Source organism: Bradyrhizobium sp. WSM2793, assembly GCF_000379585.1.
Lineage (GTDB): Bacteria > Pseudomonadota > Alphaproteobacteria > Rhizobiales > Xanthobacteraceae > Bradyrhizobium.
On the sequence record NZ_KB902784.1, the window covers coordinates 54,614 to 111,087 of the forward strand.

Genomic DNA, 56,474 nt, shown 5'->3' on the forward strand with positions numbered 1-56,474 from the left:
CGCGGGCTTTCTTTTCGCTGAGACGTTCCGTGCTGTAGGCCGTGTATTCATAAAAGAATGTCTGTTTATGAGGGCCGAGCGGAAATCTTCTAGTCGGCCAGAGTATTACTGCTTCTGACCCGTTGCGGACCTCCTCTACTAAACACCTTAGGATTGGGCTAGATTTCCGCACTCAACCTTTTGGCGCAGATCAAGATGAAATCGGTCAAGCGAAATCTGGCTTTCGTTGTGATGATGAGCACGATCACTACAAGTCAACCGCTTTCTGCGGCGACTGACCCGAACACGCCGATCGCGTATTTTTCTGAGGGACCGCCAAACACGCTCCAAGAAGCCCTAACCGATTTGCCTCGTGACGCGAGGGAGGTTGTGGTCGCGAAGGCCCGCTTGCAGCTACCTGTGATTTGGATGGGTGGTCGTCACTGCGAGGGATGCACCGACGACATTTGGTTCACCCGTCTGAAGATTACGGAGGCTCTCAGGGGCAAAGTCGAGGTGGGCCAAGTGCTCGACGTCCTCCTAGGGAAGCGCAGCGAAGGCAGGCACTACATCGCTATCCCTAGCTCACCAAGTCGATGGTGCCGAGAGTACACGGTCGTAATCTACACTATGGAAGATGGTATTCGGCGGCTCGCTTCGTTCCCGATCAGCAAAACTCAATACGACGAGGTATACGCTGAAGGGCTTGCATACCAAGCCGAGCGATCCGGCAGTGGACGGTGCGATTAGCTTGTGAGTCCACTTCTGGCCCGTAGCGGACGTCACGGTGACGCCGCCTGAGGCCGCTTTTGACCCATAGCGGTCCTGTAGCACAATGTTTATGCGGATCACGAGCCTCTTCCCGAAGCTTCGCAAAGGCTGGCTGTGTCAGTTGGACCGCTCGCGGCGCACGGCAACAAACCAGTAGGTGCAGCCAGCAATCAAGCCGGCGAACACGTATGTCGACATCGTGGTGTCAGGCCACGGAGTGATCAGGCGTTGGCCGAGCCAGCCGACTGCAGCACCGTTTACCGCGAATATAGCGATAGATCGGAGATGTAGGATGCTGGTTATCCAAACGACAACAGCCGCCGGAGCAGCCGTTATCCTCATTATGAAGGTCAGGTGTACGAATGCGACAAAGATGCCCACTGCCAAGCTGGCGGGAGTAAGTCCATTGGGGTGCTTAACTGATTAATCAGGCCAACGAGAAAAAGGGTCACCGTCGCGGCAAAACAACCCGCAAACCACCCTTTCAAAGCCGATGTAAGACGTTGCTCGTTCATTGATTTAAGTCGGTCGAACCCGAGCAAGGGCGGGAACATGCTGCAGCCTATCGCGAGACGCCGCAGCAATCTACGCTTGTCTACATAGATGTGCTCGCGTCTACATCTCCTATGGTAGCCACCGGGTTGACACCTACATGAGGTCCGGTTGTGGCCCGTAGCTGACCTTCACGACGACGCCTGCTTAGGCCGCTTCTGACCCACAGCGGACCTCGCTGTTCATAGAAAATTGAGCAATTGCCCGGCTCGCGGTTGACGGACTGACGAACTACAACCAAAAAGGCGTGCTTAAGTGGAGGCGAGTCGAGGGGGACATGCCCGAATTTGGACGTAGGCAATACCGCCAGACCCGCGCCGAAATATCCGACGTGATGAAGTGGGTCATTTCCTCCGCGGTTGCGGTGCTGATAGCGGGCATATTCCTCGGTTACAGGATGTTCATTCATCCCGGCAATCCAGATCCACTTTTGGATAAACGCGAGTCGTTTGCAGAGATGGTGCAAAGGAATTCGTTTAGCGCAGATCAACTACTTGAGCATCCTTCCCTTAGCACCGCGGTGGTTTCGATCCCTTTTGGCAACAAGGTTTACAAGGTTCCGCGCAATTACCTCGTGGATCTAGATCGATCAGCTGTCGCCCCCAATCCCCGAACGACGACGTTCGAAATTCACGTCCTGCTCCCCGGCTTGACGCCTCGGGATGCGAACAATGCTGATAGACTTATCGAGCATCCATACCGCGACGGCTTCCGTGATCAAGTGATAGCAACGATCCGAGGAGGACAGGAAGAGTTGGATTTTTCCGAGCGAAAGCGACAATGGGAACATCGGTGTGAACAGAAAGGCAGAGGCGAGCTTCGAGAGGTCGAATCCGATTACAAGCTATGCGAGGCGGATTCCGATCTATTTATGAAAGATACGACCGAGGGGCCTCTGATTTTTGCCTGCAACAAGATCTCCGACAAGAATCCTTATTGCACTCTCGCCGAGCACACCGGCGCGCAATACGGCGTTCTGAATTTGGAATTTAGTCGCAAATACGTTTACCAAGCGGACGAGATCAGGAAACGGTTTCGTTCGCTCCTCGACTCTTTCGCCGAGAACTAAGACAGGCGCGATGGTGTCAGCTGACTCGCATCGGACCTGATCAATGTTGAAGCGAGTTCTTAAATACCTGCGACGGACGGGGCGTTACAGTAGAGCATGGAATCCTTGTCTGCATGGATCGCAGCATATCTGATCGGCGAGTCCGACGATTGGATGCCGCGAACGCTATTGGGCTGGATTCGAGTTGGACTGCTTGCCAGTCTGATCGGCCAGTTTATTTATCTGATCCACGCGTGCATCGCATTGTCGGTCCCGACGTTCCTTTGGATTAGCCTGCCGGCAAATGTTTTGGCTCTGATTGTTGTCCGTCGCATTCTGAGGTGGCGCTACCCCGTCTAGATAATCCTTATGGCCCTTACGAAATCGCCCCTCTCATGCCGAAGAATAGATACATCGTCAGATCCGGACCGCAGGTCTATCAGGCCGCTACACCGCAAGACGCCCTTGCACTGGGCGAACAGATGGCGGCCGAGGGGATGGAAGACGTCTGGATCATTGATCAGGGGCCCGACGTCGGGTTATTTCGACCCTCGAAACCTTCCGATGCGCGCTCAAAGACGTCGTCCGGCCGAGCCAGCCCGAACGCTGTGATGCCACCTCTAAAAAGCCGGACTGACGGACGGCTGATGTCTGCAATTGGCCCTTAGCTGACCAATCTCGGCATGTTGCGTGATGGCAGCTTCTGACCCGAAGCAGACCTCGACGGCTACCCAACATACGTAATGAAAATAGCCCCGCTCTTCTCAGCGTGCTATGATCTGTCACGGCAATTCTCCTCTCCTGAGCCCGGAGTGGACACATGAGACGACGCGAGTTCGTGACATTATTTAGCGCCGCAGCAATTGCGTGGCCGTCTGTCGCACGAGCCCAGACTCCGAGGAAGCGGCCCGTCATCGGCACGTTCGGATCGGGTACGCCAGCTCAGCGCAAAGGTTACGGAGCTTGGCCAGCCTTCTTGAAGGGGCTGCAAGAACTCGGATACATCGAGGGTCGCGATTTCGACATAAAGTTCCGACTTGCCGCCTCTACCGAGAAGTTGCCGGAGGTAGCGAGGGAGGTGGTTCAGCTCAACCCCGATGTCATTTTTGCCGCCGCCAGCGCCAATGCGCTTGCCGCCAAGCAAGCAACATCAACCATCCCGATCGTTGTTGCAGCGTTGGGAAACTTGACCGCGCTTGGATTGTCGGAAAACGATCTTCGCCGTCCAACTGGCAACCTGACCGGCATCATGCCCTACGTTCGTGGGTTGCCTGCAAAGCAGTTTGAGATCGCGCGGGAAATCGTTCCAGGCACGCAAAAAGTTGGGATCGTAAATGACACGAGCGACATCAAAACAGCACCGCAGTGGGACGAAATCAACGCCACCGCCGCGAAATTTAAAACCAAGATCGTAGGTGCGGATGTTCAGAGAACCGAGGATGTTGAACCCACGTTCAGAAGGTTTGAGGAGGAGCGCGTTGATGTCGTCATCGTTCTCCAGGCGAACTTCTTACTCTTGGATCGGGCTCAGATCGCCGCTGCCGCAGCGGCAACTCGGCTCCCGACCGTTTATGGATACCGCGAACTCGTGGATGCGGGCGGGCTCATTAGCTATGGAATTGATCTTCGGGCATGCAATTATCGCGCTGCGACCTACGTGTATAAGATACTCAAAGGCACCCCCGTAGCCGATTTACCCTTTGAGTTTCCCACCCGGCTCGACCTCGTCATCAATTTAAGGACGGCAAAGGCGCTCGGTCTTGCGGTGCCCGACATGCTGCTCGCCCGCGCCGACGAGGTGATCGAATAACGTCCCAAGAGTTGCCGCGGCTGCTTACGTCCGGTTGTGGCCCCTAGCTGACGTCCGCCGATGCTTGGCGAAAGTCCGCAAGTGACCCGCAGCGGACATTTTGGATCTTCCAGCACTTGCGAAAAAGATGTAATTTAGCCGATAGGTGCATTGACGCCGGTAGCGCAGCGCGTCGTCAACGCTCGTTTCCACGAGCGCAGACCAACTCGAAAGCTGTGCATAGAAAGCCGAAGTAGGAGAGCAGCCAGCGTGAACCGTCGTTCCTGCCGACGGTTTACACATCCTGTCTTGGGAGGGATTTCGATGAAAGCGTCGGCCCCTCGTTTCGCGTTAGCAGCGATGTCACTAATTGCGGGCATTGGACCTGGTATCGCGGCTGAACCGTTGGAAGCACGAGACATGCTTGAGCTTGCGGTCTTGGCCTTGAAAGGGGATGAGGGGACAGCGCTCGAGATGTTCAATAGGGGCCATTCCGCGTTCAGGCGCGGCGACCTCTACGTCTACTGTGCGGACGCGAACGGCAAAATCCTCGCCCACGGCCTGCCGGACTTGATCGGCCGCGATCTTGCGGCGCTGAAGGACAAGACCGGCAAGGAGTTTGGCCTCCAGCTGCTGAACGAAGCGCGCTGGGAGCGGATTAAGGTTATCGGCTACTATCTGCCCAAGCCCAGTGCCAGCAAAGAAGTGTACAAAGAAGACTACTTCACCAAGGTAGGGAAGCTCACTTGTGGTGTCGGTTACTACAGCACCAAGGACGAATAGTCAGGGTCCTTGCGGGCCGCTGGGCCTGAGAAGGTCGACTAGGCGCATAGACGAGCACACTCATCCTGAAATTTCAGCTGGCGCTGCTACGAGATAGAATTCCGATTGTGGCCCTTAGCTGACCAATCTCGGCATGTTGCGTGATGGCAGCTTCTGACCCAAGCCGGACCTGGCGAGCCCTAGTTCGGATCAACAGTCGCTTGTTGCAGCACGGAACCGAATTATCTCGACGCCGACCCCTAAAGAGAATTTACTAGTTCCACTCCGGTCGTACTCCAAGATAAGGGGTAGCCGTAGCATGATCAGAGAACCCCAGTTCGACACGTATTCGATCCCAGCTCGCGTCTGTTTTGCCATTGCGATGGCTGGTGGTGCATTACTGATCGCCGTGGCGATCACGAGCGTTTATTTCATGGAGTAACATGCTTGGAACCGTTGTGCAGCGTTCAGCGGCGGAGCGGGCGCGGCGTGAAGGTATCGACGCCGACACGGCTGCTCATCGCATGCGCGCCGAAGAGACCATGGTTGAGGTCCGTCCCAGCAGCGTTCCGACTGCAGCCTTTGCGGATGATATGCGTAACGTAATGGGGCCCGCGCCGCATCGCCAAGACGACAGCTTTGAAGGATTGGCGCATTACCGGGGCGTTTCCAGCTGATCCTACTATGTCGGTGAATTCAGCGACGAGTTTTTTTCAGCGCGCTGCGAGGGCAGGCTCAATCCGGTCTATTTATGCGGTTATTGGATGTCGATCACCGAAGGCGTCGTGGCGCAGGTCCGTTTTGTGGATTTCCGGCTCTTTGGCGGTCGCGCCTATGCCAACCGTCGCCTGCGCTTCGTTCGCGAAGTGGTCTGCCGTTATCTAACCCGCTGCTGTCCCATTCTTCGACCTTTGCGATCACGCCAACGCTGGTCGGCCGCGTAGACCATGTGATTGAATAGGGCAAGTTCCGGTTTTGGCTCCTAGCTGATCCGCCGATGCTTGGCGAAAGTCCGCAAGTGACCCAAAGCGGATCCTCGTTTCATACTTTGGTGTTTGCAGCCTGCACAAGCTTACGCTGCCGTTCGAATACCTCAGCTATCTCATGTATCGGCGTGTCAACGTCGCCGATCATAAACCTGCTTTGGCGAAGGTACATCAAACGCATGAGACGAGGCATTTCGAGATGTTCAATGATGCCAGGCTTCAGGACGATCACTAAAGTCTTCGCGGACGACGTTGGTCCCATAGCTGTCACAGAGCAAGATATCACGTCTGCCCACCGCACCAGCGTTGGTGAGACCGGATGATAGATAAAGCCCTCGGAGGTCAACGTTAGTTCTGGAAGCCCTTTTGCGTAGAAGCGAATTGCGAGGGAGCTTGACAGGAGCAAGAACACCCCTGCAGAAGCGCCGAGGATGCAAATAGCGCGCAGACCACCACTATGTGAGTTTGCAACAGCGGCGAGGCCAAGGACGCAGGTGAGACCGAGAAGGACAACAAATCTAAAGGCAAATGCAAAGAAGCCCTGCGATCTAATCGAAACAGGGCCTTTCGCCAGATCAATCATGAGACCTAAAGTCACGTCTTTCACGAAGCAACTTTCACGGGCTTGGGAGTACGCCATATCAGAAGTCGACCCGAAGATAACACCTCTAACAAATCCGGCTGACATACAGCTGACGTCGGCATCTGGCCCATCGGCGACCTTCAATGATGTCCGCTGTTTGTGCTCTCTGAGAGACGATCGGACATCTGGGGCCGCCTAGGCGCCCAATTCAGGAGCGGGCGCTACGCCGCCGCAGCCGGTCCGAACCACCGCATCAATGCCTTGTCGAGCCCGGATTGGTTCTCGTCTCCCACCCAGGCGACGTGCCCGTCGGGCCGCACCAGCACTGCGAGCGGCGCGGTGAAGGGCGAGACCGGCGATAGATGGTGGGTGTAGGCAATGTACATCACAAGCGCTAACAGAACGAATGTCAGCGCGTTGGACAAAGGGGCGAGCGTACAACCCGGTTGGCGCGAGTTCTTTCGCCCGTTCGGTCCCGCGCCTGGTAAGCAACGAAGGCGAGGTTCGGGCGGCGTCCTCCGTTGTCGGCTCGTTGGGTTAGACCGGAAGCAACCGGCCGACCTTCCAAGCGGCGCTAATGACCCATATCGGACTTACCGCCATTCTCAATTTGTATATCCGATGGACTAGGCTCACCCGGTATGGGAACCGGTCTTACCTTTTCCAGTTTTGGAGTTGTCGGTAACTTTTCGAGGGGCTGCGCCATGGGAGATCGCCGCAAAAGAGTGAAGCAAACCCGCTCCCTTGAAGAACGAATGGCCGAACAGGCCATTAAGCTCAAAGAGCGGGCCAGCCACTTGCCCGCTGGCAAGGAACGTGAGGGCTTGCTTAAGCGAGCCAGGATTGCTGAGACCGGCGCGCATCTAAGCGACTGGTTGACCTCGCCGGGCTTGCACCCACCCAAGTAAGGGTTTCGGGAAAACCGTCCAGTTTGATGCTCACCGACATCGACAGAGCACGCGGTGATTCGATGCTCCCGAAATCTTCTAGTCGGCCATAGCATTACTGCTTCTGACTCGTAGCGGACTTAAAAATGCTATGTTTGCCAAGGGAGGAGGATCATCCCTCCGGTCCGGGAATGAAGCAGCGCCACAAAGGAGTCATTCTTCCATCGGCGTAGGTTGGCCACCACCAAACCATCGCCCTGCCGCTGAGGTTCTGCCGGTTGAGCACGACAGAGTTTGGCACGTCAAACCATTGCCCGCGTTCGCTTGGCCGCTGCGGATTTTTCAGAAGGACTCTATAGCCATTCTTTGCTGTATCCCACTCGGCCTCCGCATATTGGCCGTCCCCTCCATCACAGCACGGCTCACCTGCCTTGTTCTTGAGACTTTTGAACCAAGCGTTCAGTTCTGGTCGCATCAGGTCGTGTGAATGGGCTGTGTTGATGCTGAAAGCTGTGACCGCACACAATCCCACCGTGCGTGCTACCATCAACCGATTAAGATGCACTTGGCGTCCATTGGAACTGGTCATGGAAACCTCCGTTTCCCTGCCCACGTGCGTGGGTCATCGGAACCGCGCGAAGGTTCAAGGCGCCGCACCGGGACAAGTAGCCCTTGGTGTCCGGTGAGGCTGCCGCCTCACCGGACCGATGAAGCTTCGACCGCTTTAGTTGAATGTTTGCAGCCTCAATTTGAGCGAGCCGTCGGCCTGGCGTTCGAATACGTGCATCGCCAAACCACCCAACGGAGATGGCTTGCCCTCCTTGTCCTTACCCGTGGCACTCCACTTTGCTGTGCCGAATACAACCTTGTCATCTCCGCCGACGTCGATCATCTCCAACTTGTGACCCGTCACACCGTTCGCGAAGAGTCCGGCAAAGAAACTCTCGATCTCAGCCGGACCTGACGCCACCTGATGTGTGGGCGGCATCAATTTTGCCGTCGCGACATAGGAAGCGCCGATGGCTTTCGCATCGTGCTTGTTGAATGCGGCATCCCAAGCGGCGTAAGCCTGCTGCACGTCCCCCTTGGCGTCCGCGGCCAAAGAAATTCCCGGCACGCCGAGCAGACAAATGACTAGCGCTGATATTTGAGCCAACTTCATAGGATACTCCTCTGTTGGATAATTCCTTTTCCGATTGATCAGATCATCAGTCCAATCGTCTGCCGCGGCTGCGCGCCCGCCAGCATGACGACACCGTCGCCGGTCGCGCTGCGGCCGGCCATTGGTTCATAGGGAAGAGGTGCAGGCGATGGTAACTTAAACGGCGCCGTTCACCTCGAAGTCCATATCGCGCGCCATGACACCGCTAATGCAGCCGGTCACACATGCGCCGAACTTCACCACCACGACCAGTTTTACGAAGACACGTTCATCATGGCTGGTGCCGGAAGACTCCACCCAATAGTTCGCGCAACAGCAATTCCGGGCGATTACCGTCAGCCACGTTGACAAATGGGAGAGAGCGACGGCGCATATACTGCCTGGGCCGGAAATCCCCGCGCTTATCACCGGAGTAATTCGCCTTCTGGACCGAAGGCGAGGTTCGGGCGGCGTGGGCGGCGTCCCCAGTTGTCGACTCATTGGGTTAGACCGGAAGCAACCGGCCGACCTTCCAAGCCGCGCTAACGATCCGTAGCAGACTTTTGGCATATTGAGCGGATGCAACCACATTGCTATGCTTCATTCACATCGTGCCTTAGTTCTGATGGACAGGCTTGATCAGGCTTACGGGCTGCAGCCTGCAATTTGGAAATTGGAATTCTTGAAGCCATAGGCCCCGCCTCCGGACGCATTTCAAAAGCGGCCGGGGAATGTTCATGAACGTCATTTCCCTCCGTTCTTCCCCTTGACTCGGAGGCGGGCTTTTTCTGTCAGCTTGATCGAAAAAGTGATTCCGCCATGTCTATTCCAAAAAGCATAACCCAATGCACTTCAGTCAATCGTCACAACAGAAGCACGGCGTGCCACTCCTTAGTTGTTTTAATCCTTTCAGTTTGCATCCTTCAGCTCGCAAGCAGTACGGCGCAGGCCCAGTGCGCAGCTCGCGATGTTTTGGAGAGACAGCTGAAATTCAAGACACGCGCGTCCGAAGCGCCTCAACGGCTTATTAAATCCGAGCGCGACATTGCGATATGGAAGACAATTGCAATAGGCACGTTCGCCGACTCACTTAAGCTGCGCGACGCAATGGACAGCATGCGATGCAGTGTGGGCAGTCAAGCGGGCGAAATCCTTGCCCGACCGTCCTTTATTACTGCTTCTCAGAAGACAGACATGGAGCTTGCACTCGTCTCCCCGACGCAACTTGGGTTCACGAGCGATAGTGTGACGTTAGCTGACCTCTACTCACGGGCTCGAAAACTCGGCTTTGAACTCGCACCGGCAGAGGTCGGACCACAATTGCGCATCCAATATTTCGACCAGGCCGTGGGCGAGTTCCTCATCATCGGAATGGAGCCGATCATGACCTGGAGCGGGGACCCGATTATTCTGAATGTAGCAAATGGCGGCGCCGGATTGATCCTCATCGGCCAAGACGGTAGAGCCGAAGCCGAGATACCTGCCACGTCTCGGATCGTTTTTGCGTGCTCGCATAAACTTGCGGCCAATACCAATCTCGTCGATCAAGCTGCTGCAGTTCCGCGCGAGTAAGGAGGGTGATCGCAACTGGCCCATCGGCGACCTTCGATGATGTCCGCTGTTTGTGCTCGTCTGGAGAGACGAGCGGACATCAGGGGCCGCCGAACTAGCGCCCAATTCAGGAGTACGGGCGCTACGCCGCCGCAGCCGGTCCGAACCACCGCAGCAATGTCTCCTCAAGCCCGCGCTGGCTCTCGTCTCCCACCCACGCGACGTGCCCGTCGGGCCGCACCAGCACTGCGTCCGGTGCGGTGACCTGGCCGATGACCGGAAGCTCCCATACGCAATCGGTGCGGGCATCGACGACATCGATCCGGTTCTTCCAGGGGCCGATGTCGATGCCGCCTCGCTTGCCGAAATTGAGCAGCACGCCGCGCGCCCCGTGCAGCAGCGTGAACAGCTTTAGCTTCTGCCCTTCGACCGTCAGATCGAGATCCGGCATGCGCCGCCCCAGCAGCGCGTGGCCTTCGCCGAGATCATAGCGGATGTCGAGCCCGCTCATCATGGCGCCAAAACGTTTGCGCGGCTCGTCCATGGCGAGCAATTCGGAGACAGTGTCGCGCGCGGCCTTGAGGCCGTCGTCGCCGCGGCGGAGCAGGGCGATCTGCGCCATGGTGTTGCGCAGCACGCGCGCGCCGACGGGATGGCGCTCGGCATGGTAGCTGTCGAGCAGGCTGTCCGGCGAGACGCCCTTCACCACCTGCGCCAGCTTCCAGCCGAGATTGACGGCGTCCTGCACACCCAGGTTGAGGCCTTGCCCGCCGACGGAGTGATGGATATGCGCGGCATCGCCGGCGAGCAGCACGCGTCCCTTGCGATAAGTCACGGCCTGCCGTGCCGCATCGGTGAAACGGGAGATCCAGGCGGGATTTTGCAGTCCGAAGTCGGTGCCGTAGACCGCGACGAGCGCATCGCTGAGATCGCGCAAGGAGGGCTCGCCGCTGCGCGCGAGCGTTGCTTCCGTCACGACGACCAGCACGCGGCCGCTCTCGGTCTTGCTGAGGCCGTGAAAGCCGAGCGCATCATGACGCAGGCCGAATTCCGGCGCCTCGCGCATCTCGACCTCGGCCATGAGGTTGCTGAGCGTCGGTGAGGTGCCGGCAAAATCGATGCCGGCGGCCTTGCGCACCAGGCTGCGACCGCCGTCGCAGCCGACGAGATAGTCTGCCCGCAACGTCTCGCCGCCGGCGAGCGTCACGTCGATGCCGATCTCGTCCTGTGCGAAGCCCGAGAGCTCGACATTGCGATAGATCGGCACTCCGAGCTCTTCGACCCAGTCCGCCAGGATGCGCTCGATGTGGTTCTGCCGCAGCGCTAGCCCGTAAGCGTGCCTTGTGGGGAGATCGCTGATGTCGAGCCGCGTCCAGGCAAAGCCCGCGAGCTGGACGATCTGTCCCTCGCGCAGGAAGCGATCCGCAACGCCGCGCTGATCGAGAATCTCGATGCTGCGGGCATGCAGCCCGCCGGCGCGCGTGCCGACGAGATCCTGGCTCGCGCGCCGCTCGAGGATGGCGACATCGACCTTTGCGAGCGCGAGCTCCGCGGCCAGCATCAGCCCGGTCGGGCCGCCGCCTGCGATCACCACGGCGTGGTCGGGCGGCATCTGGTTCCGCGCGTCGGCTCCCTGTGGCCGGCGGCGTGAACGGGACGTCGGAAGCAGTACAGGCATGTCGTGACCCCTCGGCTGGTTGCTCTGGATGTTTCCCGGGTCGGGGGTTCTACGGCAGAGGCGGGGACTTGAAGCAAGCCCGTTGCGCACCACATATCGAGTTGGGAGGAGGGGCTTCCTCCTCCGCGTTCGCCGCGTTGACACGTCGGGCAAAACACCGGCATAAAGGCATCATCGAAAGAGTTTGGTTCAGCCCGCGCGGAGCAATCTGCGGCGGGTTTTCTTTTGCGGCATTGGACGGTCAGCTGATGCCGGTGGTCCGCTGCATGATGTCGGCGAGCTCCTCGAACGAAAACGGCTTCCTGATCATCGGAAGGCCGCCGCGCCGGGGCTCGCGACCCGACAATTGCAGCATCTTCAGCTCCGGGCGGACGCGCTTGGCCAGCTCGGCCAGTTCATGACCATCCATGCCCGGCATGTTGATGTCAGTGATGAGGATGGAGATGTCCTGGTTCTGCTCGAGCCGTTCGAGTGCATCCAGGCCGCTTTGGGCGCTGATCACCTCGCAGCCGAGATCTTCCAGCATGCCAACGATCACGTCGAGGACGGCGGGATCGTCGTCAACAACCAGCACAGTGCGGCTCACAGGAACGTTCCTTCTGACGAAGCATTCAACGCGCCTCTCGTCGGATAAGTTCCCGCCCGGGCGCCGGTCCGCCTAATCGTCCTTCGACAAATCACCGGGCTTGGCGGGAATGTCGATGGTGCCGCCTTCGCCGTGAACGAGATCGCGGTCGCTCTCCTTTGTCTCGCCGGCGTCTTCGATGATCGCCTCCTGCGTCTCGCGCTCCTTGTCGATGCGCGGCTTGGCTCCGGGCAATTGTCGCGATGTCTCTGGTGACGTCTTCTCAGATGTCATCTCACCGATCCTCCTGATCGGCTAACTTTCGCCGGGCCGGTAAGTTCGTTTGACGCGTCGGGCAAAACACTGGCATATTGGCATCATCGAAAGAAGTTTGGTTCAGCCCGCGCGGAGAATGTCTGCAGCGGGCTGTTTCATTTCAACGGGGCTTTGACACGTCGGGCAAAACACCGGCATAGTGACATCATCGAGACGAGTTTGGTTCACCCGCGCGGAGCACATCCGCTGCGGGTTTTTTCGTCTCGGTTTCCGAGATCGGACGGCGGCGGCGCATTACGGCCACGCACTCGTCAAACCTGGAGCGCCGATCGGCGCGCCGCCGTCCGAACCATTGCCGGCCGTGCACGCGCGAACGTGCCGGCCCGCGGCGCTGGGGCCAGTTGCCCGCGCCGCTGCGGTCTCCGGAAGACACCGAGATAGGGTTCGCGCCCGAAACGATCGCGCCTCGCCTGGCGCGATCTGCCGCGCATTTTCTTTCTTATGGAGGGATGATGACTGCCTATCTGATATCGCTCGCGCTCGCGGGCCTGGTCGCAATCGTGCTGTGGGAGACGCTGTCGTGAGCGACGATGTCGAATGCGAGCTTGCAAGCGAGCCGTCCCCCAAGCCCGCGGCCAGGAAGACGTCGAGGGCGCGGAGCCTGACCGAGATCCGCTCGCTGGCGCGCAGCCACACCAGGACGGCCCTGAGGGTTCTCGTCGGCATCATGCGCAGCGATGACGCGACACCGGCCGTGCGCCTTTCGGCGGCCAACGCCATCCTGGATCGCGGCTGGGGCAAGGCGGCACAGCCGATCGAGAACGGCGAAGACGGCGTGCCGGAATTGGTCCACCGGGTCGAGCGCGTCATCGTGCGCCCGGAAGACGCCATCGAGGGCGATGCTGGTCCGAAGGCCTGAGCTGCCGGATATCTTGATCTTGTGTTCGTCTCGATCGCGGTTGGTGCTGGGGTGGAGAATGCGGGCGAGAGAACGCCATCCGGAACGATCGCGATCAGAGACAAGAACGGCCTCCTTCATCAGATTCTCCAAACCAACGCCAGACATGTGTGCTTACATCCCGGAGTATCGGCAATATCTGCGGAATGCCCCCGCGCGGTGCCTGCAACGTCTCCTGAAGACGTGCGGATCCTGATGAGATTGCCTGCAGGAAGCCCGAACCGATCCGCGTTCGACTCAAGGCCGCCGGAGGTTCCGAACGTCGGCCCTTCTTCCACGCTCCCACTGGCCGCGCAGAAACAGTTCGGAGGGCTCTTCGGGCTTTGGCCGCCATTCTCTGAAAATGCGGCCTCTCCTGACCTGACCCAAACCCGGCAAGGACAACCAGCGAAGACGGGTCCGCGATGTGGCGCAGGCGCACTGGCCTGCCCTAGGGCGAGCGAGCGTAGCCATTGTCCATTCTGAAAATTCCGACGGCAAAAATCTTCGAGCCGCTGCTGAAGCCTGCGCGCTACAAGGGCGTTTACGGCGGACGCGGCTCGGGCAAATCGCATTTTTTCGGCGAGCTCCTGGTCGAGACCTGCCAGGCCGAGCGCGGCACGCTCGCGGTCTGCATTCGCGAGGCGCAGCGTTCGCTGGCGCAATCTTCCAAGCGTCTGATCGAGGGCAAGATCTCGAGCCTGCGCCTTGGCCACGGCTTCAGGCTGTTCAGTGACAAGATCGAGACGCCCGGCGACGGGCTCATCATCTTCCGCGGACTTCAGGACCACACGGCGGACTCGATCAAATCCCTGGAGGGATTTCGCATCGCCTGGATCGACGAGGCGCAGAGCTTGAGCGCGCGCAGCCTCGCGCTGCTGCGGCCGACGATCCGCGCCAAGGACTCCGAGCTCTGGGCGAGCTGGAATCCGCGCCGCAAGAGCGATGCGATCGACGACTTTCTGCGCGGGCGCAAGCCCGACGGGGCGGTGGTGGTGAAAGCCAACTGGCGCGACAATCCCTGGTTTCCGGATGTGCTCGGGGAGGAACGGTTGCTGGATCAAAAACTCTATCCGGAGCGCTACGATCACATCTGGGAGGGCGAGTATGCCCGCGCCTTCGAGGGCGCCTATTTCGCCTCGCTGCTGTCGGAGGCGCGAGCCGGGGGGCGGATCGGAAAAGTCTCCGCCGATCCTCTCCTGCCGCTCCGCGCCTTCATCGACATCGGCGGCGCCGGCGCTGCGGCGGATGCCTTCACGATGTGGATCGTGCAGTGGGTGGGTGGCGAGCTCAGAGCTGACTTCCAGCACCTGCGGCGCTGGCGGAAGAGCGTGGAACAAGCGCAGAGCTACACCTTCAAGGCGGTGATCACGGTCATTGCGACCGGTCTGATGGGTGCGGTCTGGCTCGGTGTCAAGGTCGTGCTGGGCAAGTGAGCCTCGACCGCTACGGAGTCGCAGGTCGCGCACTCCCGATTACCCCGCCAATAGGTATCCCATGTACAGAATTCGTATCGTCGATGCGGACGATGATGAGACTGCCGAGATTCTCGGCGATCTGCACCGGCTGACATTCTTCGGTGGGGCGGCCCTGCCGCAGTTCGAATCGGGTACGTGGTGGCTCACCTACCATGATGATGACGCGGTGGCCTTCGCCGGCGTTGTGCCGTCGACACATGCGCGAAACAGCGGATATTTTTGTCGGGTCGGGGTCTTGCAGCAGCATTGGGGACGGGGACTTCAACTCAGGCTGATGCGAGCGATCGAGGCGCGAGGGCGGCGTCTGGGATGGGACAGCATCGTCTCCGATACGACGGACAATCCGGTATCTGCCAACAATTTCATCCATGCGGGTTATCGGCTGTACGAGCCCGAATCGCCCTGGGCCTGGTCGCATACGCTTTATTGGCGAAAGTGGCTGCGCTGAGCAATTGGAGTGGTTTCCCGTGATGCGGAACGTGACCTTCTCAGACTAGAATTGCTGCGCAAGATTCGCGCAGCCTCCATACGCTCAAATATCTAACGGCCCGGCAGCTTGACGCTGCCGGGCCGTTTTTGCGTTTCAGGTGAAGCGAGCGAGGCCCTTGCGAAGTTGGCGGCGCCGGGCTTTAAGCTTGCTCCTGCAGGAAATTCGGCGACCACAAGCCGATGTAAGGGAGCGCTATCGATGCCGACCAAGCCTCAATTGCCGGAACGTTCGTCGCGAGCGACGGAAGGGCCGAGTGCGCTCGACGGTCTGCTGGTCATCGATTTCACGCGTGTCGTCGCCGGCCCAGCCTGCACGCAGACGCTTGCCGATTTTGGTGCGCAGGTCATCAAGATCGAAAATCCCGACGGCGGCGACGACACGCGCGCCTACGAGCACGCCGAAATTGGCGGCGAAAGCGCCGCCTATCTCAGCCTGAACCGCAACAAGCGCGGCATTGCGCTCGACCTTGCCGTGCCGGACGCCCGTGAGATCGCGCTGGATCTGATCCGCAAGGCGGATGTGGTCGTTGAGAATTTCTCGAGCGGGGTCATGAAGAAGTTCGGGCTTGACTATGAGGCGGTCGCCCCGCTCAATCCACGGCTGGTCTATTGCTCGATCTCCGCCTACGGACGTTCCGGACCGTTCGCCTCGCGCCCCGGCTTCGATCCCATCACGCAGGCGGAAAGCGGCTTCATGTCGCTCAACGGATTTGCCGACGGCCCAGCGGTTCGTACCGGGCCGCCCATCGTGGACATGGCAACGGGGATGTCTGCCTGTAACGCCATCCTGATGGCGCTGTTGGCGCGGGACCGGCTCGGTCGCGGGCAGCATGTCGAAGTCGCCTTGTTCGACGTTGCGATAGGGATGACCGGCTTTTACGGCATGGCGTATCTCATCAATGGCGAAAACCCCGGCCGGTTCGGCAATTCGCCGAGCGGGTCTCCCACCGTCGGCGTCTATGAGGCCTCCGATGGGCCGCTCTACATGGCCTGCGCCAACGATCGGCTGTATCGCCGGCTCGTGGTCGAGGTGCTGAACCGGCCCGATCTCATCACCGATCCGCAGTTTGCCACGCGCAAGGCCCGCTCCGAGAACAAGGAAGTTTTGCGAGCAGCCATTGCAGAGGTCTTTGCCAGCGATACGCTCGAGAACTGGATGGCGAAAATGAAGCTGGCCAATATTCCGGTCGGCTATCTCCGGACGGTCGAGGAGGGGTTCAATGCGCCAGAGGCTCGTGAGCGCCATCGCTTGAGCCGCATTCCGCACCGTACAGCGGAATGGGTGCCCAATATCGAGCCGCCGATTACCATGAGCCTGACCGGCGCGATCGATCCCGTTGCGGCCCCTCTGTTAGGTGAGCATACCGAGGACGTCTTGCGCAGCATGCTCGGTTATGACGAGCGTCGGATCGCGGAGTTTACCCGGAGGGGCGTCTTTGGCTCGGGCAAGCCTTCGACTCCGGTTTAAACCGGAGCCGTTAGTCCGCTGGCAACAGGCAGCGCGCGGCATCGGAATCGATGCTTCATGATGCCTGCCGGCCGCATTGACTTGATTTGGTAAGGGGCCGGCCGCATAAATACGCCAGAGTGAGGGACACGAATGGCGCCTGGTCGAAAGCCGAGCATGGGTCAGCCCACCGGGCCGGAAGCCGGCGAAAGCGCCTATGCGGCGATGATCGCGAAGGCCCGGGCCCTCGTGCCGAGACTACGAGAGCGGGCGGCGCGGACGGAGGAGCTGCGGCATCTCCCGTCGGAAACCGAGATGGACCTCCATGAAGCCGGCCTGTTCCGGATGCTTCAACCGGCACGGATCGGCGGTGCCGAGCTCGACTATGTCGCTCTTGTCGACTGCGCTGAGCTGCTCGGACAGGCGGATGCGTCGGTAGCGTGGAATCTCGCCAATCTGGCGAGCCACCACTGGATGCTCGGCATGTTCGAGCAAAAGGCGCAGGATCTGGTCTGGGGCCGTGATCCGGATGCGCTGATCGCATCCTCGTTCATTTTTCCCGCCGGACGCGCCACGCGAGTCGAAGGCGGTTATCAGCTGCGCGGCAGCTGGCCATTCTCCTCCGGCGTTGCCTCCTGCGAATGGAACATGCTTGCAAGCGTGGTCTATTCCGACGACGAGGCGGACGGCATCGAGTATCGCATCTTTCTGCTGCCGAAAGGCGATTACAGCGTGCTGGACACCTGGAACGTCGCGGGACTGCGCGGGACGGGGTCCTGCGACGTGGAGGTCAGGGATGTCTTCGTGGCTGACCATATGACAGTCGCTGTCGGCGACCTCTCAGGCGGCCCGACGCCGGGAAGCACGGTCAATCCAAATCCGCTTTATACGCTGCCCGTGTTCTCGCTGTTTCCATACGTCCTCTCCGGTGTCGCGCTGGGGAATGCGCAAGCGTGCCTCGACGATTATACGGAGGTCGCACGTCATCGTATTTCAACCTACAACCGGGCCAAATTGAGCGATTTTCAAAGCACCCAGATCAAGATCGCGGAGGCCTCGGCGAAGATCGACGCCGCGCGCCTGATCATGCGGTCGGCGTGCCTCGATGCCATGGAGGATGCGCGGCTTGGTCACATCCCTGGCATGGCGACCAAGACCCGTTATCGGCGCGACGGATCTTTTTCGGTGAACCTGTGCACGGACGCGGTCTCGATGCTGTTTGCCGCGAGCGGCGCGCGCGGTCTGTTCACGACCGGCGTGTTGCAGCGGCAGTTCCGCGATGCGCACGCGATCAACTCGCATCTCGCATTCAACTTCGATGCGGCCGGGACCAACTATGGACGGGTGGCGCTGGGCCTGCCGTCCGAAAATCTCACGCTCTGAGGCCGGCCGATGAATGATCTGCCGCAGCAGCCCGGCGCTCCCGATCCCGCCAACGAGTTCGCGAGCGACAGCTCGTCGATCGATCCTCGCGACTTTCGCAACGCGCTCGGAACCTATGCAACGGGCGTGGCGATCATCACGGCCGCAGCGCCTGACGGCAAGCCCTACGGACTGACTTGTAATTCGTTCGCCTCCGTCTCGCTGAACCCTCCACTGGTCCTGTGGAGCCTGGTCGTCTATTCCTCTAGTCTGACCATCTTCCAGAACGCCAGCCATTTCACCGTCAACGTGCTTGGCGCTTCGCAGCAGGCGCTTGCGTCAAAATTCGCCAAATCGTCGGACGACAAGTTCACAGGTGTGGATTGGACGCCGGGCCTCGGCGGAGCGCCGGTGCTTGCGGAGAGCGTCGCCAACTTTCAATGCCGCTCCGTGAATCGCTATTATGGCGGCGACCACGTGATCTTTCTCGGCGCGGTCGAGGCCTATACCTACGGTGCGAAGGAACCGCTGCTCTTCGCGCGGGGGACGTTCGGCCGATTCCTCGCAGATGACGAGCGCAAGACGTCGCCTTGACGTGCTTCAGATCGCGCTCGACAGCTTAGCGCTCTGCCGCTGAAAGCTTGTAAATCTCCAGCGCGTCCGCTTCCGCGCCGCGTGCGGCCTTCGCGAGCCGGAAAAGTTGGCCCGCAAGCGTGGCCATCGGCACCGGCGTCGACGTTGCCTGCGCGACGTCGGCGACCGTATCGAGATCCTTGAGCATCGTGGCAATATGACCGAGCGGGGGCGAGTGAATGCCCTGGACCATTCTGGGCACGAAAAGCTGAAGCGGGATCGAGTCCGCGAAGCCGCCGGCGAGCGCTTCGGGCAGGCGATTGGCGTCAATACCGGCGTTGACGGCCAGGCGCGTGGCTTCTGCCAGCACGGCCATCGCGCATCCCACGATCACCTGATTGCAGAGTTTCGTGGTCTGGCCGGCGCCGGTCGGGCCCATGTGGGTGAACCTGCGCGCCATGGCCAGCACGTAGGGGCGAGCCCTCTCGATCTCGTCTGCTTCTCCGCCGGCCATGATCGCAAGGGTACCTTCCTCGGCGCCCTTCGTTCCGCCGGAAACCGGTGCATCGATCCAGCCGGCGCCATTGGCGGCTTTCAATCGCTTTGCCAGATCGCGGGCGGCGTCGGGATGTATCGACGAGAAGTCGACGACAAGCTTGCCTGCGCCGGGCGCTGCCGCGAGCCCCTCAGGCCCGAAGATCACCTCCTCGACAGCCGCGGCATCCGTCACGCACATGAAGGCGATATCGGAGTTCGTCAGGAGATCACGAGGCGTGACTGCGCGCCTGGCTCCAGCCTCGGCGAGCGGAGCCACCTTGCCCTCCGAACGGTTCCAGACAGTGACCTGATAGCCGGCCTTGAGCAGGCGTCGGGTCATCGGCGTTCCCATCAGGCCAAGGCCGAGATAGCCGAGCCTCTCGACGCGTTGCGGGTTTTCCTTGCTCGCATCAGCCATAGGTTGCCTCCTTCTGCCGCAGCGCGACGTGGCTTTACCATACATTGCGTATCGGACGGCAAAACCGCCGGGCTCGCATGGCTTGCCTGATTGTTTGAACCATGAAAGATTTGAGCCCGGTCGGGGTTGGGTGGCGCCGGTCGGCGCCGGAGCAGCGGAGTGGGCACGATGCGAACCGTTTCGAGATGGATCCTGGCTTTGGGGGCGACAGCGGCCGTGAGCGCGGGGGCAAGCCCGTCATGGGCGCAGCAGACGATCCGCGTCGGCTGGACGATCCCGGCCGAGGAATCGAAGTACTGGATGATGCGCCGCCCGGCTGAGTTTCCCAGTATCGGCAAGACCTACAATATCGAATGGACCCAATTCCAGGGCACCGCGCCGATGACGCAGGCCCTAGCAGCCGGCGCGCTGGACTGCGCGACGCAGGCGCCGCTCTCCCTCGCCAATGGCGTGGTCGGCGGTAATCTCAAAGCCTACATCGTGGCGCAGCACGTGTTCGAGAAGCCCGGCGGCTTCTCGGTCTACTGGGCCGTGATGGATGACTCGCCGATCAAGACGATTGCCGACCTCAAGGGCAAGACGGTTGGCATTTCCGTGATTGGCGGCGGCACGCAAGGCCCGTTCAACCTGCTCCTGAAGCAGAATGGCGTCGATCCGGCCAAGGATATCAAGCTGGTCGAGGTCGGCTTTGCCGTCTCCGAGGATGCGCTGCGCCAAGGCCGCGTCGATGCGGTGAATATGAACCAGCCGTTCGCCGCGCGGGCGGAGGCAAAGGGCGGTACAAGGAAGCTCTTCTCGCTGTCCCAGGCCATGCCGAACATCGTGCATATCCTGGAAGCCTGCCGTGCCGATTTCGTCGACAAGAACCCGGAACTGGTCAAGACCTATGTCCGTGACATCACCTCGGGCATGAAAAAGGCGCTGGCCAACCGCGAGGAGACTCTCAAGGTCGTCAATGAAGTGCTGAAGGCGCCGCTCCCGGTGCTCGAGACCTACCTGCTCAAAGATAACGATTTCGGCCGTGATCCAGGCGCGGCGCCGAACTTCCCGGCAATCCAGAAGATGCTGGACATCTACGCCGAGACCGGAATGCTGCCGAAGCTGGATGTCGCGCAGTTCAAGCATCCGACGATCGTCGCGCCGCTGCAGTAAGGCCACCAGGCGGATGATCCGAGCCAGGTGCTCGCGGGCGTCCCGGGTCATCCGGGACGAGGCACGAAGAAGATGCACGTATGAAGAAGTTGCGATCACGAGTCACGACTGACGGTCTCGACCGGGCCCCGCACCGCGCATTCATGCGCGCGATGGGGCTCGACGACGCTGCGATTGCCAAGCCGATGGTGGGCGTTGTCAGCATGAAGGGCGAGCAGACGCCCTGCAACATGACCCACGATTTTCAGGTGGCCGCGGCCAAAACGGGCATCGAGGAGGCCGGCGGCACGCCGCGTGAATTCTCGACCGTGTCGGTTTCTGACGGCATCAGCATGAACCACGAGGGAATGAAGTTCTCGTTGTTTTCGCGTGAACTGATCGCCGACTCGATCGAGGCCGTTGTCCATGGTCTGGCCTACGATGCGCTGATCGGATACGGCGGATGCGACAAGACGCTTCCCGGTGTGATGATGGGCATGGTTCGCTGCAACGTGCCCTCCATCTTCATCTATGGCGGCAGCGCGCTGCCGGGCCGCGTGGACGGGCGCACGTTGACGGTGCTCGACTCCTATGAGGCCGTTGGCAGCTTCATGACGGGTGAGATCGACGGCGCCACGCTGGAGCGGATCGAGCGTGCCTGCTTGCCGACGATCGGCGCGTGCGCCGGCCAGTTCACCGCCAACACCATGGGAATGGTCTCGGAGGCGATGGGCCTGACTATCCCCAACGTCTCGATGGTGCCCGGCGTCTATGCCGAGCGTGCGCAGATATCTCGGCGCGCCGGATGCCTGATCATGGAGATGCTGGAACGCGGCGGGCCGTTGCCTCGCGACATCGTGACGCGGAAGTCCCTCGAGAACGGCGCGGCGATCGTTGCGGCGACGGGTGGTTCGACCAATGCCGCGCTGCATCTGCCCGCCATCGCCAATGAGGCCGGCGTTGCGTTCACGATCGACGATGTGGGCGAGGTCTTCGCCAGGACGCCGCTGATCGGAAATCTGCGGCCTGGGGGCAAATATACGGCAAAGGATGTCTACGACATCGGCGGCGCGGCGGTCGTGATCCGTGAGCTGATTCAGAGCGGGCACATCGACGGCAGCTGCCTGTCCATCACTGGCCGTACACTTGCCGAAGAATATGGCGGGGCCAACGCACCCGACGGAGACGTTGTGCATGCGGCTCGCGCGCCGATCATGCCTGACGGCGGCGTGGCGGTGCTGAAGGGAAATCTCTGTCCCGACGGTGCGGTGATCAAGGTTGCAGGTTTGAAGAGTCAATTCTTCGAAGGCGTGGCGCGCGTTTTCGAGGACGAGGAAGCCTGCGTCGCGTCGGTTCGTGACCGCAGTTACAAGGCGGGCGAGGTCCTCGTGATCCGCAATGAGGGGCCGGTCGGCGGCCCCGGCATGCGCGAGATGCTCGGCGTCACCGCGTTGATCTACGGGCAGGGCATGGGCGAAAAGGTGGCGCTGATCACCGATGGCCGGTTCTCCGGCGCGACCCGCGGCATGTGCATCGGCTACGTGGCCCCCGAAGCATTTGTTGGTGGTCCGCTTGCACTCGTTCGCGACGGCGACAGGATCCGGATCGATGCCGCAAACCGGCGGATGGATGTGCTGCTCGATGAGCAGGAACTCACCGCGCGGCGACGGGATTGGAAGCAACGTCCGCCGCGTCACCGTGCCGGCGCACTCGCAAAGTATGCGCGACTGGTGGGGCAGGCGCCGGGCGGAGCCGTGACGCATGAAGGCCCGGCAGAATGGCCGTGGTTCGAATGACGCACCGCACGGGTGCGAAATCGACCGCCTGTCTGGCAGGTTTCTTGCTAAGCTCGTGCCGCTGGCGGAGAACGTTCAGTAGGTTCGTCGAGGAATGTTCGCGCGAGTGAGACGGGATGACGGTAGTGCCTGCGAGATCGAGCGAATGGGTGAGACCGGTGAGGTCACAAGAGCCGGCTTCTGCAATCATCGAGATCGACCGCGTCTCGCAGGTCTTTCAGACTTCGGCGCGCAAGGATCATGTGGCGCTTTCCGAGATCTCGCTGACGATCGAGGAGGGCGCCTTCGTCTCCATCCTTGGGCCGTCCGGCTGCGGCAAGTCGACACTGCTTTATATTGTCGGCGGTTTTGTCAGTCCGACCAGCGGCTCGGCGAAGATCAAGGGACATGCGATCACGGGGCCCGGTCCGGATCGCGGACCGGTATTCCAGGAATTTGCGCTGTTTCCCTGGAAGACCGTGCTGGGCAACGTGATGTACGGCCCGCGTCAGCAAGGGGTGCGCGCCGCCGAAGCGGAAGCGCAGAGCCGGGCCTTGATCGAGATGGTTGGTCTCAAGGGCTATGAGAGCTTCTACCCCAAGGAATTGTCGGGCGGCATGAAGCAGCGCGTGGCGTTGGCGCGGACGCTCGCTTACCATCCGGAAGTGCTGTTGATGGACGAGCCGTTCGGTGCGCTCGACGCGCACACTAGGACGCGGCTGCAGAACGACCTTCTCAACATCTGGGAGCGCGACCGCAAGACGGTGCTGTTCGTCACCCATTCGGTCGACGAAGCCGTCTTTCTCTCGGACAAAGTCGTGATGATGTCGAAATCGCCCGGCCGCATCCGCGAGGTGATCGACATCGATCTGCCGCGACCGCGCCGCCGCAACGAGCTGTTGCTCGACCCCCGCTATCAGAAGTACGTCGTCGATATCGAGCGCATGTTCGATGAAAGCGACGAAGCCGGGCCGGCATCATGATGTCGTCGGCCACCTTGATCAGACGGGCCGCTCCGGTGCTGGCCTGCATCGGGTTGCTGGCCGTGTGGCAGGTTGCATCGCTTGCGCTGAAGAACGACAGTTTCCCGACGGCGATCGATGCGATCCGGGCAATTCCGGATATTCTTGGCGACAAGGAATCCCTGATCAACATTCTGGCCTCGCTTCGCCGCATGGCGATAGGGTTCGGTGTGGCGGTGCTGGTTTCGATTCCGCTGGGCCTGTTGATGGGACGCAGCCGCGGTGTCGCGGCCTTTTTCAATCCGCTCCTGATGGTGATTTATCCGGTGCCGAAGGCGGCATTGATGCCGATCATCATGCTTTGGCTGGGCGTCGGCGACGTCACCAAGACATTGGTGATCTTCCTGGGCGTCAGCCTTCCCGTGATCTATCACAGCTTCGAGGGGGCCAAGGCCGTCGAAGAGAAGATGCTGTGGTCAGGTGCCGCGATGGGGCTTTCGCCGGCACAACGCCTGGTGCGGATCGTGTTGCCCGCGGCGCTGCCGGAGATCCTGACCGGCTGCCGCACGGGACTGGTGCTGGCGCTGATCACGATGATCACCAGTGAGATGATCGCCCGCCAGTCCGGCGCCGGCAATATCCTGTTCAATGCGCTCGACATGGGCCAATACGACACCGTCTTTGCGATGATCATCATCGTGGGCGCGATGGGTATCTGTCTCGACGCGATTTTTGAAAGGGTTCGGGCCAGACTCGTGCGCTGGTCCGAGCCTCAGTTCGACATGCCGCTGAGTTTTTCGTGATGTCGCGCTTTCTCTCCGCAAACGTCCTTCTCGGCATTGCCCCGATCGTGCTGGTCATCGCCTTGTGGCAAGGCCTGGTGTCATTCGGCTTCGCGCCCGCGGTCTTGCTGCCGCCGCCTGGCTTCGTCTTCGGCCGGCTGCTCCAGCAACTCGTGACGTGGACGTTTCAGCAGGAGATCGCCGCAACCCTGATCCGGCTGTTTGCCGGCTTCGCGATTGCGGTCGTGCTGGGTGTCACTATCGGCATTGCCGCCGCCGCCAATCCGGCGATCAATGCCGTGGTTCGGCCGATCGTCCGCGTATTGGCGCCGCTGCCCAAGGTCGCGCTCTATCCGGCACTCCTGCTCTTGCTCGGATTCGGCCACGGGTCGAAGATCACATTGGTAGCCGCGGACGCGCTCTTTCCCATTCTGCTCTCGACCTATTACGGCGCGTCGACCGTCGAACAGAAGCTGATCTGGTCGGCGATGGCGGCGGGAACGCCGCGCTACGAAATCCTATTCAAGGTGGTGCTGCCGGCGGCGATGCCGTCGATCCTGACCGGATGCCGGATCGGGCTTGTCATTTCCTGCATCGTGGTGTTTCTGGCAGAGATGATCACGTCGACGGACGGATTGGGGCACGCGCTCGTGACCGCGGCGCGAACTTTTCAGGCCGTCGACATGTTCGTGCCGCTGATCACGATCTCGCTGCTGGGCCTGATCTTGAATGGCCTCCTCGGCGCGTTGCGCTCGTACCTGCTGCGGGGCTTTCCCGAGGCGTGAACCGACCAAGAAGAAACCAGAAGACCGGGAGTGAACCATGCTGGCTGATCGCATCGAGGCAAAATGGATCGACGCATTTTGCGAGATCTTTGAACGTTGCGCCGTCAAGGCCGGCGATACCGCGGCGATCCTCTCGGAAACCCAGTCGCGTGCGTTGAATGTGCATCTGGCGGAGCTCGCGCTGCTGCGCATGGGCGCACGGCCGTTTCACGTGGTGATGCCCACACCGCGCAACCGCAATATCGTTCCGGTTCGCTCAACGGGGGCGAGCGAGGCGATCCAGAAGCTTGGGCCAGTCATCAGCGCACTTCAGCAGGCCGGCTTCGTGGTGGATTGCACCATCGAAGGCCTGATGCACGCGGTGGAGACGCCGGAGATCCTCAAAGCCGGTGCGCGGATCCTGGTGATCTCGAACGAGCATCCCGAAGCGCTGGAGCGGATGGTGCCGGATCCTGCGCTCGAGAAGCGCGTTCGTGCGGCGGCCAAGATGTTGCGGGGGACCAAGCGGATGCGGGTGACCTCGAAGGCCGGCACCGCGCTCGATGTCGATATGGTCGGAGCGTCCACAGTCGGCGTGTGGGGCTGGACCGACAAGCCCGGCACGCTGGCGCATTGGCCAGGCGGAATCGTCGTCAGCTTCCCCAAGAGCGGGACCATCAACGGCACGCTGGTGATGGCGCCGGGCGACATCAATCTCACCTTCAAGCGCTACCTGACGTCACCTGTGAAGATGACGTTGAAGGACGACTATGTCGTCGAGCTGGAAGGCGAAGGCACGGATGCCGCCATGATGCGCGCCTATCTCGCCGCCTGGGGCGATCGCGAGGCATATGCCGTGTCGCATGTCGGCTTCGGCATGAACCCCGGTGCGCGCTATGAAGCGCTTTCGATGTACGACCAGCGCGACACCAACGGCACCGAGATTCGGGCCGTCTCCGGCAATTTCCTGTTCTCGACCGGCGCGAACGAGTTCGCCGGCCGCTACACGGCGGGGCATTTCGACCTGCCGATGATGGGAACGACCATCGAGCTCGATGGCGTCGCGGTCGTTCGCGAAGGCGTGTTGCAGGACGTCTTCGGCTAATTGCGGTCGAGCACGGGTGGACGCGCAAGGTCGAAATGGTGCAGCAGATCCACCATGGCCTGAAGCCGCTTTACGCGATAGGCGTCAACGTCCATGCCCGAATAGTCGAGAAAGCCGGCACCCGTGCGTAACCCGATCCGACCTTCATGCATGTTGCGTGAGATGACGTCCGGCGCGCGGTAACGGTCGCTGCCAAGCGCGCCTTCGAGATAGCGACTGGCGTAGTACAAGATATCGCCGCCACCCCAGTCGATGAATTCGAGCAGTCCGAGTACCGCGTAGCGGAAGCCAAAACCGTAGCGGATCGCCTTGTCGATCTCCTCGGCACTGGCGACGCCTTCCTCGACCATGCGTGCGGCCTCGTTCATCGCCAGCGCCTGGATGCGCGGAACTATGAAGCCGGGCGTCGCCGCGCAGACGACCGGGACCTTGCCGATGCCTTCGAGCAGTCCCTTGACCTCGGCGACGATGGCGGGATCGGTGGCTCTGCCGGGCGAAACCTCGACCAGCGGGATCAGATAGGCCGGGTTGAGCCAATGCACGTTGAGGAAGCGGCGAGGATTCACGATCGCGCCGGAGAGATCATCGACGAGGATGGTCGACGTCGTCGATGCAATGATCGTGTCGGGTCGGACCTGCCGTGAGGCTGACCCAAGCACCTCGCGCTTGAGCTCGACGACCTCCGGAACCCCTTCGAAAACCATACCGGCCTCGGAGAGCGCTGCCCCGCTCTGGCTGGCGGGCACTACCGAGACGCGCGCGACGAGCGGATCGACATCCACCTCCGTCAGCAGCCCCAGCTTCGACAGGCTGGCAAAGGTCTTCGCGACCTCACCGAGCGCGTCCGCCTCCAGCTTGGCAAACTCCTCCGCGGAGCGCGCCTTGACGTCGATCATCGTGACCTGATGCCCAGCGTAGGCGAAAGCGACGGCAATGCCGCGCCCCATGCGGCCAGCCCCCAGACAGACGATGTTGGCGCGATTGGTCATCGGTCAAAATCCATTGCGAAGCAACGTCTGCAATTCAGCCTTGCTGAGCTTACCAAGCCCCAGCATCTCGAGCGTGCGGCCACCTCGCGCAAAATCCTCGCAGCAGACCGCGCCGCCGATCGACAGGAAAGCTCTGGCCAGCGGCGTGGCCACGCCAGCCAGGCCGCCGACGGAAACCAGCAGCGACAGCCCAAGCCGCAGGTCCTCACGCATGTAGCGGTGCTCCGTCAGCACGATCCGCTCGCGCCAGTCGTCTGAATCCGTCAGCCGGTCGTGCGAGCCGCGGCCATACATCCAGATCTCGCCCTCTTTCGCATAGTGATGAGCGAGCGGGAAATGCGGTGCGCCGTAACCAAGCGCTTCGCGTACGGCAATTCGCTCGGCATCAAGCGCGTCGGTCACCCGGCGGATCGCGGCCTGCGTGCCTTCCTTGTGAATGTCCCAGCGCTCGAAATGTTCGATTGGACCTGCATTCATCACGATCAGCGGCGGATGGATGATCGGCCCTGCATTCATCAGCGCACCGGACAGCGCGTCTCCGCACGGCTCGATCGTATCGGGGAAAGCGCGTCCGATGACCTCGAGCGCATGCGGTGCCCGGTCGAGCGGGAACACGCCGACTGGAAGCCGTTTGGCGCGGATGGTGATCGCGACCTCGAACGGTCCGTGCTTGCGGGTGAGCCACGGCAATGTGCCGGTTTCGGCAAAGCTTGCCTTGGCCTGGTTCCCAGCTTCCCGCGCGGCCTCTGCGAAGATCATCGAGCCGAATGTCGCTGGCGGCAGAAATACGACCTGACCGTCCCGCAGATGCGGGGCGAGCAGGCGAGCGATATCGGTCTGCGCGAAGGCAGGCGCGGGGCACAGGATCAGCTCGGTGCCGTTGACAGCTTCGGCGATGTCGGTCGTGACCAGCGCGAGCTTGACGTCGTGGCGGCCGTTGTGATCCTTGACCAGGATGCGCGAGCCGGCGGCGCGATGTGCCGCGACTTGACCGGCATCGCGGCGCCAGAGCCGCACTTCATGCCCCGACAGCACAAAATCGCCCGCGGCCGCGAAGGAGCCGTTTCCCCCACCCAGAACTGCAATCTTCAAGATGCTTCTCCTTGCGCGCGCGACTGCGCATCGAGCTGCTTCAGCAGGAAATGCTGGACCTTGCCCAGCGCGGTGCGCGGCAGGTCGGTGACGAAGACGATATCGCGTGGCACCTTGTAGCGGGCCAGTTGCGTCTGGATGTGTGTCTTGAGTTCATCCGCTTCGAGCCGGGAGCCGGATCTCCGTATCACATAAGCGATCGGCACCTCGTCCCAGCGCGGATCCGGCCGGCCGATCACGGCGCATTCGCTGACGTCAGGATGTTCGAGCAGGACGCGCTCGACCTCGGCCGGATAGACGTTTTCTCCACCTGAAATGATCAAGTTCTTCTTGCGGTCGCGGACCCAGAAATAGCCGTGTGCGTCGCACAGGCCGATGTCGCCGGTGCGATACCAGCCGTCGTGCAACACATCGCGCGTGGCGTCCGCATTGCCCCAATATTCGAAGAACACATTGGGACCGCGCACCGCGATTTCGCCCGGCGTGCCCGCCGGCAGTTCGTTGCCAGCCTGATCGATGATCTTTGCCTCGCAGCACAGGCCGGCGAGTCCGGTCGATCCCACCCGCGAGAGGTCGCCGCCGAGGCGCGTATAGATCGCGATGGGGCAGGTTTCCGTCGAGCCGTAGACCTGAAGCACCGGGACATCGCGCGCGACGAAACGTTCGATCAGATGCGGCGGCACGATGGTCGAGCCGGTGGCGACGGCCTTGAGTGACGAAAGATCAGTGGCGGCCCAGGCAGGATGTTCGCTCACCGCTTGGATGATTGCAGGCACCATGACCGTGAGTGTCGGCCGCTCCTGTTCGATGGTCGCGAGCGCGGTATCCGGCGTGAAGCGCGCGTGGACCGTGACGGTCGCGCCAAGCTGCAGTGCCGGCGTGGTCTGGATGTTGAGGCCGCCGACGTGGAAGAACGGCAGCACGGTCAGCACATGATCGTCGGACGTCATGTTGTGCATGTGCTGGCTCATGACACCATTCCAGAACAGCGCCTCCTGGCGCAGCACTGCGCCCTTGGGCCGCCCGGTTGTCCCCGACGTGTAGACGATCAGCAGCGGGCAGGAGAGATCGGTGTGCGGATTTCGGCTGCTGCCGTCGCTGCGCGCCAGCAGGCTTTCAAATGTCGTGCCGCGGGGCGGCGCGAAGTCGAGGCCGACGACGGCAGTCCCCGGCGCGGTCCGGGCGAGCCCGGAAAGAACGCCCTCAAATGCCTGCTCGAGCACCAGCACCTTGGCGCCCGCATCGGTGAGAATGAAGAGCTGCTCGGCGACGGCGAGCCGCCAGTTCAGCGGCACAAGTATCGCGCCAAGTCGCGCGCAGGCGTAGAGCAGAACCAGATAGTCCGGCCGGTTTAGACTCAGAATGGCGACGCGGTCGCCGCGGCCGACGCCGAGCTCCTGCTTCAATGCCGTCGCGGTGTGTTCGATGCGTGCGGCGAACGCCGCATAGCTCAGCCGTTCCCCTTCGAAGGCAATGGCTGTCTTGTCTGGCGCGAACGCCGCGTTGCGATCGATCAGACTGCAGAGGTCCACCGTCAGTCGTCCGTCTCGCCGGTCTCATACAGCGCCTCGCGTCCGATCCGGTCGAGGCAGAGTTCGGCAGTCCAGGGCAGCATCAGCGAGCCGCAGCGGCTGTCGCGATAGATCCGCTCCAGCGGCAGCGAGCGAAGCATGGCCTGGCCGCCGCAGGTGCGGATCGCGAGCGCGGCGAGCTCGTTGGCACCCTCCATCACCGAATATTGCGCGGCGTAGGCCCGCAGCACCTGCTCCTTGCTCGGATTGGCGCAGGCTTCGGTGACGGCCTGGAACCAGATCGCCTTGATCTGCTCGAGCTTGATCTGCATCTGCGCGACCGCGATCTGCTTGGTCGGATACATCCGCCGCTTGACCGGTGGCATGCCCGGCACTTCGCCGCGCAGATAGCGCACGGTGAAGTCATAGGCGGCTTGAGCCAGGCCCATATAGGTCGGCGACAACGTCAGGAACATGTGCGGCCAGCGCATCGCGGCCTGGAAATAGACGCCGCGCGGCATAAGTGCAGAGTCGGTCGGCACGAACACGTCCTTGAACAGAAGCGTCCGTGAAACCGTTCCGCGCATGCCGAGCGGGTCCCAGTCACCGACGACCGAGACGCCTTCGGACTTGGCTGATATCGCGAGGTAAAGCGTGTTGCGGCGAGACGCCTTCTCGCCTTCCTCGATCTCGGTGCAGAGCACGCCGTAATAGTCGGCGTGGCCGGAGAGCGATGCAAAAATCTTCTTGCCGTTGACGATCCAGCCGCCCTCGACGGGCCTTGCTTCCGTGCCGAAGGCGACACCGCCTGCGGCGGCCGCTCCGCCCTCGGAGAAGGGTTGCGAATAGATCGCACCGTCCTCGACGATGCGCTTGTAGTGAACCGCGCGCCGCCGCTCGTGCTCGGCGCGGGTGTCCGCGTCCATGTCGAGATCGTCGGCGAGCGGCCCCGACCACAGGGTCGAGCACACGTGCATGTTCCAGGTCAGCGCGGTCGCGCCGCAATAGCGGCCGATCTCGGCAGCCGCCAAAGCATAGGTCTGGTAGTTCGCGCCGAGCCCGCCATGTTTCTTGGGCACGGCAATGCCGAGCAGACCGACGCGGTGCAGGTCGCGATAATTCTCGATCGGGAAGGTCGCCTCGCGATCGTAGGTCGCAGCGCGAGCGGCGAACACGCTTTGGCCGATCTCCCTTGCGCGGGTGATGATGCCGGCCTGCTCGTCGCCGAGGCGGAATGCAACGGGATCGAAGATCGGCGCATCCAGTGCAACCTTGTCGGTCGTGCCGATCGTCTTGCTGACTTGCATGGTCATTGCGCAGTCACCTTACGCTTTGGTCGCGAGAGAGTTCAGGAACCGGCCGAGGGCCTCGTCGAAGGCCTCGGGGCGCTCGAGGTTGGCGAGATGGCCGACGCCGGCGAGCTCGACATATTCGGCGCCAGGGATGTAGCTCGCCGTCTTTGCCATCATCGGCGCGGGGGCATTGTTGTCCTTGGAACCCGACAGCAACAGCGTGGGGACGGAAATATTCGCAAGCGTGCTGCGCTGATCGAAGCCGATCAGAGCCAGCATCATGGCACGATAGCTTGCTTCGGGCACGCTCCCCATGCATTCGCGTGCAAGCTCCATCCCGTTCGGATCGGGATCGTCGCCGACAAGCTCCTTCACCAGCGAGGGCGCCAGTGACTTCATCGTCTCCCCGCGATCGAGCGGCCCGAGCCGTGCCGCGATGAACGATTTCTGCCACTCGCCGTCGGCCTTGCCGAAGGCAGGGCTGGTCTGCGCCAGCACGACCGCGCGTGCCAGCTTTGGAGATTGCACCAGCCATTTCTGCACGATCATGCCGCCGATCGAGTGACCGACCAGGATGGGTCTGGCCGCGCCGAGTTGTTCGATGAATTGCTGGAGTGCCTCCGCCAGGGCAGCAATACTGACGCTGGCGAGCGGCGCCGATCTGCCGTAGCCCGGCATATCCCATGCAATTGCGCGGAAGCCGCCGCCGAACGTGGCAAGTTGCCGCCGCCAGGCCCGCGCTGCACCGCCGATGCCGTGCAGGAAAATGAGAGGTGTCGCATTCGGATCGCCCGCGGCTTCATAGGCGAAGCGTCCGTCCTTTGTTATCATTGGCACAGGCTGCGACACGCGACATCCTTTTGCTTGGCCCTTGATGCTAACAGGCCTGTGGGGGATGGGAAGCGATAATTTTATACTTAAAGCAATTTTCGGGCCGCCCTCTCGTGTCGTGACGAGCGCCGCTTTCGTTGCAAAAATTTGAAGGTTAAAATATATCGGAGGAACGATCATTGGATCCGAGGGAGCCTGCGCATGTCCGGATTGCCGCACTCGCCGCACGCACTGGTGACCGGTGGTGGCCGCGGCATCGGCCGCGCGATCGCGGCGTCTCTTGTCGGTGCCGGGGCCATCGTGACGGTGCTTGGCCGGAATGCCGCGACTCTTGCGGAGGCGGTCGACGCCGGCGCCGCGCATTTTGCGGCCGTTGCCGATGTTTCGGACGAAACGTCGTTGAAGGCTGCTATTAGCGAGGCCAGCGCGCGGCAGCCGATTGATATCCTGATTGCCAATGCAGGCAGCGCCGAATCGGCGCCATTCGCGAAGTCTGACGCCGCTCTTTTTGCGCGCATGATGGATGTCAATTTCATGGGCGTGGTCCACGCCGTCCGTGCTGTGCTGCCGGGCATGAAAGATCGTCCCTATGGCCGAATTGTCGCGGTCGCGTCGACGGCGGGGCTGAAGGGCTACGCCTATGTCAGCGCATACAGCGCGGCCAAGCATGCCGTGATCGGTCTGGTGCGCTCCCTTGCCATCGAGATGGCCGGAAGCAATGTCACCGTGAACGCGGTGTGTCCCGGCTTCACCGACACCGATCTCGTCGCGGGCAGCATCGAGAACATCATGAACAAGACGGGGCGTAGTCGCGAGCAGGCGATCGCAGAGCTCGCGAAACACAATCCGCAAGGACGCCTGATCGCACCTCGGGAAGTGGCAGACGCGGTGCTCTGGTTGTGCGGCGAGGGCGCCGGCGCGATCACCGGGCAGGCGATTGCCGTGGCCGGGGGCGAGGTCTAGCGTGAATGGCGCAGGCGCGGAACAACGAAGCCAAGGAGATCGCATGAGCAGACCAGCAAATCCCGTCACCATTCCGCTCGCGGACTATTCGCCGCAGCACTTCGTGCTGGCGGTGGTCGACGGCGTCGCGACGGTCACGCTCAACCGGCCCGAACGAAAGAATCCGCTGACGTTTGAAAGCTACCGGGAACTGACCGATTTCTTCCGCGCTTGCGCCTTCGACGACGAGGTCAAATCCATCGTCGTCACCGGCGCTGGCGGCAATTTCTCGTCCGGTGGTGACGTGTTCGAGATCATCGGCCCGCTGGTAAAGATGGACACCAAGGGGCTGACGGCCTTCACGCGGATGACCGGTGACCTCGTCAAGGCGATGCGGGCCTGCCCGCAGCCGATCATAGCCGCGGTCGAGGGCATCTGTGCCGGGGCTGGTGCGATCGTCGCCATGGCCTCGGACATGCGTCTCGCGGCGAGCGGGGCCAAGGTCGCGTTCCTGTTCAACAAGGTGGGCCTCGCCGGTTGCGACATGGGCGCCTGCGCGATCCTGCCGCGGATCATCGGACAGTCCCGCGCCTCCGAGCTGCTCTATACCGGCCGGTTCATGACCGCGGAGGAGGGTGAGCGCTGGGGCTTCTTCAGCCGCATCGTGACGTCGGAGCAGGTGCTGTCCCAGGCGCAGGTCCTGGCCAAGCAGATCGCGGAAGGGCCTACCTTCGCCAACACCATGACCAAGCGGATGCTGGCGATGGAATGGGCCATGTCGGTGGAGGAGGCGATCGAGGCGGAAGCGGTTGCCCAGGCCCTGTGCATGACCACGGCCGATTTCGAGCGCGCCTTCGAGGCCTTCGCCAACAAGGTCAAGCCGGTCTTCAGGGGCGACTAACGGCGTCTTTGTCCGAGCCGGCCAGCAAGGGGGGACTTGCGCGAAATTATTTTAGGCTTAAAATAGTTTCATGGCCGGGTGAATTGGCGAGGCTCCCATGAAAGTCGCGATCATCGGTGGCGGACCTGCGGGTCTTTACGCTGCGATCCTGCTCAAGAAGCAGCGCCCGGGCGCCGACATCACGGTGTATGAGCGCAATCGGGCCGACGACACCTTCGGCTTCGGCGTGGTGTTCTCGGATGCCACGCTGGACAATTTTGAAAAACACGATCTGCCGAGCTATCGCCGCATCACCCAGGAGTTCGCCTACTGGGACGACATCGCCGTGCATTTTCGCGGCACGGTCCACCGGGTCGGCGGTAACGGCTTTTGCGGCTGCTCGCGGCGCAAGCTGCTCCTGATCCTTCAGGAGCGGGCCCGCGAGCTTGGCGTCGTCCTGCATTTCGAGGTGGACGTCGACGACGAATCCCGCTTCGCCGATGCCGATCTCGTCCTGATCGCCGACGGCATCAACAGCCGCTTCCGCGAGAAATACATCGATCATTTCCAGCCAGAGGTCGACCTCCGCTCCAACAAGTTCGCCTGGATGGGCTCGACCAAGCCGCTCGATGCCTTCACCTTCATCTTCCAGGAGACCGAGTGGGGGCCGTTCATCGCCCACGCCTATCAGTATGAGGCCGGACACTCGACCTGGATCTTCGAGACCGATCCCGAGACGTTCGAGCGGGCTGGCCTCACGGGGCTGGACGAGACCCAGTCCGCCGCGCGGATGGCCGAGATTTTTGGCTGGTTCCTCGATGGGCACAAGCTGCTCATCAACCGTTCGATGTGGCGCAATTTCCCGATGATCCGCAGCAAGCGCTGGGTCAAGGACAACATGGTGCTGCTCGGCGATGCCAAGGCGAGCGCGCATTTTTCGATCGGCTCCGGCACCAAGCTCGCGATGGAAGACGCGATTGCGCTGGCCGATGCGATGGAGAAAGCTCCCAGCATCAAGGCGGCGCTTGATGTCTACGAGCAGGGCCGCCGTGAGGAGGTCGAGAAGACGCAGCACGCCGCCGACGTCTCGCTGGTCTGGTTCGAGCATGTCGACCGCTTCTGGAATTTTGATCCCGTGCAGTTTGCCTTCGGCGTGATGACGCGCTCGAAGGCGATCACCTATGACAATCTCAAGCTCCGCGCGCCCGATTTCGTGGCCGAGGTCGAGAAGTCATTTGCCAAACAGGTTCGCGACAGCGGCTTTGACGTCGACATCAAAAAGCCGGCGGTGCCGTTGTTCCAGCCGTTCCGCCTGCGCGAGATGGAGGTCGCCAACCGCGCCGTGATGTCGCCGATGTGCATGTATTCGGCGAAAGAGGGCGTGCCGACCGACTTCCACCTCGTGCACTATGGATCGCGCGCGATCGGTGGCGCCGGCCTCATCTTCACGGAGATGACCTGCGTCAGCCACGATGCCCGAATCACGCCGGGCTGTGCCGGCCTGTGGAACGACGAGCAGGAGGCGGCGTGGCGGCGCATCGTGGACTTTGTCCACGGCAATTCGGCCGCGAAAATCTGCCTGCAACTCGGCCATGCCGGCCGCAAGGGTGCGACCAAGCTGATGTGGGACGGCATGGATCGCCCGCTGGACGAAGGCGGCTGGGACGTGTTCTCCGCATCGCCACTACCCTATTTCCCCGACAGCCAGGTGCCGCGCGAGCTCGATCGCGCCGGCATGAATGCGGTGCGAGACTCTTTCGTCGCGGCGGCCGAGCGCGGCGAGCGCTGCGGCTTCGACATGCTGGAGCTGCACTGCGCCCACGGCTATCTGCTCGCCAGCTTCATCTCGCCGCTGACGAACACCAGGACGGACGAATACGGCGGCTCGCTCGACAACCGTCTACGCTTCCCGCGCGAGATCTTCGAGGCGCTCCGCGCGGTCTGGCCGTCGCACAAGCCGATGTCGGTACGTATCTCCGCGACCGATTGGGCTGACGGCGGCATCACCGGCGACGATGCGGTGGCGGTTGCGCGCGCTTTCGCCGAGGCTGGTGTCGATCTCGTCGACGTCTCGACGGGACAGACGGTCCGTGACGCGCAGCCGATCTACGGCCGCATGTTCCAGACGCCGTTCTCGGATCAGGTCCGCAATGAGGCGCGCGTCGCCACGATGTGCGTCGGCAACATCACGACGGCGGACCAGGCCAATACCATCCTGGCTGCTGGCCGGGCGGATCTCGTGGCGCTTGGGCGGCCGCATCTGGTCGATCCGTTCTTCACCATGAGGGCGGCGGCCTGGTACGGGGCAGAAAGCGCATTCTGCCCGCCCCAATATCTGCCCGGGAAGGATCAAATTTTCCGCAACAGCGTCCGCGACCGCCAGGATCTGGAGGAGCTGCGCATTAAGGCTAAGCCCAAAACCCGGGCCGAGCTCAAGGCGGAGGCGACAAAGCCGCTTGCGGCGGAGTAACCGCCCGTGCGACGTTAACCTCATTGCCTGGCATATTTCGAGTGGAGTAAGGGCGATGAAGGCGATTATCGTCGGTGGCGGTATCGGTGGTCTCACCACGGCGCTGATGCTGCGTTCGCGTGGCATCGGATGCGAGATCTTCGAGCAGGCTGACACCATTCGTGAGCTCGGCGTCGGCATCAATACGTTGCCGCACGCCATGCGCGAGCTTGCCGGACTCGGCCTGCTCCAGAAGCTCGACGATGTCGCGATCCGCACCGATCAGCTTTACTATCTCAACCGCCACGGCCAGGAGGTCTGGCGCGAAGCCCGCGGCATCGACGCCGGTCACGACGTGCCCCAATTCTCGATTCATCGCGGCCGGCTTCAGGGCGTCATCCATCGCGCGGTCGAGGAGCGGCTCGGAGTGGATGCAATCCACACCGGCTGCCGCCTCGGCGCGTTCACGCAGGACGAGGGCGGCGTCACCGCCTACTTCTTCGATCGTGCCGGCGCGCATGTCCACACCGCGCGCGGCGACATCCTGATCGGCGCCGACGGCATCCACTCCCGCGTCCGCGAGACGCTGTTCCCAAATGAAGGTCCGCCGTGCTGGAACGGCCTGATGCTGTGGCGCGGTGCGCGCGACTGGCCGCTGTTCCTCACCGGCAAATCGATGATCGTGGCCGGCGGCCTCAATGCCAAGGTGGTGATTTATCCGATCGCGGAGGGATCGAGCTCGGCGAGCCGCCTGACCAACTGGGCCGTGCTGGTGAAGGTGGGCGAGGGCAATGCGCCACCGCCGCGGAAGGAAGACTGGTCGCGGCCGGGCCGCCGCGAGGAGCTGATGCCGCACGTCGCCCGCTTCTCGGTGCCTTATGTCGACGTCAAAAGCCTGATCTCGGCGACGCCCGAATTCTACGAATATCCGACCTGCGACCGCGATCCCTTGCCCTACTGGTCGTCAGGACGTGTCACGCTGCTCGGCGATGCCGCGCACCCCATGTATCCGGTCGGCTCCAACGGGGCGTCGCAGGCGATCCTCGATGCGCGCTGCCTTGCGGACGCGCTGGTGCGCGCCGAGCATCCGCGCCAGGCACTGCTCGAATACGAGAAGAAGCGCCTGCCGATGACGGCCGATATCGTCCGCTCCAACCGGCGCGGTGGCCCCGAGGGCGTCATCGACGCCGTCGAGCAGCTCGCCCCTGATGGATTCGACAATGTCGACAACGTGCTGAGCTACTCCCAGCGCGAGGCCATCGTGCGCGGCTACGCCACCAAGGCAGGCTTCGCCGCCGTGCCGGGGCTTGCGGCGGTGCGCGCTTGAGACTTGCCGCTAGCCAGCGCCGGGAGGCGGCGGCAGGAAGTGGATGTTGAACTCGGCGGCCATCGCCACCACGTCCTCCGGCTTCTGTTCCTTCATGTTGTGAAGGCCCCAGAACAGGTCGAACAGCTTCTTGGTCGGTGACACCCAGAACAGCACCTTTGCGGTCTGCTCCGACTTGTTGAAGATGCCGTGCGGCACGCCCATGCCGAGGCGGATCAGGTCGCCGGCGGTCGCCTGCGACTCGGAATTGCCCAGCATGAAGTCGAGCTTGCCCTCCAGCATGTAGAGATATTCATCCTGGTCGGGATGAATGTGCGGCGGCACGAACGTGCCCGGCGGCAATGTCGCGTGCCAGGAGAAGCTGTGCTCGGTCTTGCTCTTCGGCACGTAGGTCTGGCCGAGGATGTTCCAGGAAATACCCTGGATCCCCTCGTTGGCCCGGGTAATGCCGGTGATTTCGCTGCTCATTGAAGTCCTCCCTTAACGCGACGCGCGGCTTTAGTTCGCCGCCTTACAGTCCTTGGCGTAGCGGTCGCCGTAATTCTCGAAGACCTTCTGCACGATCTCGGTCTGGAACTTACCGTCCGGACGCTTGGCGACCTTGGTCAGATAAAAATCCTGGATCGGATAGCCGTTGGTGTTGAACTTGAAGGTGCCGCGCAGCGAGGTGAAGTCGGCTTTCTTCAGCGCGGCCTGGACCGCGTCCTTGTTCGACAGGTCGCCCTTCACGGCCTTGACCGCGCTGTCGATCAGCATCGCGGCGTCATAGGCCTGGAAGGCGTAGGTGCCGGGTACGACGTTATAGGCGGCTTCATAGGACGCGACGAACTTCTTGTTCTGGGCATTGTCGAGATTGGGCGCCCAGTTGGCGCCGCCGAACATGCCGACGGCCGCATCCTGCTGCGCCGGCAGCGTCGATTCATCCACCGTGAACGCCGAGAGCACCGGAATGCTGTCGGCGAGGCCGGCCTGCCGGTACTGCTTGACGAGATTGACGCCGAGACCGCCGGGCATGAACGTAAAGAGTGCGTCGGGCTTTTGCGAGGAGATCTTGGAAAGCTCCGGCTGGAAGTCCAGGGTGTTCAGCGGCATGTAGGATTCCTCGACGATCTCGCCCTTGTAGTCGAGCTTGAAGCCCGCCACCGAATCCTTGCCGGCCTGATAGTTCGGCACCATCAGGTACATGCGCTTGTAGCCGCGATCCTGCGCGACCTTGCCGAGGATCTCGTGCACCTGATCGTTCTGATACGAGGTCACATAGAAGAACGGGTTGCAGTCCTTGCCGGCAAAGGTCGACGGGCCGGCGTTGGGGCTGATCAGAAAGGTCTTCGATTCCGTCACGGGCCGGTGGATCGCCTGCAGGATGTTGGAGAAGATCGGGCCGATCACGAAGTCGACCTTGTCGCGTTCGAGCAGACCCTTGACCTTGGTCACCGCCGCGTCCGGCTTCAGTTCGTCATCGACCACGACGACCTCGACGTCACGGCCGCCCATCTTGCTGCCGAGGTCCTTTACTGCGAGCGCAAAGCCGTCGCGAACCTGCTGGCCAAGCGCTGCGGCGGGTCCCGACAGGGTCACGATCACCCCGAGCTTGATCTTCTCCTGGGCGAGGGCGGGGGTCATGGCGGTGCCGAGCAGCAGGGCTGTTGCGGCCAAGGTCAATTGCGTCTTCATGATCTGTCCCCCGTGACATCAGGGCTTGCGTTGCAAGCCGCGTACTCTGATCCAAGCTTATGCTGATGATGGCGGCCGCGGCAAGCAGCGCTCAAAGTGTCGTCATCCCGCGGGCAGCGGCGCATGCAAGCGGCGCGCCAATTATTTGAAGCCTAAAGAAATTGGCGTGCGGTCGATTGTTGCAGCTTTGGACTTGCGGCCGGCGTCGATTTATTTGAAGCTCAAAATGTTGGGGAATCCGTGCCGGCGCCAATGCCCGCCGAGAGTGAACGCACCGAGATGCTCGATTCCGAGACCAAGGCCGTCGAAACGCCGGAAGACCATGCCGACGAGCTTCGGCTGTGGCTGCGCCTTCTGACCTGCACCACCCTGATCGAGGGCGAGGTTCGCGGCCGGCTGCGGCAGCGGTTCGACGTCACGCTGCCCCGCTTCGATTTGATGGCGCAGCTCGACAAGGCGCCTGACGGTATGACGCTGTCCGATGTCTCCAAGCGGATGATGGTGTCGAACGGCAATGTCACCGGTCTCGTCGAGCGCCTCGTGGAATCCGGCCATCTCGATCGCCGGACCTCGGAGACGGATCGCCGGGTCCAGGTGATCCGCCTCACGAAACTCGGTCGCGCCGAGTTCCGCAAGATGGCCGCGGAGCACGAGACCTGGATCGCCGATCTCTTCGCCGACCTTTCGCCGAAGGATGTGCGCGAATTGATGCGGCTGCTCGCCAAGACCAAGGCGTCGGCGCAGAAATCGGCCGCGCGCCGCCGGCCGTAAGCACCGCCGCCCAATCCCTTTTGCCGCAGGAAAAAGCACGGAATGCCCAAAATCCGCTATTGCGCCAAATTGTTTTAAGCCTAAAATGTTTCCCAGATCGTGCTGCCGGGTGCAATCCATGCTGAAAGGAGCGTGCGATGGCCAACGCCGCCAAGATTCAAGTGTCGGGCTCGCATGACGGAAACGCTGCGACGGCCCATGTCGATACGTTTGCGCGGCAGCATCTGCCGCCACGCGAGCTCTGGCCCGAGTTCATCTTCACGCGGCCGGAACTGCACTATCCGCCGCGACTGAACTGCGTCAGTTATTTCCTCGACCGCTGGGTCGAGCAGGGCCATGGCGATGCGCCCTGCGTCATCAGTCCCGCCGTCAGCTACACCTATCGCGAGCTGCAAGCGCTGGTGAACCGCATCGCCAACGTGCTGGTCGGCAAGCTCGGTCTCATCCCCGGCGGTCGCGTGCTGCTACGCTCCGCCAACAACCCGATGATGGTTGCGACCTATCTCGCAGTCATCAAGGCCGGTGGCATTGTCGTGGCCACGATGCCGCTCTTGCGCGCCAAGGAGCTGTCCTACCCGATCCAGAAGGCGGAGATTGCGCTCGCGCTGTGCGACGGAAAGCTCGCCGAGGAGATGGAGAGGGCAAAGGCTGCGGCGCCAATTCTCAAGCGAGTTGTTTATTGGGGCAATGGCGCGGCGGACTCGCTCGAAGCGCTCAGCGCTGACGCGAGCCCGGAGTTCAAGGCCGTCGATACCGCCTCCGACGACGTCTGTCTGATCGCCTTTACGTCCGGCACGACAGGCGATCCCAAGGGCACCATGCATTTCCACCGCGACATGCTCGCGGTCTGCGACGGCTATGCGCGCAACATCCTGCGAGCCGAACAGAAGGATCGCTTCGTCGGCTCGGCGCCGCTCGCGTTCACCTTCGGCTTCGGCGGCGTGCTGTTTCCGATGCATATCGGCGCCTCCTTCGTGGTGCTGGAGAAGACGACGCCCGACGACGTGCTGACGGCAATCGAGCAATACAAGACCACGGTCTGCTTCACGGCGCCGACCGCTTACCGGGCGATGATCGGCAAGCTGCCGGGCCGCGACATCTCCTCGCTTCGCAAATGTGTTTCCGCGGGCGAGACGCTGCCCAAGCCGACCTTCGACGCCTGGCTCAAGGCGACCGGGATCAAGCTGATGGACGGCATCGGCTCGACTGAATTGCTGCACATCTTCATCAGCGCGATCGAGGACGAGATCCGCCCCGGCGCAACGGGCAAGCCCGTGCCGGGCTATGAGGCCAAGATCGTCGACGATGACGGCCACGATTTGCCGCCGCGCACGATGGGGAACCTCGCGGTGCGCGGGCCGACCGGATGCCGCTATCTCGCCGACGAGCGGCAGCGCAAATACGTCAAGAATGGCTGGAATATCACCGGCGACACCTACCTGATGGATAGCGACGGCTATTTCTGGTACCAGTCTCGCTCCGACGACATGATCGTGTCGGCCGGCTACAATATCGCGGGCACCGACGTCGAGGCGGCGCTGCTCACGCATCCGGCGGTCGCCGAGTGCGGCGTGGTCGGCGCCCCCGACGAGGCGCGCGGCATGATCGTGAAGGCCTATGTCGTCGCGACGCCCGGCGTGACACCGGACGCAGAGCTCGTGACCGAGTTGCAGGAACATGTCAAACGCGAGATCGCGCCGTATAAATATCCGCGTGCCATCGAATTCGTGACGCAACTACCCAAGACCGAGACCGGAAAATTGAAGCGCTTTGCCTTGCGGCAACTGGCGCAGGCCGCGGCGACGTCCTCAGGCGTCGCGGCGGAATGAGAGAGGGATGAAGAATTGTCCGTGACGACGCCGAAAGGCCCGCAACTCGCGGTGCTGCCGACAGCAGCCGAGGATGACACCCGCTCGCGGGTGCAGGTGCTCCAGCCGTCGGGGTGGCCGATGCCGAAGGGCTATGCCAATGGCATGGCCGCTGAGGGGCGCATCGTCGTCACGGGCGGGGTGATCGGCTGGGATGCCGAAGAGCGTCTTGCCGACGGCTTTGTCGCGCAGGTGGCGCAGACCTTGAGTAACATCGCCGCGATCTTGGCTGAGGCAGGCGCGAGGCCCGAGCACCTCGTGCGGTTGACCTGGTACGTCGTCGACATGGACGAGTACCTGTCCAACCTGAAGGAGCTCGGCAAGGTCTACCGTGCCATCTTCGGCGCAAATTACCCGGCGATGGCGCTGGTGCAGGTGGTGCGCCTCGTGGAGAAGGCGGCGCGCGTCGAGATCGAGGCCACTGCCGTCATTCCGCACTGAATCGCGCTTGGCTCAGCTCGCCTTGTCAGCTGGCCTTGGCGAGCTCGTCGTCCTCGGGCGAGTTCAGATAGACGCCCGACATGGTGTCGACCCAGCACAGATGGTCGTGCACCTTCTTCACGCCATCGACGTTCTCGGCTGCGACGATCGCGGCCTGCCGCGTGCGCTCTTCGGTGATGACGCCGCTGAGATGAACGATGCCGTCGCGGACGATGACGTTCAGCCCGAACGGGCACCAGTCGTTCTTCTCCATGGTGTCGATGATGCGGCTGCGAATGTGGTCGTCATCCGCCGTCGGATCACGCACTTCGCGGGCGAGCCCCGCCACCGCCTGCAGCAGATTGGCGCGGGATACGATCCCGACGACCTTGTCGCCGCGCACCAACGGCAGCCGCTTCACGTTGTTCCGCTCCATGAGGTCGACGATCTCGGCGAGCGCCGTATCCTCCGTGATGGTGACGACCGTGTCGGTCATCACCTCCGCGACCTTGCGGCCGTGCTCGTGGACGAAATCGCTGGCCGACTTGCCCGGACCAAGGATGAACCGCAGCCAGCGTCCGCGCTTGCGCCCGGTGCCGATTTCGCTGCGGCGGATGAAATCTCCTTCCGACACGACGCCGACCAGCTTGCCGGTATCGTCGACCACCGTGAGACCGCTGACATGCCGCTTCAGCATGATATTTGCCGCCTCGACGATGCTTGTGTCGGGGGTAACCGAGATGACCGACCGGGTCATGATCTGGTGGGCGCGCATGGGCAACTCCGCTGGCTCTATCGAAATTCGATGCGCGAAAACTAGCGCGGACATCAGGGTGCGGCTTGACTCAGGTCAATCGGACGAGGCCCGTCCGTCCTGATTAAGCAATCGTGATCCGCGCCCCGGATTTGATGCAGCTCAACGCCTCTGCGAAGCCTCGTCATATCCTGCCGCCGACGTAGACCAGAAGCCCCTCGGGAACATTGAGCCATGAGCGTCGTGCAGATCTTTCCACGGGCCGAAGTGCCGGCGGCGCAGGCTCTTCCCGTCAATCCCGTCGCTGCTCCCGAAGCCTCGACGGTGAGCCCCGAAATACCCGCCGGAATGCCTGCCGCCGATCCGCCGCCTGCATCGGAGCCATATCCTCTCGACCGCGCATTTCACGCGATGCTGGCGCGATTCACAGGCGGGATTTCGCCGCTGGCCTTGTCGCTGGCCTGGCTCGACTGGAGTTCGCATCTGGCTGCGGCGCCGCAGCGCCAGATGGAGATTGTCCGCAGCATCCTGCGCGACACCGGCCGGCTGGCGGAAGCCGCCGCGCACGCGGCGTCACCGGAGCAAAAGCCGTGGTCTGTGATCCAGCCGCAGGGACGCGATCGCCGCTTCAGCGGACCGCAATGGGAGACCGCGCCGTTCAATCTGTTGGCGCAGGCATTTCTGCTCACAGAGCGCTGGTGGCGGGATGCGGCGACCGGCGTGCGCGGCGTGTCGCACGCCAATGAGGCCATCGTCGAGTTCTCGATGCGCCAGATGCTTGACATGCTGGCGCCGTCGAATTTCGCGGCGAACAATCCGAAAGTCCTGGAGAAGGCGTTCCAGAGCGGCGGCGAGAACTTTGTCTTCGGTTGGCAGAACTGGTGCAGTGACTTGATGCGCCTGCTGTCCGCCTCGAAACTGGCGGACGGCGAGCAGTTTGTGGTCGGCAGGTCGGTGGCGGCGTCGCCCGGCAAGGTCGTCTACCGTAACGCGCTGATCGAGCTGATCCAATACCATCCGACCACGGCGCAGGTGCGACCAGAGCCGATCCTGATCGTGCCGGCCTGGATCATGAAGTACTACATCCTCGATCTCTCGCCTCAGAACTCGCTGGTCAGATATCTGACGGGTCAGGGTTTCACCGTGTTCGCGGTCTCCTGGCGCAACCCGGATGCGACGGATCGGGATCTCGCCTTCGACGACTATCGCAGGCTGGGGGTCATGGCGGCGCTGGACATGATCGGCCGCGTTATGCCGGGTCGGAAGATCCATACGCTCGGCTATTGTCTGGGAGGTACATTGCTGTCGATCGCTGCCGCCGCGATGGAGCGTGACGGTGATAAGCGCCTTGGCACCGTTACTCTCCTTGCCGCCCAGACAGACTTCACCGAGGCCGGAGAGCTGACGCTCTTCATCAATGAGAGCCAGGTCGCCTTTCTCGAAGACATGATGTGGCAGCGCGGTTACCTCGACACGACCCAGATGGCCGGCGCCTTTCAGCTGCTGCGCTCCAACGAACTGATCTGGTCGCGGCTGTCGCACGACTATCTGATGGGTGAGGGCGCGCCACCGAGCGATCTGATGGCGTGGAACGCGGACGCAACGCGGCTGCCTTACCGCATGCATTCGGAATATCTGCGAAAGCTGTTCCTCGACAACGATCTGGCCGGCGGGCGCTATCACGTCGGCGGCAGGAACGTTTCGCTGTCCGATCTTCACGCCCCGATGTTCGTGGTCGGCACGCTGGCCGATCACGTCGCGCCGTGGCGATCCGTCTACAAGATTCACTACCAGGTCGATGCCGACGTGACGTTCCTGTTGACCAGCGGCGGTCACAATGCCGGCGTCGTCGCGCCTCCCGACGAGCCCGGCCACAGCTATCAAGTGCTGAGCAAGGCCGAGGACGCGCCCTATGTCGGTGCGGACGAATGGCTGAAGCTGGCTCCGCGCGTTGAAGGGTCGTGGTGGCCGGAATGGACCAAATGGCTGGCGGCGCGCTCCGGTGCGCCCTGCGATCCGCCGCCGATCGGGCTTGGAGACGCTCCCGGCCTGCCCGATGCGCCAGGGGACTACGTCCACACTTAAACCTCCGGCTCGGAATTCGGTGCGAGGTCCGAGGAGCGGAAGGGTTTGGTTTTGTCCAGTTTGCGGTAGGCCGTTGACGCCGTCCGCAACAGCTTCTTTTCCCGTTTGCGGTTGCGGAATCGATTGCCGGCTTCGACGCCGGCGCCGTTCAACGACGCCGCCAGCGCCTGTCCCCGCGCATCGTCGTTCAATCGTCCGAGCGACCGTTGCGCCTTGCGCAATTTCTTGAGGATGGATTTCTGTTTCGTCAGCGATTCATCGGCGAACAGGTCCTGGAGCGACTCGATCGAATAGGTCAGCCGCTTGTTGAGAATCCGCAGCTTGTGGCGCTTCTCGACGTCGAGCTTGCGGAGTTTTCGCGCCTTCTTGAGCAGCGCCGTCTCCCACTCGGTCAGCCGCTCCGTCGCGTGATAGGCGAGCGTGCAGCGGCGCAATCGTATGGCTTCCTTGCTGCGCCGGGTCGACCAGGGGCCGCTCTCGATCCAGGTCGAGGTCTGCTCGACAAGGCGGCGATACCGCGCGGATTGCAGCGCGCGCGCCAGCAGGCGGTGGCTCTCGGCGCGCTTTTCGTCCCAACGCTGAAGCTCGGCGACCACCGCGAGATTGTCGCCACTCTCGGCGACGATCCGCTCGATCGCCACGTCGAGATCCCGTACCATGCCGAGCTGACCGTTCAGCCATTTTAGCTCGGCCCAGACCTTCGGGCGCAGGGCGTCGTCGACTATCGGCGAGAAGAAGCGGATGGCAGTTCGCAGATGCGTCAATGCGATCCGGATCTGGTGCAGCGCGTCGGGATCGCCGCGGCAGGTGCCGTCATGCTGGGCGAGCACGGCATCGAGGTGACGGCGCGCGATGATGCGGAACGCCGTATCGCAGGCCATGCCGGGGCTGAGGCGGCCGGGCAGGGCATTGCGCCGCGCCGCCGGCGTGGCGCGAACGGCCGTCGAGGTCGTGGTGGGTCGCGCCATCTTTGTCCGCGCCAATCAGATTGCCTTATTTGCTTTCAGCGATCGCGTCCCGGCAGTTCTGGAGCGTCTGCGCTTGTGTCCCGGATGCATCGATGGTCGCCCAGCCGACGTGACCGATATTATAGTGCTCTTGCTGCGCAGCAACCTCTTGCGTGGCGTCGGATGCGTCTCCCCGGCGACTTCCGATCCGCATCTGCCGGGTCGCGAGGTCCGCAACCAGAAACAGGCCGTTCAGGGGCACATTGCGCTCCCGCGCCAGTGTGGCGATCGCGTCCCGTTCGTCCTCGCGGGCGAAGACGCCGTCGATGATCGCCGAGTGGCCCTGCGCCAGCACCCGCCGGGCGTGCTGAGCCAGCGTGTAGTAGACGCGGGCCGCGTGCTCCGGCGTGTAGGCGGACGGCGGCAGGCGGTGCGTGTCCTCGACCCCGAACATCTGCTTGCGGACGAGGTCGCTGCGCAGCACGATTGCTCCCGGGGGCGGTGCGACGAAGGGCGCGAGCGCGAGCGCCAGGACCGTCTTGCCGGTGCCTGACAGGCCGCCGACCGCAATCAGGCGCGGGGCGGCAGGATGGAGCAGCGTCCTGGCGAGGTCAAAATAACGCTGTGCCTGGTCAAGGATGCCGGGGTCATCGGAATGCGGCGGCTTCAGCCGTGCCAGGGCTACCTGGGCGCGGATCGCCGCCCGGATGGACATCAACAGCGGCAGGGCCGAGAGCGCGTCGAGATTGTCGGCCGGCGTCACGGCGAGATAGCGGTTCAGGACGATGTTGGCCGCATCTGGCTGATCGTGGTGCAACAGGTCCATCAGCGTGAATGCGAGATCGTAAAGCACGTCGACGGTTGTTATCTGCGCATCGAACTCGATGGCGTCGAACAGCACCGGCCGGTCGTCGATCAGAACGATGTTTGCGAGATGCAGATCGCCATGGCAGCGGCGCACGAAGCCTTGACCGCCGCGCTCTGCGAGCAGCGGACGAACACGCAAAAATGCCTCGTGGGAGGCTTTGCCGAGCTTGTCGACGTCTGCCGCGTTGAAATGGCCGCCGGCCCGCAGACCGTTATCGTTGCCGTCGATCAGGGCGGGGATGGAGGCGACCCATGCTTCGCCGTCGGCGCGTGTCGCCGCGCCGTGGGAAGCCACGATCGCGTCGGCGGCAGCCGAGGCAAGGGCTGCATCCAGCGGGCCGGCCTTTGCCAGATGATCGAGCGTCCGGTTTTCGTCGAAGCGCGCCATCTCCACCGCATACTCGATCGGCCGGCCGGGACCGTCGACCTGCACCGAGCCGTCCGCCTCCTCGGTGATCGCCACGACCCGGTGGTAGATCTGGGGCGCCAGCGGCCGGTTGATCCGGATTTCCTCCTCGCAGGCCGCCTTGCGCTTCTCGAGCGTCGAATAATCGAGGAAGGGAAACTGCACGGCGCGCTTGATCTTCAACGCGCGCTTGCCGTCGAGGAACACGGAAGCTGCGTGCGTATCGATCCGCCTCACGTCAGGATGCACGGCAGAATCGGTTAGAGCCGCAAAGATCCGGTCCTGGGTCGCAGAATCGTTTGTCATTCCCGCTGGCACATCCAGATGCGTCGGAAGGCGGCCCGTCCGCCGACCAAGGTAATCCTTAGAAGCAGATCGCGGCCAGTCCTTGACGTCGGTTAACGCCAGTTACTGGTGGACTGGACGAGGTTTTCTTGGCTTGACGAGGATCAAGCCTCTCGACCAAAGCCGGCCTATTGTGGCGGCCAAGGAGAATCCCGATGCCCATCAAGGATGTCTTTCTGCCGCTTGTCGGCCAGCCGCGCGGATCGGCCCTGGTTGCGATCGAGAAATGTGTGGCCGTCGCCGCCGACCTCGGCGCCAGGATCACGGCGCTCGCGCTCGAGGAAGACGTTTTCGAGCGGCCGAAAGTGATGCTGCCCCATGACCGCGATTCCGCGGAGGCCGTCAGTTCGCGTGAGGCGAACGACACGCAGCAGCTCCTCGATGCCTTCACCAAAGCGGCGTCCCGCGCCAACATTCGCGCCCAGAGCCGAACGGGCAAGGTGCCGGCGGAGGAGATCGCGGCGATCCTGGCCGAGCATGCCCGTTTCAGCGATCTCACGCTGTTTCCCGTGAAGCCGCACGACAGCCGAACGGAGCACATCATCGAAACTTTCCTGTTCGAATCCGGGCGGCCGCTGCTGCTCTGCCCGGAGCAGCATGCGGAGCAGTTGCGGCCGGAATTCGAGAACGTCATGATCGCCTGGGATCATTCTGCCCGCGCTGCGCGTGCGGTCGGCGACGCCTTGCCGATTCTTCAGGCCGCCAGCGTGGTCCGTGTGGTGACGGTAACGCAGGACAGGGATGACGCAGTCGTGCAATCCGGCGCGGCTCTCGTCGATCATCTCAGGGAACACGGGGTCTATGCCTCCTTCGAAACGGTGACCGGCAACGGCAGCTCGATCGGCAAGGTACTGGGAAGCTGGGCGAATTCCCACGGCATGGATGCGATCGTGATGGGCGCCTACCATCATTCACGCCTGAACGAGATCGTGTGGGGCGGTGTGACAAAGACCGTCATTGGCCAGCCACCGTGCTGGGTTATGATCTCGCACTAGGCTCGCCATCTTCCCAGCCTGATCGTCAACCATCGGAACCGCCGCTGACCCGGCGCATTTGCTTTCATGTCAACCTATCGTCTCAACAATCTGCTGGCGCCGCGTTCGGTTGCGCTCGTCGGCGCGAGCGCCCGTCCGGTCTCCGTTGGACGCGCCGTTCTGGAAAACATCCACAAGACCGAATTCAAGGGGCGGTTCGGCCTCGTCAATCCACGCCATGCCGAAATCGGCGGCGTCGCCGCGGTGAAAAACCTGGACGGCTTGGACTTCGTGCCCGAGCTCGTGGTCATCACCGCGCCGGCGCGCGAGATTCCCGGTATCATCGACCAGGCCGGGCGTCGCGGCTCGGCGGGCGCGCTGATCGTCTCGGCCGGGCTCGGCCACGGACCGGGATCTCTGCACGAGGCTGCAATCGCGGCGGCCCGCAAATACGGCATGCGGCTGATCGGACCGAACTGCCTCGGCATCATGATGCCCGGGGTCAGCCTGAATGCCAGCTTTGCCGCACACATGCCGGGGGCGGGCAGCCTCGCGTTGATCTCGCAATCGGGCGCGATCGCTGCCGGCATGGTCGACTGGGCTGCGCAGCGCGGCGTCGGCTTTTCCGGCATCGTCTCGATCGGCGATCAGATCGATGTCGACATCGCCGATCTGCTCGACTATTTCGCGATGGATCACAAGACCCGCGCGATCCTGCTCTACATCGAATCTATCAAGGACGCGCGCAAATTCATGTCGGCGGCGCGTGCCGCCGCTCGCGTCAAGCCCGTCGTCGTGGTGAAATCCGGCCGCATGGCGCAGGGCGCAAAGGCGGCCGCCACGCATACCGGCGCGCTCGCCGGCGCGGACGCGGTCTATGACGCGGCGTTCCGCCGCGCGGGTGTCCTGCGCGTCTCAGATCTGCGTGAGCTGTTCGATTGCGCCGAGACGCTCGGCCGCGTCGAATCTCCGACGGGAAAGCGTCTCGCCATCCTGACCAACGGTGGCGGCATCGGCGTCCTCGCCGTCGATCGATTGGTCGAGCTCGGCGGAATTCCGGCGACTATCTCACCGGAGGTGCGCAAGACGCTCGATGCGGCTCTGCCGCCGACCTGGTCCGGTGCAAATCCCGTCGACATCGTGGGCGATGCCGACGCCTCGCGCTACGCGGCGGCGCTGGAGGTGCTGCTGGCCGATCGCAACAATGATGCGGTCCTGGTCCTCAACGTGCAAACGGCGATCGCCTCGGCCGCCGAGATCGCCACGACCGTGACCGAGATCGTCGGCAAATATCGCGAGCAGCACCGCCGATGGGCCAAGCCCGTATTGGCGGCCTGGGTCGGCGCCGATCAGCACATCATTCAGGCCCTTTCCGGTGCCGGTATGCCGAACTATCCGACCGAGGACGACGCGGTGCGCGGCTTCATGCATCTGGTCCGGCACCGCGAAGTGGTGGAGGAGCTGAGCCAGGTTCCTCCCGCGATGCCCGATACGTTCGTACCGGATGCAAGGGGGGCGAGGCAGATCGTCACCGCCGCGATTGCTGATGGCCGCGAGTGGCTCGAGCCTGTCGAGATCAAGCACCTGCTCGAGGCCTACGACATCGCGATGGTGCCGACCTATGCGGCGGCCGATGTCGAGCAGGCGGTGGCCTATGCGAAGGAAATCTTCGCGCAGGGCGGCACCGTGGTGCTGAAGATCATGTCGCGGGACATCATCCACAAATCCGATGTCGGCGGCGTCGTGCTCAATCTGACGACGCCGGAGGCCGTGCGGGCCGCCACTTCAGACATCCTCGCCCGGGCGAGAAAGCTGCGGCCCGAGGCCCGCATCGGCGGCGTCATCGTCCAGGCGATGGTCGTCAAGGCGAAGGCGCGCGAGTTGATCCTGGGCCTCGCCGACGATCCCACCTTCGGCACCGTCGTGGTGTTCGGCCGCGGTGGCACGGCAGTGGAGATCATCAACGACAAGGCGCTGGCGCTGCCGCCGCTGGATTTGCAGCTCGCCCGCGATTTGATCGACCGCACGCGCGTGTCGCGGCTGCTAAAGGCCTATCGTGATGTGCCGGCCGTCAAGCAGGACGCCGTCGCCATGGTGCTGGTCAAGCTGGCGCAGATGGCGGCCGACATTCCCGAGATCCGCGAATTCGACATCAATCCGCTGCTGGCGGACGAAACCGGCGTGACCGCGGTCGACGCCCGCGTTGCCGTCGGCCCGCCGCAGCGGAAGTTTGTCGGCTCCGGCCCGGCCAATTTCGCCGTTCGCGCCTATCCTTCGCAATGGGAGCGCCGCCTCAAGCTCAAGGATGACTGGCGCATCTTCGTGCGTCCCATGCGCCCCGAGGACGAGCCGACCATCCACGAATTCCTGCGTCACGTCACGCCGCACGACCTTCGCCTGCGTTTCTTCGCACCGATGAAGGAGTTTACCCACGAGTTCATCGCGCGCCTGACCCAGCTCGATTATGCGCGCGCGATGGCCTTCATCGCCTTCGACGAGGCCACCGGCGAAATGGTCGGCGTGGTCCGGCTCCATTCGGATTCGATCTACGAGAGCGGCGAATACGCGATCCTGCTGCGGTCCGACCTCAAGGGCAGGGGGCTCGGCTGGGCGCTCATGCAGCTCATCATCAACTACGCCAGGTCGGAGGGGCTGAAAGTCATCTCGGGCGACGTGCTCAAGGAGAACACCGTGATGCTCGAAATGTGCCGGCAGCTCGGCTTCGAGGTCAAGCCCGATCCTGCCGAGCCCGATATCTGCGACGTCAAATTGAAGCTCTGAGCGCGCCTGCTTCAGGAGCGCGCTTCAGCCGAATTCGCTGAGGCGGACGTCTTGGAGGACGTCCGCAGGTTCCTGATGATGATCGCGATCAAGGGCACCAGCACCGGCACGATCGTGCTGAGCGGATGATGCACCGCGCCCGACACCTGGGCCTGAAGCGCACGCGCCTCGAGCTGAAGAGCTTCGATGGAGGTGTCGTGAATCTCGTTGGCGAGCTCGATGTCGCGGCCTGACGGAGCCCGGCCGGCGATCGCGAAGAGAGCGGCCGCGATGGCGAAATTGACGGCGCCGAGGATGGCCGCCGCGGCAATCGCACTCCAGATCTGCACCAGCGCGAAATAGGCCGACAGCTCCAGCATCAGCAGCCCGAACGCCGCGATCAGCGCCGCGAAGGCTCGCAAGCCGAGGCCAACAAGCAGATGGCGCAGCCTGATGTCCGCGATGATCCTGTCGGTGCGCCACAGCGCACGCAGATGTTTGACCACATTCTCGGTATTCACCTAATGTCTCCTCAGCATGAAGCCGACAACGACGCCGAGCGCGAAGGCGGAGGCGAGCGAAGTGATTGGACGCTCCGCTATGAGACCCTGGAGCTGCGCCTGCTCTTCATCCACGGTCTCGCCGAGCTCAGTCAGCGCGGCACGGATCTGATCGGCGAGCGCCTCGGCGCGGTCCTTCGAGCTCTCGAACATCTCCTCGCCGGCGGTGCCCAGCAAGCGTGTGACATCAACCTTCAGCGCCCGCAATTCTTCGCTCATCCTGTCGCTGTCGAACATGGACTCTTATCCCCATTGAATGAAAGCGAGCCTAAGGCGCACCTGTGCGTTCGCGCTTGATTTGCCTCAAGCGGTGGCCGCAGTCCGGGTCTTGAGACAGGTCAAGCCGGCCGCCATATGCTGGCCTAGAAATGCCGTCTGAATGGGGACCGATTGTCCCGATGAGGTGGAAGCGTGAACCACGAACCGCTGTTGCTCGCGACGCCGTCCGGCGACGCGCTGAACCTGCGCCCCGAAGGGCCCTGGACCGCCGCGAATGTGGTCACGCTCGAGACATTGTCCCGGTCGGTCGGTGCCGACGTCGATCGCTCGCGCGTCGTCACCCTGGACATGTCGGGCGTCAGTGCGCTCGACACGCTCGGTGCCTGGGTCCTGGAAAAATTGTCGCGCAGGGCCGCAACATCGGGCAGATCGGCCGAATTCGTCGGCGTCGCCGATCAATTCAGCGGGCTGCTGGATGAGGTGCGCCAGGTCAACCGCCACACGCCGGCCCCGACGGCTGCGCCCAATCCGGTGCTGGCGAGGCTGGGCAATCTTGGCAAGTCCACGGCCGATGCGCGGGAAGACGTCACGATCTTCCTCCAGATGCTCGGCGCATTGTTCATGGCCGTGATCGGCGTGCTGCGCCGGCCGCGTTCGCTGCGGCTGACCTCGCTGGTGTATCAGCTCTACCGCATCGGGTGGCAGGCGATCCCCATCGTCGCGCTGATCACCTTCCTGATCGGCGCCATCATCGCGCAGCAGGGCTTCTTCCACTTCCGCAGGTTCGGCGCGGAGTCCTACACCGTCGACATGGTCGGCATCCTGGTGCTACGTGAGCTCGGGGTGCTGATCGTCGCCATCATGGTCGCGGGACGGTCGGGAAGCGCCTACACTGCCGAGCTCGGCTCGATGAAGATGCGCGAGGAGATCGACGCGCTCTCGACCATGGGGCTCGATCCCGTCGAGGTCCTGATCCTGCCGCGCGTTGCGGCCCTGGTCATTGCGCTGCCGATCCTCACCTTCATCGGATCGATCGCCGCGCTCTATGGCGGCGGTCTCGTCGCGCAGTTCTATGGCGACATGGGGCCGGCGATCTACATCGCCCGGCTGCACGAGGCGATCTCCGTCACCCATTTCGAAGTCGGCATCCTGAAGGCGCCGTTCATGGCGCTGGTGATCGGGATCGTGGCCTGCAGCGAGGGATTGCGGGTCAAGGGCAGCGCGGAATCGCTCGGGCGGCAGACCACGACATCGGTGGTGAAGTCGATCTTCCTGGTGATCGTGCTCGACGGCCTGTTCGCGATCTTCTTTGCCTCGATCGGAATGTGACGATGGACGCATCGCAGGACCAGTTCGCGATCCGCGTCCGTGACCTCGTGGTCGGATTCGGCCGCCAGACCGTGCTCGACCATTTGTCCCTCGACGTCCGCCGCGGCGAGATTCTCGGGCTGGTGGGGGCGTCCGGCGGCGGCAAGTCGGTGCTGATGCGCACCATCATCGGCCTCATCCCGCGCCAAGGTGGGACCATCGAGGTCATGGGGCAGCCCACCGGCGGCCACGGCCGCGGCGCCGCCACGACATGGGGCATCCTGTTCCAGCAAGGCGCGCTGTTCTCCTCGCTGACGGTCCGCCAGAACGTCCAGTTTCCCTTGCGCGAGAATCTCGTCCTGTCGCAGGAGCTGATGGACGAGATCGCGATCGCCAAGCTCGAGATGGTCGGCTTGCGCGCCCAGGACGCCGACAAATATCCGGCGGAGCTGTCGGGCGGCATGACCAAGCGCGTGGCGCTGGCGCGCGCCCTCGCGCTCGATCCGCCGATCCTGTTCCTGGACGAGCCGACCTCCGGCCTCGATCCGATCGCCGCCGGTGATTTCGACGCGCTGATCACGACGCTGCAAAAGACGCTGGGGCTGACCGTGTTCATGGTGACCCACGACCTCGCGAGCCTGACCACGGTCTGCGATCGCGTCGCCGCCCTCGCCGACGGCAAGATCGTGGCGATCGGCCCGATGCGCGAATTGCTGCAATCCGAGCATCCCTGGGTGCGCGCCTATTTCCACGGCAAGCGCTCGCAGATGCTGCAACACGAGATGAGATGAGACATGGAAACCCGCGCTCCCTACGTGCTGATCGGCAGTTTCGTGCTGGCCGCGATCCTCGCGGTGTTCGGCTTCGTCTACTGGCTGAACAACACCGGCGGCATCGGGCCGCGCACGAACTATCATGTGCAATTCCAGGGGCCGGTCCCAGGCCTCCTGGTCGGCGCCGGCGTGCTGTTCAACGGCATCCGCGTCGGTGAGGTGACCCAGCTCGGGCTCGCGCCGGATAACCCGCGCTTCGTCAATGCGACGATCTCGGTTGCGGCCGCCACCCCGGTGCGTTCCGACACCAGGGTCGGCCTCGAATTCCAGGGCCTGACCGGCGTGCCGGTGGTGACGTTGGAGGGCGGCGCGATCGTCGCCAAAGCAGGCGAGCCCGTGACCTTGATCGCCGAAGCCGGCGCCGGCCAGAGCATGACGCAGGCGGCGCGCGATGCGCTGCGCCGGGTCGACACGGTGCTCCAGGACAATTCCGGCCCACTGAAGGACACCATCGCGAATTTCAAGACGTTCTCCGACGGGCTCGCGCGCAACACCGGCAAGCTCGACGGCATTATTGCGGGCCTGGAGAAGATGACCGGTGGTGGGACGCCTGCGCAGAAAATCACCTACGACCTGCGTACGCCGAAGAATCTTGGGCCGGCTGGCAAGACGCTCTCCGCCTCCCTGGCCATTCCCGAGCCGACCGCGGTCGCAATGCTGCAGACCCAGCGCATGCTGTTCGCGCCCGTCGGGGACAGGCCGGGTTTTGCGGATTTTCTCTGGGCCGACAGCATTCCGAAACTGGTGCAGGCGCGCCTGATCGACGGCTTCGAGAATTACGACATCGCGCACGCCCCGCTACGTACGAGCGATCTCGGTCAGGCGGATTACCAGCTCCTGATCGACATCCGGCGCTTTCGGATCGCCACGGAGGGCGAGGCACGGGTGGAGATCGAACTCTCGGCGCGGATCGTCGACAAGAACGGCAAGGTGGTGGCATCCCGACTGGTCGAGACCAGCGAAAAGCTCGACAAGGTCGAGCCGGCCGCTGCAGTCGCCGCCTTCGATGCAGCCTTTGCCCGCATCGCCAAGGAGCTGATCGGGTGGAGCGTGCAGGCGGTGTGACGCCTTCTATTCCAGCGTCTTCAGGTAGGACAGGAGATCGTGGATCTGGTCCGGACTGAGCTCGAAGGCCGGCATGTCGTCGTGACCGGTGTAGATCCCTTCGGCCAGCGCCTCACCAAGGGTCTCGATCGGATAACGCTGGTGCAGCGTGCGCAGCGGAGGCGCGCCCTCGAGCGGACTGCGGGAGACGCGGTCGATCGCATGACAGCGTGCGCAATTGGCCCGTGCGAAGGCCTTGCCGCGTGTTCGGCGGTCGGGGCCGCCAGCGCCGGCATCATCAGAAGTAGCCCGATCAGGCCGTGACGCAGGGCGGCTTGCAGCATGGAAAATGATCCCGTCGAACTCTGGACGCAGAATATGACGGGGATGCCGCTCAAATTTGATCTCTGTCAATTGGCTTTGGCGCAGTGCAGTAAAATGCACCCGCGCGGTGGACTCGGCCTGGTGTCGGGAGCAGCCGGCGCGGGGAGCGGTGGATGAAGCCTTCCGTGGTCACGATCGAGCCGAACGGCCATTTCTGCAGCGATTGCGCCGTACGTGGAGCGGCGGTCTGTTCGTCGCTGGATGCGGCCGAGCTCAGGGAATTCGAGCATCTCGGACGCCGCGTTCATTTTGACTCCGGCGAGACCGTGTTCTCCGAGGAGGACATCACGACCTCGTTCTACAACGTCCTCGAAGGCGTCATGCGGCTGTACAAGCTGCTGCCCGACGGCCGGCGGCAGATCGTCGGTTTTGCCTTGCCCGGCGATTTCCTCGGGATGAACATATCGGGCCGGCACAATTTTTCGGCCGATGCGATCGGCGCGGTGACCGTCTGCCAGTTCGCCAAGGCGCCGTTCGGCCGTTTCATCGAAGACCGGCCGCTTCTACTCAGGCGGATCAACGAGCTGGCTATCCGCGAATTGAGCCAGGCGCGCGACCATATGGTCCTGCTCGGCCGCCGCTCGGCCGACGAGAAGGTCGCGACCTTTCTGCTC

Annotated in this window: 52 protein-coding genes and 3 pseudogenes (1 of these 55 cut by a window edge); 32 read left to right on the forward strand and 23 right to left on the reverse strand. The window is 62.7% G+C overall.

Annotation, left to right across the window (positions count from 1 at the left end):
* Positions 1-1,579 precede the first annotated feature (1,579 nt).
* The 5 genes from A3AS_RS0119275 (at position 1,580) to A3AS_RS47360 (ending at position 5,845) form a co-directional block, all read left to right on the forward strand.
* Positions 1,580-2,371 (forward strand): hypothetical protein, encoded by a 792-nt coding sequence (locus A3AS_RS0119275; protein WP_049814928.1) that lies wholly within the window; start codon positions 1,580-1,582, stop codon positions 2,369-2,371.
* Between the two features lie 955 nt (positions 2,372-3,326).
* Positions 3,327-4,160 carry an ABC transporter substrate-binding protein gene (locus A3AS_RS43585; RefSeq protein ID WP_049814923.1) on the forward strand — a complete coding sequence of 278 codons (834 nt, stop codon included), beginning with the start codon at positions 3,327-3,329 and terminating at the stop codon, positions 4,158-4,160.
* 303 nt (positions 4,161-4,463) lie between these two features.
* Positions 4,464-4,922: a cache domain-containing protein gene (locus A3AS_RS0119290; protein ID WP_018319210.1), complete on the forward strand. Its 459-nt coding sequence runs from the start codon at positions 4,464-4,466 to the stop codon at positions 4,920-4,922.
* 422 nt (positions 4,923-5,344) lie between these two features.
* Positions 5,345-5,578, forward strand: coding sequence for a hypothetical protein (locus A3AS_RS47355; protein WP_157644304.1), 234 nt, complete (start codon positions 5,345-5,347; stop codon positions 5,576-5,578).
* A gap of 87 nt (positions 5,579-5,665) precedes the next feature.
* Positions 5,666-5,845 (forward strand): hypothetical protein, encoded by a 180-nt coding sequence (locus tag A3AS_RS47360; RefSeq protein ID WP_157644305.1) that lies wholly within the window; start codon positions 5,666-5,668, stop codon positions 5,843-5,845.
* A gap of 97 nt (positions 5,846-5,942) precedes the next feature.
* Here A3AS_RS47360 and A3AS_RS0119300 read toward each other — a convergent pair whose 3' ends face one another.
* From A3AS_RS0119300 to A3AS_RS47375, 6 genes and pseudogenes are all read right to left on the reverse strand, one after another.
* Entirely contained in the window at positions 5,943-6,494 is a 552-nt protein-coding gene (locus A3AS_RS0119300) for a hypothetical protein (protein ID WP_157644306.1), read from the reverse strand.
* A gap of 197 nt (positions 6,495-6,691) precedes the next feature.
* Positions 6,692-6,808 (reverse strand): annotated as a pseudogene (locus A3AS_RS47365) (hypothetical protein); the annotation flags it as partial.
* A 294-nt stretch (positions 6,809-7,102) separates the two neighbouring features.
* The gene (locus tag A3AS_RS50045; protein WP_157644307.1) at positions 7,103-7,333 is read right to left on the reverse strand and encodes a hypothetical protein; all 231 of its coding nucleotides are present in this window, start codon (positions 7,331-7,333) and stop codon (positions 7,103-7,105) included.
* Positions 7,334-7,529: 196 nt separating this feature from the next.
* Complete coding sequence (locus tag A3AS_RS45245) at positions 7,530-7,946, reverse strand: hypothetical protein (protein ID WP_245283222.1); 417 nt, start codon at positions 7,944-7,946, stop codon at positions 7,530-7,532.
* A 135-nt stretch (positions 7,947-8,081) separates the two neighbouring features.
* The gene (locus tag A3AS_RS0119315; RefSeq protein WP_018319215.1) at positions 8,082-8,519 is read right to left on the reverse strand and encodes a nuclear transport factor 2 family protein; all 438 of its coding nucleotides are present in this window, start codon (positions 8,517-8,519) and stop codon (positions 8,082-8,084) included.
* Positions 8,520-8,675: 156 nt separating this feature from the next.
* A complete protein-coding gene (locus A3AS_RS47375) occupies positions 8,676-8,816 on the reverse strand; it encodes a hypothetical protein (RefSeq protein WP_018319216.1) in 141 nt (46 codons plus the stop codon).
* A 501-nt stretch (positions 8,817-9,317) separates the two neighbouring features.
* Here A3AS_RS47375 and A3AS_RS0119330 point away from each other — a divergent pair.
* Positions 9,318-10,070 (forward strand): hypothetical protein, encoded by a 753-nt coding sequence (locus tag A3AS_RS0119330; RefSeq protein WP_018319217.1) that lies wholly within the window; start codon positions 9,318-9,320, stop codon positions 10,068-10,070.
* Positions 10,071-10,191: 121 nt separating this feature from the next.
* Here the strand turns inward: A3AS_RS0119330 and A3AS_RS0119335 are convergent, their stop codons facing one another.
* The 3 genes from A3AS_RS0119335 to A3AS_RS0119345 form a co-directional block, all read right to left on the reverse strand.
* Positions 10,192-11,727 (reverse strand): FAD-dependent monooxygenase, encoded by a 1,536-nt coding sequence (locus A3AS_RS0119335; RefSeq protein ID WP_018319218.1) that lies wholly within the window; start codon positions 11,725-11,727, stop codon positions 10,192-10,194.
* 241 nt (positions 11,728-11,968) lie between these two features.
* Positions 11,969-12,313, reverse strand: coding sequence for a response regulator (locus tag A3AS_RS0119340; protein ID WP_092260847.1), 345 nt, complete (start codon positions 12,311-12,313; stop codon positions 11,969-11,971).
* A gap of 72 nt (positions 12,314-12,385) precedes the next feature.
* On the reverse strand, positions 12,386-12,586 hold the full coding sequence (locus tag A3AS_RS0119345) for a hypothetical protein (protein WP_026202146.1): 201 nt from the start codon (positions 12,584-12,586) through the stop codon (positions 12,386-12,388).
* A gap of 562 nt (positions 12,587-13,148) precedes the next feature.
* On the opposite strand from A3AS_RS0119345, the gene A3AS_RS0119355 reads away from it, so the two are divergent.
* From A3AS_RS0119355 to A3AS_RS0119380, 6 genes and pseudogenes are all read left to right on the forward strand, one after another.
* Positions 13,149-13,487: a hypothetical protein gene (locus A3AS_RS0119355; RefSeq protein ID WP_018319222.1), complete on the forward strand. Its 339-nt coding sequence runs from the start codon at positions 13,149-13,151 to the stop codon at positions 13,485-13,487.
* A gap of 491 nt (positions 13,488-13,978) precedes the next feature.
* A pseudogene (locus A3AS_RS50050) lies at positions 13,979-14,599 on the forward strand (PBSX family phage terminase large subunit); the annotation flags it as partial.
* Positions 14,600-15,002: 403 nt separating this feature from the next.
* Positions 15,003-15,431, forward strand: coding sequence for a GNAT family N-acetyltransferase (locus tag A3AS_RS0119365; RefSeq protein WP_018319224.1), 429 nt, complete (start codon positions 15,003-15,005; stop codon positions 15,429-15,431).
* A 240-nt stretch (positions 15,432-15,671) separates the two neighbouring features.
* Positions 15,672-16,940, forward strand: a complete 1,269-nt coding sequence (locus tag A3AS_RS0119370) for a CaiB/BaiF CoA-transferase family protein (RefSeq protein ID WP_026202147.1) — start codon at positions 15,672-15,674, stop codon at positions 16,938-16,940.
* A 156-nt stretch (positions 16,941-17,096) separates the two neighbouring features.
* Entirely contained in the window at positions 17,097-18,302 is a 1,206-nt protein-coding gene (locus tag A3AS_RS0119375) for an acyl-CoA dehydrogenase family protein (RefSeq protein WP_018319226.1), read from the forward strand.
* A gap of 9 nt (positions 18,303-18,311) precedes the next feature.
* A complete protein-coding gene (locus A3AS_RS0119380; RefSeq protein ID WP_018319227.1) occupies positions 18,312-18,875 on the forward strand; it encodes a flavin reductase family protein in 564 nt (187 codons plus the stop codon).
* Positions 18,876-18,900: 25 nt separating this feature from the next.
* Here A3AS_RS0119380 and A3AS_RS0119385 read toward each other — a convergent pair whose 3' ends face one another.
* Complete coding sequence (locus A3AS_RS0119385; RefSeq protein WP_026202148.1) at positions 18,901-19,809, reverse strand: NAD(P)-dependent oxidoreductase; 909 nt, start codon at positions 19,807-19,809, stop codon at positions 18,901-18,903.
* 168 nt (positions 19,810-19,977) lie between these two features.
* On the opposite strand from A3AS_RS0119385, the gene A3AS_RS0119390 reads away from it, so the two are divergent.
* The 6 genes from A3AS_RS0119390 (at position 19,978) to A3AS_RS0119415 (ending at position 26,328) form a co-directional block, all read left to right on the forward strand.
* Positions 19,978-20,961 (forward strand): ABC transporter substrate-binding protein, encoded by a 984-nt coding sequence (locus A3AS_RS0119390; protein WP_026202149.1) that lies wholly within the window; start codon positions 19,978-19,980, stop codon positions 20,959-20,961.
* A gap of 80 nt (positions 20,962-21,041) precedes the next feature.
* On the forward strand, positions 21,042-22,736 hold the full coding sequence (gene ilvD, locus A3AS_RS0119395; protein ID WP_018319230.1) for a dihydroxy-acid dehydratase: 1,695 nt from the start codon (positions 21,042-21,044) through the stop codon (positions 22,734-22,736).
* Positions 22,737-22,852: 116 nt separating this feature from the next.
* Positions 22,853-23,698, forward strand: a complete 846-nt coding sequence (locus A3AS_RS0119400; RefSeq protein ID WP_049814925.1) for an ABC transporter ATP-binding protein — start codon at positions 22,853-22,855, stop codon at positions 23,696-23,698.
* Complete coding sequence (locus A3AS_RS0119405) at positions 23,695-24,480, forward strand: ABC transporter permease (RefSeq protein WP_018319232.1); 786 nt, start codon at positions 23,695-23,697, stop codon at positions 24,478-24,480. The genes A3AS_RS0119400 and A3AS_RS0119405 overlap by 4 nt, the downstream gene beginning before the upstream one ends.
* Positions 24,480-25,244: an ABC transporter permease subunit gene (locus A3AS_RS0119410; RefSeq protein WP_018319233.1), complete on the forward strand. Its 765-nt coding sequence runs from the start codon at positions 24,480-24,482 to the stop codon at positions 25,242-25,244. Before A3AS_RS0119405 ends, A3AS_RS0119410 begins: the two co-directional genes overlap by 1 nt.
* A gap of 37 nt (positions 25,245-25,281) precedes the next feature.
* On the forward strand, positions 25,282-26,328 hold the full coding sequence (locus tag A3AS_RS0119415) for a M29 family peptidase (RefSeq protein ID WP_018319234.1): 1,047 nt from the start codon (positions 25,282-25,284) through the stop codon (positions 26,326-26,328).
* Here A3AS_RS0119415 and A3AS_RS0119420 read toward each other — a convergent pair.
* From A3AS_RS0119420 to A3AS_RS0119440, 5 genes are read right to left on the reverse strand one after another with little or no spacing between them, the layout of a single operon-like run.
* Positions 26,325-27,317, reverse strand: a complete 993-nt coding sequence (locus tag A3AS_RS0119420) for a 3-hydroxybutyryl-CoA dehydrogenase (RefSeq protein ID WP_018319235.1) — start codon at positions 27,315-27,317, stop codon at positions 26,325-26,327. The two genes, A3AS_RS0119415 and A3AS_RS0119420, sit on opposite strands and share 4 nt — an antisense overlap.
* Before the next feature lie 3 nt (positions 27,318-27,320).
* Complete coding sequence (locus A3AS_RS0119425) at positions 27,321-28,409, reverse strand: NAD/NADP-dependent octopine/nopaline dehydrogenase family protein (protein WP_018319236.1); 1,089 nt, start codon at positions 28,407-28,409, stop codon at positions 27,321-27,323.
* Positions 28,406-29,941 (reverse strand): class I adenylate-forming enzyme family protein, encoded by a 1,536-nt coding sequence (locus A3AS_RS0119430; protein ID WP_018319237.1) that lies wholly within the window; start codon positions 29,939-29,941, stop codon positions 28,406-28,408. Before A3AS_RS0119430 ends, A3AS_RS0119425 begins: the two co-directional genes overlap by 4 nt.
* A 2-nt stretch (positions 29,942-29,943) precedes the next feature.
* Entirely contained in the window at positions 29,944-31,233 is a 1,290-nt protein-coding gene (locus A3AS_RS0119435) for an acyl-CoA dehydrogenase family protein (RefSeq protein WP_018319238.1), read from the reverse strand.
* A gap of 12 nt (positions 31,234-31,245) precedes the next feature.
* Positions 31,246-32,043 (reverse strand): alpha/beta fold hydrolase, encoded by a 798-nt coding sequence (locus tag A3AS_RS0119440; RefSeq protein WP_049814926.1) that lies wholly within the window; start codon positions 32,041-32,043, stop codon positions 31,246-31,248.
* Positions 32,044-32,244: 201 nt separating this feature from the next.
* Between A3AS_RS0119440 and A3AS_RS0119445 the strand changes: the two genes are divergently transcribed.
* From A3AS_RS0119445 to A3AS_RS0119460, 4 genes are all read left to right on the forward strand, one after another.
* On the forward strand, positions 32,245-33,006 hold the full coding sequence (locus tag A3AS_RS0119445; RefSeq protein WP_018319239.1) for an SDR family NAD(P)-dependent oxidoreductase: 762 nt from the start codon (positions 32,245-32,247) through the stop codon (positions 33,004-33,006).
* A 43-nt stretch (positions 33,007-33,049) separates the two neighbouring features.
* Entirely contained in the window at positions 33,050-33,886 is an 837-nt protein-coding gene (locus tag A3AS_RS0119450) for an enoyl-CoA hydratase family protein (protein ID WP_018319240.1), read from the forward strand.
* 97 nt (positions 33,887-33,983) lie between these two features.
* Positions 33,984-36,335 (forward strand): bifunctional salicylyl-CoA 5-hydroxylase/oxidoreductase, encoded by a 2,352-nt coding sequence (locus A3AS_RS0119455; RefSeq protein WP_018319241.1) that lies wholly within the window; start codon positions 33,984-33,986, stop codon positions 36,333-36,335.
* 55 nt (positions 36,336-36,390) lie between these two features.
* The gene (locus tag A3AS_RS0119460) at positions 36,391-37,641 is read left to right on the forward strand and encodes a flavin-dependent oxidoreductase (protein ID WP_018319242.1); all 1,251 of its coding nucleotides are present in this window, start codon (positions 36,391-36,393) and stop codon (positions 37,639-37,641) included.
* A 9-nt stretch (positions 37,642-37,650) separates the two neighbouring features.
* Here A3AS_RS0119460 and A3AS_RS0119465 read toward each other — a convergent pair whose 3' ends face one another.
* Both A3AS_RS0119465 and A3AS_RS0119470 read right to left on the reverse strand, forming a co-directional pair.
* A complete protein-coding gene (locus A3AS_RS0119465) occupies positions 37,651-38,109 on the reverse strand; it encodes a cupin domain-containing protein (RefSeq protein WP_018319243.1) in 459 nt (152 codons plus the stop codon).
* Between the two features lie 30 nt (positions 38,110-38,139).
* Positions 38,140-39,315 (reverse strand): ABC transporter substrate-binding protein, encoded by a 1,176-nt coding sequence (locus A3AS_RS0119470; protein WP_026202153.1) that lies wholly within the window; start codon positions 39,313-39,315, stop codon positions 38,140-38,142.
* A 252-nt stretch (positions 39,316-39,567) separates the two neighbouring features.
* On the opposite strand from A3AS_RS0119470, the gene A3AS_RS0119475 reads away from it, so the two are divergent.
* The 3 genes from A3AS_RS0119475 (at position 39,568) to A3AS_RS0119485 (ending at position 42,395) form a co-directional block, all read left to right on the forward strand.
* On the forward strand, positions 39,568-40,086 hold the full coding sequence (locus A3AS_RS0119475; protein ID WP_018319244.1) for a MarR family winged helix-turn-helix transcriptional regulator: 519 nt from the start codon (positions 39,568-39,570) through the stop codon (positions 40,084-40,086).
* A 137-nt stretch (positions 40,087-40,223) separates the two neighbouring features.
* Positions 40,224-41,915: a benzoate-CoA ligase family protein gene (locus tag A3AS_RS0119480; protein ID WP_018319245.1), complete on the forward strand. Its 1,692-nt coding sequence runs from the start codon at positions 40,224-40,226 to the stop codon at positions 41,913-41,915.
* 21 nt (positions 41,916-41,936) lie between these two features.
* Complete coding sequence (locus tag A3AS_RS0119485) at positions 41,937-42,395, forward strand: RidA family protein (RefSeq protein WP_018319246.1); 459 nt, start codon at positions 41,937-41,939, stop codon at positions 42,393-42,395.
* A gap of 25 nt (positions 42,396-42,420) precedes the next feature.
* On the opposite strand, the gene A3AS_RS0119490 is transcribed toward A3AS_RS0119485, so the two are convergent.
* Complete coding sequence (locus tag A3AS_RS0119490; RefSeq protein ID WP_018319247.1) at positions 42,421-43,149, reverse strand: CBS domain-containing protein; 729 nt, start codon at positions 43,147-43,149, stop codon at positions 42,421-42,423.
* 213 nt (positions 43,150-43,362) lie between these two features.
* Here A3AS_RS0119490 and A3AS_RS0119495 point away from each other — a divergent pair, with 213 nt between their 5' ends.
* The gene (locus A3AS_RS0119495) at positions 43,363-45,213 is read left to right on the forward strand and encodes an alpha/beta hydrolase (RefSeq protein WP_018319248.1); all 1,851 of its coding nucleotides are present in this window, start codon (positions 43,363-43,365) and stop codon (positions 45,211-45,213) included.
* On the opposite strand, the gene A3AS_RS0119500 is transcribed toward A3AS_RS0119495, so the two are convergent.
* Complete coding sequence (locus tag A3AS_RS0119500; RefSeq protein ID WP_018319249.1) at positions 45,210-46,181, reverse strand: CHAD domain-containing protein; 972 nt, start codon at positions 46,179-46,181, stop codon at positions 45,210-45,212. The genes A3AS_RS0119495 and A3AS_RS0119500 overlap by 4 nt on opposite strands.
* Before the next feature lie 25 nt (positions 46,182-46,206).
* Positions 46,207-47,739, reverse strand: coding sequence for a bifunctional aminoglycoside phosphotransferase/ATP-binding protein (locus tag A3AS_RS0119505; protein WP_018319250.1), 1,533 nt, complete (start codon positions 47,737-47,739; stop codon positions 46,207-46,209).
* A 194-nt stretch (positions 47,740-47,933) separates the two neighbouring features.
* On the opposite strand from A3AS_RS0119505, the gene A3AS_RS0119510 reads away from it, so the two are divergent.
* Together A3AS_RS0119510 and A3AS_RS0119515 are read left to right on the forward strand one after the other, a co-directional pair.
* On the forward strand, positions 47,934-48,773 hold the full coding sequence (locus A3AS_RS0119510) for a universal stress protein (protein ID WP_018319251.1): 840 nt from the start codon (positions 47,934-47,936) through the stop codon (positions 48,771-48,773).
* A gap of 66 nt (positions 48,774-48,839) precedes the next feature.
* Positions 48,840-51,533, forward strand: a complete 2,694-nt coding sequence (locus A3AS_RS0119515; protein WP_018319252.1) for a bifunctional acetate--CoA ligase family protein/GNAT family N-acetyltransferase — start codon at positions 48,840-48,842, stop codon at positions 51,531-51,533.
* 11 nt (positions 51,534-51,544) lie between these two features.
* Here A3AS_RS0119515 and A3AS_RS0119520 read toward each other — a convergent pair whose 3' ends face one another.
* A complete protein-coding gene (locus tag A3AS_RS0119520; protein WP_018319253.1) occupies positions 51,545-52,033 on the reverse strand; it encodes a hypothetical protein in 489 nt (162 codons plus the stop codon).
* Entirely contained in the window at positions 52,034-52,309 is a 276-nt protein-coding gene (locus A3AS_RS0119525; RefSeq protein ID WP_018319254.1) for a hypothetical protein, read from the reverse strand.
* A gap of 174 nt (positions 52,310-52,483) precedes the next feature.
* Between A3AS_RS0119525 and A3AS_RS0119530 the strand changes: the two genes are divergently transcribed.
* Genes A3AS_RS0119530 through A3AS_RS0119540 form a run of 3 tightly spaced genes read left to right on the forward strand, consistent with a single transcriptional unit; the run spans position 52,484 to position 55,497 of the window.
* Positions 52,484-53,620 carry an ABC transporter permease gene (locus A3AS_RS0119530; protein ID WP_018319255.1) on the forward strand — a complete coding sequence of 379 codons (1,137 nt, stop codon included), beginning with the start codon at positions 52,484-52,486 and terminating at the stop codon, positions 53,618-53,620.
* A 2-nt stretch (positions 53,621-53,622) separates the two neighbouring features.
* Positions 53,623-54,390 (forward strand): ABC transporter ATP-binding protein, encoded by a 768-nt coding sequence (locus A3AS_RS0119535; RefSeq protein WP_018319256.1) that lies wholly within the window; start codon positions 53,623-53,625, stop codon positions 54,388-54,390.
* Positions 54,391-54,393: 3 nt separating this feature from the next.
* Positions 54,394-55,497: an ABC-type transport auxiliary lipoprotein family protein gene (locus A3AS_RS0119540; protein WP_018319257.1), complete on the forward strand. Its 1,104-nt coding sequence runs from the start codon at positions 54,394-54,396 to the stop codon at positions 55,495-55,497.
* 6 nt (positions 55,498-55,503) lie between these two features.
* Here A3AS_RS0119540 and A3AS_RS0119545 read toward each other — a convergent pair.
* Positions 55,504-55,820: pseudogene (locus A3AS_RS0119545) on the reverse strand (cytochrome c).
* A 153-nt stretch (positions 55,821-55,973) separates the two neighbouring features.
* On the opposite strand from A3AS_RS0119545, the gene A3AS_RS0119550 reads away from it, so the two are divergent.
* Positions 55,974-56,474, forward strand: partial view of a helix-turn-helix domain-containing protein gene (locus tag A3AS_RS0119550; RefSeq protein ID WP_018319258.1) — the 5' portion only. Its footprint extends 213 nt past the window's final position; the window shows 501 of its 714 coding nt (coding positions 1-501); its start codon is at positions 55,974-55,976; the stop codon falls past the right edge of the window.

What these genes read in the sequence shown, in the direction of transcription:
- A3AS_RS0119275 (WP_049814928.1), top strand. Translation starts at nt 1,580, where the DNA reads ATGCCCGAATTTGGACGTAGGCAATACCGCCAGACCCGCGCCGAAATA.
- A3AS_RS0119290 (WP_018319210.1), top strand. Translation starts at nt 4,464, where the DNA reads ATGAAAGCGTCGGCCCCTCGTTTCGCGTTAGCAGCGATGTCACTAATT.
- A3AS_RS47355 (WP_157644304.1), top strand. Translation starts at nt 5,345, where the DNA reads ATGCTTGGAACCGTTGTGCAGCGTTCAGCGGCGGAGCGGGCGCGGCGT.
- A3AS_RS47360 (WP_157644305.1), top strand. Translation starts at nt 5,666, where the DNA reads ATGTCGATCACCGAAGGCGTCGTGGCGCAGGTCCGTTTTGTGGATTTC.
- A3AS_RS50045 (WP_157644307.1), bottom strand. Translation starts at nt 7,333, where the DNA reads ATGCGCGCCGGTCTCAGCAATCCTGGCTCGCTTAAGCAAGCCCTCACG.
- A3AS_RS45245 (WP_245283222.1), bottom strand. Translation starts at nt 7,946, where the DNA reads ATGACCAGTTCCAATGGACGCCAAGTGCATCTTAATCGGTTGATGGTA.
- A3AS_RS0119315 (WP_018319215.1), bottom strand. Translation starts at nt 8,519, where the DNA reads ATGAAGTTGGCTCAAATATCAGCGCTAGTCATTTGTCTGCTCGGCGTG.
- A3AS_RS0119330 (WP_018319217.1), top strand. Translation starts at nt 9,318, where the DNA reads ATGTCTATTCCAAAAAGCATAACCCAATGCACTTCAGTCAATCGTCAC.
- A3AS_RS0119335 (WP_018319218.1), bottom strand. Translation starts at nt 11,727, where the DNA reads ATGCCTGTACTGCTTCCGACGTCCCGTTCACGCCGCCGGCCACAGGGA.
- A3AS_RS0119345 (WP_026202146.1), bottom strand. Translation starts at nt 12,586, where the DNA reads ATGACATCTGAGAAGACGTCACCAGAGACATCGCGACAATTGCCCGGA.
- A3AS_RS0119365 (WP_018319224.1), top strand. Translation starts at nt 15,003, where the DNA reads ATGTACAGAATTCGTATCGTCGATGCGGACGATGATGAGACTGCCGAG.
- A3AS_RS0119370 (WP_026202147.1), top strand. Translation starts at nt 15,672, where the DNA reads ATGCCGACCAAGCCTCAATTGCCGGAACGTTCGTCGCGAGCGACGGAA.
- A3AS_RS0119375 (WP_018319226.1), top strand. Translation starts at nt 17,097, where the DNA reads ATGGGTCAGCCCACCGGGCCGGAAGCCGGCGAAAGCGCCTATGCGGCG.
- A3AS_RS0119380 (WP_018319227.1), top strand. Translation starts at nt 18,312, where the DNA reads ATGAATGATCTGCCGCAGCAGCCCGGCGCTCCCGATCCCGCCAACGAG.
- A3AS_RS0119385 (WP_026202148.1), bottom strand. Translation starts at nt 19,809, where the DNA reads ATGGCTGATGCGAGCAAGGAAAACCCGCAACGCGTCGAGAGGCTCGGC.
- A3AS_RS0119390 (WP_026202149.1), top strand. Translation starts at nt 19,978, where the DNA reads ATGCGAACCGTTTCGAGATGGATCCTGGCTTTGGGGGCGACAGCGGCC.
- ilvD (WP_018319230.1), top strand. Translation starts at nt 21,042, where the DNA reads ATGAAGAAGTTGCGATCACGAGTCACGACTGACGGTCTCGACCGGGCC.
- A3AS_RS0119400 (WP_049814925.1), top strand. Translation starts at nt 22,853, where the DNA reads ATGACGGTAGTGCCTGCGAGATCGAGCGAATGGGTGAGACCGGTGAGG.
- A3AS_RS0119405 (WP_018319232.1), top strand. Translation starts at nt 23,695, where the DNA reads ATGATGTCGTCGGCCACCTTGATCAGACGGGCCGCTCCGGTGCTGGCC.
- A3AS_RS0119410 (WP_018319233.1), top strand. Translation starts at nt 24,480, where the DNA reads ATGTCGCGCTTTCTCTCCGCAAACGTCCTTCTCGGCATTGCCCCGATC.
- A3AS_RS0119415 (WP_018319234.1), top strand. Translation starts at nt 25,282, where the DNA reads ATGCTGGCTGATCGCATCGAGGCAAAATGGATCGACGCATTTTGCGAG.
- A3AS_RS0119420 (WP_018319235.1), bottom strand. Translation starts at nt 27,317, where the DNA reads ATGACCAATCGCGCCAACATCGTCTGTCTGGGGGCTGGCCGCATGGGG.
- A3AS_RS0119435 (WP_018319238.1), bottom strand. Translation starts at nt 31,233, where the DNA reads ATGACCATGCAAGTCAGCAAGACGATCGGCACGACCGACAAGGTTGCA.
- A3AS_RS0119440 (WP_049814926.1), bottom strand. Translation starts at nt 32,043, where the DNA reads ATGATAACAAAGGACGGACGCTTCGCCTATGAAGCCGCGGGCGATCCG.
- A3AS_RS0119445 (WP_018319239.1), top strand. Translation starts at nt 32,245, where the DNA reads ATGTCCGGATTGCCGCACTCGCCGCACGCACTGGTGACCGGTGGTGGC.
- A3AS_RS0119450 (WP_018319240.1), top strand. Translation starts at nt 33,050, where the DNA reads ATGAGCAGACCAGCAAATCCCGTCACCATTCCGCTCGCGGACTATTCG.
- A3AS_RS0119455 (WP_018319241.1), top strand. Translation starts at nt 33,984, where the DNA reads ATGAAAGTCGCGATCATCGGTGGCGGACCTGCGGGTCTTTACGCTGCG.
- A3AS_RS0119460 (WP_018319242.1), top strand. Translation starts at nt 36,391, where the DNA reads ATGAAGGCGATTATCGTCGGTGGCGGTATCGGTGGTCTCACCACGGCG.
- A3AS_RS0119465 (WP_018319243.1), bottom strand. Translation starts at nt 38,109, where the DNA reads ATGAGCAGCGAAATCACCGGCATTACCCGGGCCAACGAGGGGATCCAG.
- A3AS_RS0119470 (WP_026202153.1), bottom strand. Translation starts at nt 39,315, where the DNA reads ATGAAGACGCAATTGACCTTGGCCGCAACAGCCCTGCTGCTCGGCACC.
- A3AS_RS0119475 (WP_018319244.1), top strand. Translation starts at nt 39,568, where the DNA reads ATGCCCGCCGAGAGTGAACGCACCGAGATGCTCGATTCCGAGACCAAG.
- A3AS_RS0119480 (WP_018319245.1), top strand. Translation starts at nt 40,224, where the DNA reads ATGGCCAACGCCGCCAAGATTCAAGTGTCGGGCTCGCATGACGGAAAC.
- A3AS_RS0119490 (WP_018319247.1), bottom strand. Translation starts at nt 43,149, where the DNA reads ATGCGCGCCCACCAGATCATGACCCGGTCGGTCATCTCGGTTACCCCC.
- A3AS_RS0119495 (WP_018319248.1), top strand. Translation starts at nt 43,363, where the DNA reads ATGAGCGTCGTGCAGATCTTTCCACGGGCCGAAGTGCCGGCGGCGCAG.
- A3AS_RS0119500 (WP_018319249.1), bottom strand. Translation starts at nt 46,181, where the DNA reads ATGGCGCGACCCACCACGACCTCGACGGCCGTTCGCGCCACGCCGGCG.
- A3AS_RS0119505 (WP_018319250.1), bottom strand. Translation starts at nt 47,739, where the DNA reads ATGACAAACGATTCTGCGACCCAGGACCGGATCTTTGCGGCTCTAACC.
- A3AS_RS0119510 (WP_018319251.1), top strand. Translation starts at nt 47,934, where the DNA reads ATGCCCATCAAGGATGTCTTTCTGCCGCTTGTCGGCCAGCCGCGCGGA.
- A3AS_RS0119515 (WP_018319252.1), top strand. Translation starts at nt 48,840, where the DNA reads ATGTCAACCTATCGTCTCAACAATCTGCTGGCGCCGCGTTCGGTTGCG.
- A3AS_RS0119525 (WP_018319254.1), bottom strand. Translation starts at nt 52,309, where the DNA reads ATGTTCGACAGCGACAGGATGAGCGAAGAATTGCGGGCGCTGAAGGTT.
- A3AS_RS0119535 (WP_018319256.1), top strand. Translation starts at nt 53,623, where the DNA reads ATGGACGCATCGCAGGACCAGTTCGCGATCCGCGTCCGTGACCTCGTG.
- A3AS_RS0119540 (WP_018319257.1), top strand. Translation starts at nt 54,394, where the DNA reads ATGGAAACCCGCGCTCCCTACGTGCTGATCGGCAGTTTCGTGCTGGCC.